44 protein-coding genes, 2 tRNA genes and 1 pseudogene are annotated in these 57,671 nt (G+C 59.0%); 34 read left to right on the top strand and 13 right to left on the bottom strand.

Going from position 1 to position 57,671, the window contains the following annotated elements:
- Positions 1-465 precede the first annotated feature (465 nt).
- The 5 genes from DW180_RS07010 to DW180_RS07030 all read left to right on the top strand — a co-directional run bounded on the left by DW180_RS07010 (position 466) and on the right by DW180_RS07030 (position 3,949).
- The gene (locus tag DW180_RS07010) at positions 466-1,455 is read left to right on the top strand and encodes a PTS sugar transporter subunit IIB (RefSeq protein WP_117637934.1); all 990 of its coding nucleotides are present in this window, start codon (positions 466-468) and stop codon (positions 1,453-1,455) included.
- Positions 1,456-1,473: 18 nt separating this feature from the next.
- Positions 1,474-2,292, top strand: coding sequence for a PTS mannose/fructose/sorbose transporter subunit IIC (locus tag DW180_RS07015; protein WP_089573274.1), 819 nt, complete (start codon positions 1,474-1,476; stop codon positions 2,290-2,292).
- Between the two features lie 16 nt (positions 2,293-2,308).
- The gene (locus DW180_RS07020) at positions 2,309-3,229 is read left to right on the top strand and encodes a PTS system mannose/fructose/sorbose family transporter subunit IID (protein ID WP_117564942.1); all 921 of its coding nucleotides are present in this window, start codon (positions 2,309-2,311) and stop codon (positions 3,227-3,229) included.
- Between the two features lie 120 nt (positions 3,230-3,349).
- Complete coding sequence (locus tag DW180_RS07025) at positions 3,350-3,748, top strand: DUF956 family protein (protein WP_117759121.1); 399 nt, start codon at positions 3,350-3,352, stop codon at positions 3,746-3,748.
- A gap of 125 nt (positions 3,749-3,873) precedes the next feature.
- Positions 3,874-3,949: transfer RNA gene (locus tag DW180_RS07030), tRNA-Arg, on the top strand.
- A 298-nt stretch (positions 3,950-4,247) separates the two neighbouring features.
- Here DW180_RS07030 and pknB read toward each other — a convergent pair.
- The 6 genes from pknB to DW180_RS07060 form a co-directional block, all read right to left on the bottom strand.
- Positions 4,248-6,197 carry a Stk1 family PASTA domain-containing Ser/Thr kinase gene (pknB, locus tag DW180_RS07035; RefSeq protein ID WP_118238154.1) on the bottom strand — a complete coding sequence of 650 codons (1,950 nt, stop codon included), beginning with the start codon at positions 6,195-6,197 and terminating at the stop codon, positions 4,248-4,250.
- A gap of 132 nt (positions 6,198-6,329) precedes the next feature.
- Positions 6,330-9,200, bottom strand: coding sequence for an FtsW/RodA/SpoVE family cell cycle protein (locus DW180_RS07040; RefSeq protein ID WP_118238156.1), 2,871 nt, complete (start codon positions 9,198-9,200; stop codon positions 6,330-6,332).
- Between the two features lie 16 nt (positions 9,201-9,216).
- Entirely contained in the window at positions 9,217-11,151 is a 1,935-nt protein-coding gene (locus DW180_RS07045; protein ID WP_118238158.1) for a Stp1/IreP family PP2C-type Ser/Thr phosphatase, read from the bottom strand.
- Positions 11,148-11,564 (bottom strand): FHA domain-containing protein, encoded by a 417-nt coding sequence (locus DW180_RS07050; protein ID WP_006235180.1) that lies wholly within the window; start codon positions 11,562-11,564, stop codon positions 11,148-11,150. Before DW180_RS07050 ends, DW180_RS07045 begins: the two co-directional genes overlap by 4 nt.
- 6 nt (positions 11,565-11,570) lie before the next feature.
- Complete coding sequence (locus tag DW180_RS07055) at positions 11,571-12,581, bottom strand: FhaA domain-containing protein (RefSeq protein WP_117564937.1); 1,011 nt, start codon at positions 12,579-12,581, stop codon at positions 11,571-11,573.
- Positions 12,578-14,431, bottom strand: coding sequence for a serine/threonine-protein kinase (locus tag DW180_RS07060; RefSeq protein ID WP_118238160.1), 1,854 nt, complete (start codon positions 14,429-14,431; stop codon positions 12,578-12,580). The genes DW180_RS07055 and DW180_RS07060 overlap by 4 nt, the downstream gene beginning before the upstream one ends.
- A gap of 622 nt (positions 14,432-15,053) precedes the next feature.
- Here DW180_RS07060 and DW180_RS07065 point away from each other — a divergent pair.
- The 6 genes from DW180_RS07065 (at position 15,054) to DW180_RS07085 (ending at position 20,706) form a co-directional block, all read left to right on the top strand.
- A complete protein-coding gene (locus DW180_RS07065) occupies positions 15,054-17,006 on the top strand; it encodes a helix-turn-helix transcriptional regulator (RefSeq protein ID WP_158571690.1) in 1,953 nt (650 codons plus the stop codon).
- A 109-nt stretch (positions 17,007-17,115) separates the two neighbouring features.
- Positions 17,116-17,628, top strand: coding sequence for a hypothetical protein (locus DW180_RS10150; protein WP_124785772.1), 513 nt, complete (start codon positions 17,116-17,118; stop codon positions 17,626-17,628).
- A gap of 54 nt (positions 17,629-17,682) precedes the next feature.
- A complete protein-coding gene (locus DW180_RS07070) occupies positions 17,683-18,564 on the top strand; it encodes a hypothetical protein (protein WP_117800811.1) in 882 nt (293 codons plus the stop codon).
- A gap of 38 nt (positions 18,565-18,602) precedes the next feature.
- Positions 18,603-19,400, top strand: a complete 798-nt coding sequence (locus tag DW180_RS07075) for a hypothetical protein (protein ID WP_147326479.1) — start codon at positions 18,603-18,605, stop codon at positions 19,398-19,400.
- Entirely contained in the window at positions 19,397-20,041 is a 645-nt protein-coding gene (locus DW180_RS07080) for an ATP-binding cassette domain-containing protein (RefSeq protein ID WP_089573263.1), read from the top strand. Before DW180_RS07075 ends, DW180_RS07080 begins: the two co-directional genes overlap by 4 nt.
- A gap of 5 nt (positions 20,042-20,046) precedes the next feature.
- Complete coding sequence (locus DW180_RS07085; RefSeq protein WP_117584193.1) at positions 20,047-20,706, top strand: DUF5028 domain-containing protein; 660 nt, start codon at positions 20,047-20,049, stop codon at positions 20,704-20,706.
- A 105-nt stretch (positions 20,707-20,811) separates the two neighbouring features.
- Here DW180_RS07085 and DW180_RS07090 read toward each other — a convergent pair whose 3' ends face one another.
- Positions 20,812-21,528: a hypothetical protein gene (locus tag DW180_RS07090; RefSeq protein WP_089573261.1), complete on the bottom strand. Its 717-nt coding sequence runs from the start codon at positions 21,526-21,528 to the stop codon at positions 20,812-20,814.
- Positions 21,529-21,644: 116 nt separating this feature from the next.
- On the opposite strand from DW180_RS07090, the gene dnaX reads away from it, so the two are divergent.
- Complete coding sequence (dnaX, locus tag DW180_RS07095; protein ID WP_158551940.1) at positions 21,645-24,125, top strand: DNA polymerase III subunit gamma/tau; 2,481 nt, start codon at positions 21,645-21,647, stop codon at positions 24,123-24,125.
- A gap of 21 nt (positions 24,126-24,146) precedes the next feature.
- Here the strand turns inward: dnaX and DW180_RS07100 are convergent, their stop codons facing one another.
- Positions 24,147-24,620, bottom strand: a complete 474-nt coding sequence (locus tag DW180_RS07100; RefSeq protein ID WP_117648547.1) for a hypothetical protein — start codon at positions 24,618-24,620, stop codon at positions 24,147-24,149.
- Between the two features lie 349 nt (positions 24,621-24,969).
- On the opposite strand from DW180_RS07100, the gene DW180_RS07105 reads away from it, so the two are divergent.
- The 8 genes and pseudogenes from DW180_RS07105 to DW180_RS10590 all read left to right on the top strand — a co-directional run bounded on the left by DW180_RS07105 (position 24,970) and on the right by DW180_RS10590 (position 33,249).
- A complete protein-coding gene (locus DW180_RS07105; RefSeq protein ID WP_006235174.1) occupies positions 24,970-25,290 on the top strand; it encodes a YbaB/EbfC family nucleoid-associated protein in 321 nt (106 codons plus the stop codon).
- 13 nt (positions 25,291-25,303) lie between these two features.
- A complete protein-coding gene (gene recR / locus DW180_RS07110) occupies positions 25,304-25,900 on the top strand; it encodes a recombination mediator RecR (RefSeq protein WP_089573257.1) in 597 nt (198 codons plus the stop codon).
- Positions 25,901-26,145: 245 nt separating this feature from the next.
- Positions 26,146-27,051: a hypothetical protein gene (locus tag DW180_RS07115; RefSeq protein WP_117564927.1), complete on the top strand. Its 906-nt coding sequence runs from the start codon at positions 26,146-26,148 to the stop codon at positions 27,049-27,051.
- Positions 27,048-28,892, top strand: a complete 1,845-nt coding sequence (locus tag DW180_RS07120; protein ID WP_117736772.1) for a hypothetical protein — start codon at positions 27,048-27,050, stop codon at positions 28,890-28,892. Before DW180_RS07115 ends, DW180_RS07120 begins: the two co-directional genes overlap by 4 nt.
- 3 nt (positions 28,893-28,895) lie before the next feature.
- Positions 28,896-29,834: an FHA domain-containing protein gene (locus tag DW180_RS07125; protein WP_118238161.1), complete on the top strand. Its 939-nt coding sequence runs from the start codon at positions 28,896-28,898 to the stop codon at positions 29,832-29,834.
- A 327-nt stretch (positions 29,835-30,161) separates the two neighbouring features.
- Positions 30,162-30,428, top strand: a pseudogene (locus DW180_RS10675) (methyltransferase); the annotation flags it as partial.
- A gap of 695 nt (positions 30,429-31,123) precedes the next feature.
- Positions 31,124-32,755 (top strand): ABC transporter ATP-binding protein, encoded by a 1,632-nt coding sequence (locus DW180_RS07135; protein ID WP_055310069.1) that lies wholly within the window; start codon positions 31,124-31,126, stop codon positions 32,753-32,755.
- Between the two features lie 368 nt (positions 32,756-33,123).
- Positions 33,124-33,249: a hypothetical protein gene (locus DW180_RS10590; RefSeq protein WP_255413194.1), complete on the top strand. Its 126-nt coding sequence runs from the start codon at positions 33,124-33,126 to the stop codon at positions 33,247-33,249.
- A gap of 600 nt (positions 33,250-33,849) precedes the next feature.
- Here the strand turns inward: DW180_RS10590 and DW180_RS10160 are convergent.
- Together DW180_RS10160 and DW180_RS07140 are read right to left on the bottom strand one after the other, a co-directional pair.
- The gene (locus tag DW180_RS10160) at positions 33,850-34,053 is read right to left on the bottom strand and encodes a hypothetical protein (protein WP_124785779.1); all 204 of its coding nucleotides are present in this window, start codon (positions 34,051-34,053) and stop codon (positions 33,850-33,852) included.
- Between the two features lie 169 nt (positions 34,054-34,222).
- Positions 34,223-35,581, bottom strand: coding sequence for a radical SAM protein (locus DW180_RS07140; protein ID WP_082421808.1), 1,359 nt, complete (start codon positions 35,579-35,581; stop codon positions 34,223-34,225).
- A 443-nt stretch (positions 35,582-36,024) separates the two neighbouring features.
- Between DW180_RS07140 and DW180_RS07145 the strand changes: the two genes are divergently transcribed.
- Together DW180_RS07145 and nifJ are read left to right on the top strand one after the other, a co-directional pair.
- Complete coding sequence (locus tag DW180_RS07145; RefSeq protein WP_187361855.1) at positions 36,025-36,504, top strand: FHA domain-containing protein; 480 nt, start codon at positions 36,025-36,027, stop codon at positions 36,502-36,504.
- Positions 36,505-36,981: 477 nt separating this feature from the next.
- Complete coding sequence (gene nifJ / locus DW180_RS07150) at positions 36,982-40,521, top strand: pyruvate:ferredoxin (flavodoxin) oxidoreductase (protein ID WP_118238163.1); 3,540 nt, start codon at positions 36,982-36,984, stop codon at positions 40,519-40,521.
- A gap of 255 nt (positions 40,522-40,776) precedes the next feature.
- On the opposite strand, the gene DW180_RS07155 is transcribed toward nifJ, so the two are convergent.
- Complete coding sequence (locus DW180_RS07155) at positions 40,777-42,138, bottom strand: ATP-binding protein (protein ID WP_118238165.1); 1,362 nt, start codon at positions 42,136-42,138, stop codon at positions 40,777-40,779.
- A gap of 107 nt (positions 42,139-42,245) precedes the next feature.
- Positions 42,246-42,395, bottom strand: coding sequence for a hypothetical protein (locus DW180_RS10280; protein WP_158551673.1), 150 nt, complete (start codon positions 42,393-42,395; stop codon positions 42,246-42,248).
- Between the two features lie 435 nt (positions 42,396-42,830).
- On the opposite strand from DW180_RS10280, the gene arcC reads away from it, so the two are divergent.
- Positions 42,831-43,793 carry a carbamate kinase gene (gene arcC, locus DW180_RS07160; RefSeq protein ID WP_006235166.1) on the top strand — a complete coding sequence of 321 codons (963 nt, stop codon included), beginning with the start codon at positions 42,831-42,833 and terminating at the stop codon, positions 43,791-43,793.
- 384 nt (positions 43,794-44,177) lie between these two features.
- Here arcC and DW180_RS10515 read toward each other — a convergent pair whose 3' ends face one another.
- The gene (locus tag DW180_RS10515; protein WP_233545217.1) at positions 44,178-45,008 is read right to left on the bottom strand and encodes a C39 family peptidase; all 831 of its coding nucleotides are present in this window, start codon (positions 45,006-45,008) and stop codon (positions 44,178-44,180) included.
- A gap of 564 nt (positions 45,009-45,572) precedes the next feature.
- Here DW180_RS10515 and DW180_RS07170 point away from each other — a divergent pair.
- The 11 genes from DW180_RS07170 (at position 45,573) to DW180_RS07220 (ending at position 57,644) form a co-directional block, all read left to right on the top strand.
- Positions 45,573-47,024: an APC family permease gene (locus DW180_RS07170; protein ID WP_117735418.1), complete on the top strand. Its 1,452-nt coding sequence runs from the start codon at positions 45,573-45,575 to the stop codon at positions 47,022-47,024.
- 131 nt (positions 47,025-47,155) lie between these two features.
- Positions 47,156-48,433: an amidohydrolase family protein gene (locus DW180_RS07175; RefSeq protein WP_118238167.1), complete on the top strand. Its 1,278-nt coding sequence runs from the start codon at positions 47,156-47,158 to the stop codon at positions 48,431-48,433.
- A 117-nt stretch (positions 48,434-48,550) separates the two neighbouring features.
- The gene (locus tag DW180_RS07180; protein WP_233545218.1) at positions 48,551-49,936 is read left to right on the top strand and encodes a histidine kinase; all 1,386 of its coding nucleotides are present in this window, start codon (positions 48,551-48,553) and stop codon (positions 49,934-49,936) included.
- A gap of 38 nt (positions 49,937-49,974) precedes the next feature.
- Complete coding sequence (locus DW180_RS07185) at positions 49,975-50,709, top strand: LytTR family DNA-binding domain-containing protein (RefSeq protein ID WP_118238171.1); 735 nt, start codon at positions 49,975-49,977, stop codon at positions 50,707-50,709.
- Positions 50,710-50,800: 91 nt separating this feature from the next.
- Entirely contained in the window at positions 50,801-51,745 is a 945-nt protein-coding gene (locus tag DW180_RS07190; protein WP_118238173.1) for a zinc dependent phospholipase C family protein, read from the top strand.
- 101 nt (positions 51,746-51,846) lie between these two features.
- Positions 51,847-53,097, top strand: coding sequence for an MFS transporter (locus tag DW180_RS07195; protein WP_118238175.1), 1,251 nt, complete (start codon positions 51,847-51,849; stop codon positions 53,095-53,097).
- A 182-nt stretch (positions 53,098-53,279) separates the two neighbouring features.
- Positions 53,280-54,467: a glycosyltransferase gene (locus DW180_RS07200; RefSeq protein ID WP_118238177.1), complete on the top strand. Its 1,188-nt coding sequence runs from the start codon at positions 53,280-53,282 to the stop codon at positions 54,465-54,467.
- The gene (locus DW180_RS07205; protein WP_118238179.1) at positions 54,464-55,807 is read left to right on the top strand and encodes a histidine kinase; all 1,344 of its coding nucleotides are present in this window, start codon (positions 54,464-54,466) and stop codon (positions 55,805-55,807) included. The genes DW180_RS07200 and DW180_RS07205 overlap by 4 nt, the downstream gene beginning before the upstream one ends.
- Before the next feature lie 72 nt (positions 55,808-55,879).
- The gene (locus DW180_RS07210) at positions 55,880-56,596 is read left to right on the top strand and encodes a LytTR family DNA-binding domain-containing protein (protein WP_118238181.1); all 717 of its coding nucleotides are present in this window, start codon (positions 55,880-55,882) and stop codon (positions 56,594-56,596) included.
- 91 nt (positions 56,597-56,687) lie between these two features.
- Positions 56,688-57,155, top strand: coding sequence for a YfcE family phosphodiesterase (locus tag DW180_RS07215; RefSeq protein WP_118238183.1), 468 nt, complete (start codon positions 56,688-56,690; stop codon positions 57,153-57,155).
- A gap of 411 nt (positions 57,156-57,566) precedes the next feature.
- Positions 57,567-57,644: transfer RNA gene (locus DW180_RS07220), tRNA-Asp, on the top strand.
- The last annotated feature ends 27 nt before the right edge of the window (positions 57,645-57,671 follow it).

The raw sequence follows: 57,671 nt of genomic DNA on the forward strand, positions 1-57,671 counted from the left end.
CGGTCGGCGGCCCGTTCTGGGCGCGCCTCAATCGTAGCCCGAGACGGTCCCGGGCTGACAATTTCGACTGTAATGGACGTTCTTAAACGACTAGTCGAAAAAGAACGTCCCCAATGACTAGCCATTTAAGAACGTCCCCAATAACTACTTTGCTAGAGCATATCGCTCGCCATTAGTCAAGGCATAGCTGTTTAAACGAAATAGCCTCAGTCTCAGCACGTTTGCATCTGTTTAAAAGCGGTAATAATGACAGCATGCGCATATCCGTCGTGTAAGTATTGGTTGGGTATCAGTTATCAGCGGCAGATCAGCCAATGATGCCGGAATGTAATCAACTTGTAACAAATTAAGACGTTTAAACAAATAATGCTACCTTTTGCAGTTTTTCAAACAATTCTGCTGTATTTGCAGCTATACTCCATAACTGTCGTGTAGGAATTACGTAGACAAAAAGGAGGTTATGTGATGGTAAGTATTGTTCTTGCTAGCCATGGTGACTTGGCGGCTGGAATCAAGCAGACGGGCTCGATGGTCTTTGGCGATCAGCCGTCTGTAGCCGTGGTCTCGCTCGAGCCGAGCATGGGCCCCGACGACTTCCGAGCCAAGGTCGAGGAAGCAGTCGCTTCCTTCGAGGACCAGGAGCAGGTGCTCTTCCTCGTTGATCTGTGGGGCGGCACGCCCTTCAACCAGATCAGCGGTCTCATCGAGGGCCATGATTCCTGGGCTATCGTCACCGGTGTCAACCTGCCTATGCTCATCGAGGCATATTCGCAGCGCTTTGACGCAAAGAACACTGCACATGCGATCGCAAAACATCTCGTGACTGAGGCTAAGGCCGGCGTGCGCGTCAAGCCCGAGTCTCTGGAGCCCGAGGAGAAGAAGCCGGCTGCGGCCGCCGCTGCTCCTGCGGGTGCCATTCCTCCGGGAACGGTGATCGGCGACGGGCACATCAAGATCGCCCACGTCCGTATCGACACGCGTCTGCTGCATGGTCAGGTGGCCACCACGTGGACCAAGCAGATCAACCCCAACCGCATCATCGTGGTCTCCGACGGCGTTGCTCACGACGAGCTCCGCAAGACCATGATCGAGCAGGCTGCCCCTCCGGGAGTCCACGCCAACGTCGTGCCCATCAAGAAGATGGCCGAGGTCGTCAAGGACACGCGCTTTGGCGACACCAAGGCGATGCTGCTCTTCGAGAACCCGCAGGATCTGCTCAGGGCCATCGAGGCCGGCGTCGACATCAAGGAAGCCAACATCGGTTCCATGGCCCACTCCAAGGGCAAGGTCGTCGTCACTAACGCCGTCGCCATGGGCGATGACGACGTCAAGACCATCGAGGCTCTCAAGGCCAAGGGCGTCAAGTTCGAGGTCCGCAAGGTTCCTTCGGATTCCTCCGAGGATCTCGACGCCATGTTGAAGAAAGCTAAGGCCGAACTGGCCGCTCAAGCATAGTAAAGGAGGGTCCGATACATGTCTGCAATCACTATTCTGCTTGTTGCGATTGTCGCGTTGCTTGCCGGTATGGAAGGCATTCTGGATGAGTTCCAGTTCCATCAGCCGCTCGTGGCATGCACGCTTATCGGTCTCGTAACCGGTCACCTTCAGGAGGGCATCCTCCTGGGCGGTTCGCTCCAGATGATGGCCCTTGGCTGGGCTAACGTCGGCGCCGCCGTCGCGCCTGACGCCGCTCTGGCCTCGGTCGCTTCTTCGATCATCATGGTGCTCGCCCTCAACGGTGGCGCCACTGATTCGGCCAAGGCCGTTACCGCCGCTATCGCCGTCGCCGTCCCGCTGTCGGTCGCTGGCCTGTTCCTGACCATGATCTGCCGTACCCTGGCTACCGCTATGGTTCACGGCATGGACGCCTGCGCCGAGAAGGGCGACTTCGCCGGCATCGAGCGTTGGCAGTACGCCGGCATCCTCATGCAGGGTGTTCGTATCGCCATCCCGGCAGTACTTCTGTGCATCATCCCGGCCGAGGCCGTTACCAACGCGCTTAACGCTATGCCCGATTGGCTGTCCGGCGGCATGGCTGTCGGCGGCGGCATGGTCGCTTCCGTCGGTTACGCCATGGTCATCAACATGATGGCCACCAAGGAGACCTGGCCGTTCTTCATCCTCGGCTTTGTCCTTGCTGCCATCCCTCAGCTCACGCTGATCGCCCTTGGCCTCATCGGTATCTCCCTTGCCCTCATCTACCTTGGCCTTAAGGATCTGGCCAAGCAGGGTGGCGGCATGGGCGGTGGCTCCGGTGACCCGCTCGGCGACATTCTGAACGATTACGAGTAGGAGGGGAGTGATACATATGGCAGAGAACAAGATTCAGCTCACCAAGGCTGACCGTAAGAAGGTTTGCTTCCGTCATCAGTTCCTTCAGGGCTCGTGGAACTACGAGCGTATGCAGAACGGCGGCTGGTGCTTCGCAATGATCCCTGCGATCAAGAAGCTCTACACCAGCAAGGATGACCAGATTGCCGCTCTTAAGCGCCACCTGGAGTTCTATAACACCCACCCCTATGTTTCCGCCCCCGTCATTGGCGTTACCCTCGCCCTCGAGGAGGAGCGCGCCAACGGTGCTCCGATTGACGACGTCGCCATTCAGGGCGTCAAGGTCGGTATGATGGGCCCGCTCGCCGGCGTCGGCGACCCCGCCTTCTGGTTCACCCTTCGCCCGATTCTGGGCGCACTGGGCGCTTCCCTGGCCCTGTCCGGCAGCATCGCCGGTCCGCTGCTGTTCTTCTTCGCGTGGAACATCATCCGTTACGCCTTCCTGTGGTACACGCAGGAGTTTGGCTACAAGGTCGGCTCCTCCATCGCCAAGGACCTCTCCGGCGGTCTGATGGGCAAGGTCACCGAGGGTGCTTCCATCCTGGGTATGTTCATCATCGGCGCCCTGGTCGAGCGCTGGGTGTCCATCTCCTTCACTCCGGTCGTCTCCAAGGTCACGCAGTCCGCTGGCGCCTATATCGACTGGGCCAACCTGCCCGCCGGTTCTGAGGGCATCAAGCAGGCATTGACGATGTACAGCTCTGTCGGTGCCAACGCACTCGACCCGGTGAAGGTCACCACGCTTCAGGCCAACCTCGATCAGCTCATCCCCGGCCTTGCCGCCGTGTGCCTGACCCTTCTGGTCTGCAAGCTCCTCAAGAAGAAGGTCAGCCCGATCGTCATCATCCTGGCTCTCTTCGCCGTCGGCATCATCGGTCGCGTCTGCGGCTTCATGTAAGCACGCTTCGGCTTAAGACCGAGAGTTGCTAGGCAAGGGCTTTTGAGCCATTGAAACGGACCGCACCCGGTGGGTACACTGGATGCGGTCCGATTGTTTTATTTGGAGGGCGAGGCGCGCATGGCGCAATCACAGAACAGCACGGTCGATCTGGCAACGCCGGCAACCTGCCTGATGGGGCTTACCAGTCACGGTAACGTGATGGTGGGCAATAAGGCGTTTGAGTACTATAACGAGCGTAATCCCGAGGATTATATCCAAATCCCGTGGGACGAGGTCGACTATATTGCCGCCGAGGTTTTGCGCGGCACCAAGAAGATTACGCGTTTTGCCATCTTCACCAAGGACAACGGCCACTTTACGTTTTCGACGCGCGACGATAAAGAGACGCTTCGCGCGGTCCGTAAGTACGTCGACGAGGATAAGCTCGTGCGTTCGCCCGACTTTATCGATGTGACGGCCAAGGGCGCCAAGAGCATCCCCTCCGTTATCAAAAACCTTTTCCACAAAGGCAAGTAGTCGTTGGGTTGTCATTGGGGACGTTCTTAAACGACTAGTCATTAAAGAACGTCGCAGATGACTATCTCGAAGAGCGGTTATGCGCTGCATGGTAGTGGCGCAAATCTGCTACACTAATACAACATGCCTCCGTAGCTCAGGGGATAGAGCACCGCTCTCCTAAAGCGGGTGTCGACGGTTCGAATCCGCCCGGGGGCACCAGAGATTTGCCGAGCCCGGTACCACCACGGTGCCGGGCTCTTCTGGTCTAAGGGCCGGATTCGGACCGTCGACACCCGCGTCACTCATTTCCCCGCGGGGGGAGTTTTCGAATCCGCCCGGGGGCACCAGAGATTTGCCGAGCCCGGTACCACCACGGTGCCGGGCTCTTCTGGTTTAAAGGTATACCGTGGTTTTCGCTACTTCAGATGAAGAAAGCGCCCGTTTGCAGGGGGAGCAAACGGGCGCAATTGAGCGAATGTATTTACGTCAGCAGCCGCTGTGGGCAACGTCTTGATGACTAGTTGGTCGTACCGGAATCGTCGCCTGAATCAGTACCAGAGCCAGAAATCGAAACCGTCAACGTGATCGTGCTGTCGGTAGACTGCTTGCCGGTGGGGGAGACGCCCGTAACGGTGGCGTTTTCGTTGCCGCTCACGGGGTTACCGTTCTGATCGCAGAATGCGATGTTGTAGAACCCGGCGTTGTTGAGCGCGGTAACGGCGGCGGAGATGCTCTTGCCGTACAGGTTGCCCGGAACGCTGGCTTTGCCGGACTTCTTGGCAATGACGACGGTAATCGTGGCGCCAGGCTTCTGCTTGCCGCTGGGGTTCCAGCTAATCACGGTGCCCTCGGTAACCGAATCGTTCTCCTGGTAGCTCACGTCGACGCCAAAGCCTGCCATATCGAGGGCGTTGCGCGCCTGGGCCTCGGTCATGTCGGTCAGATCGGGGACGGAGGTGGTGTCAGGACCGCTGGAGACCTTGTACGAGATGGTCGTGCCCTTCTCGACTTCCTTACCGGGTTCGGTGCCCTGCTCAAAGACCTGGCCCTCATCGGCCTCGTTGGCCTCCTCGGAGGCGTTGCCCTTCAGGCCAACGCTTGCCAGCGCGGCTTCTGCCTGGTCCTTGGTCAGGCCGACAAGCCGGGGAACCTCAACCTTCTCGGAGGGCTTGGGGCCCTTGGAGATTACCAGGTTCACCTTGGTGCCCTTGGCCTTCTTGGTTTTGCCGTTGGGCGTCTGCTCGGCGACCTTGCCCTCGTCGATATCGTCGTTGTAGCTTTGGTCGATGGTGCCGACCTCGAGGCCGGCTTCCTTGATCTGCTCGACGGCAGTCTGCTGGTCCTTGCCCAGCACATCGGGCACGGTGACCTGCTCGCCGCCAAAGAGTCCTGTGGCAAAGGCCACCACGATGCCGATGACGGCAACGGCTGCCACCACGGCGGCGATGATCTTGTTCTTGTTGGATTTGGGCTTTTCGACCTCGTAGGAGCCGGTGGAGCCCGAAACCGAGCTACGGGCGGTATTCTGGCCGCTCACGCCCGAGACGGGACGCACCATGGCGCGCGTCTGATCGGAAAGCTCGCGAGTCTTGGTGGCGCCCAGCTCGCCGGGGGCACCGATGATGCGCGTGGGCTCCGAGATGTTGACGGCACGGCCCGACAGGTAGCTGTTGAGCACCTGACGAAGCTCGTCGGCGGTCTGGAAGCGGTTTGCCGGGTCCTTCTCCATGCACTTGAGGATGATGCGCTCAAGGTCGGCGTCGACACCGGAGTTGATCTGGCTCGGTGGAATAGGCAGCTCGTTGACCTGCTTGAGTGCGACCGAGATAGCGTCGTCACCGTCAAAGGGAACGCGGCCGGTGGCGCACTCATACATCACGACGCCCAGCGAGTAGATATCCGAGGTGGGGCCGAGGTCCTGACCACGGGTCTGCTCGGGGCTGACGTAGTGGGCGGTTCCCAGCACGTTGTTGTCTTGCGTGAGGTGGCTGTTCTTGGCGCGCGCGATGCCAAAGTCCATCACCTTGATGTTGCCGTCGGGCAGCACCATGATGTTCTGCGGCTTAATGTCGCGGTGGATGATCTCGTGCTTGTGAGCGACCGAAAGCGCGGAGCTGATCTGCGAGCCGATCTGGGCGACCTTCTTGGGGTCGAGGGCGCCGTGGCTCTTGATGCCGCTCTTAAGGTCGGTACCGCGCAGGTACTCCATGACGATGTAATAGGTGTCGCCGTCCTTGCCCCAATCGTAGACGCCCACGATATAGGGGGAGGAGAGACCGGCTGCTGCCTGGGCCTCCTGCTTAAAGCGCGCGGCGAAGGTTGCGTCACCGGCATACTGCGGCAGCATGATCTTGACGGCTACCGTGCGGTCGAGGACCTGGTCCTGTGCACGGTAGACGGTCGCCATGCCGCCTGTTCCCACCTTATCCTTGAGGAGGTATCTTCCCCCGAGGACCCTCTGTTCCATTCCTGCTCCTAACATAACTATTCGCTCAACGATGTGTGTAGTACCTACGATGTGGCCGCTGGGGCCGTGTGGCGCGTTGCCGCTAACTCTTCGGCCGCGGCGCGCCTCGGGTGTCCGATTCGATCATGGGCATCACGCTCCCTGTGCGGCAAGCGCCGCGGTCAGGACGATGCCGGCGATCTTGGCGGCCTTGACGTCATGCTTGTCGTAATCCTCTAGGGCCACCGAGATAGCGACCGTGGGTGAATCGTAAGGTGCAAAGCCAACGAACATCGAGTTGACGTTGGTGCCGCCGGTTTCGGCCGAGCCGGTCTTGCCGGCGACCTTGACGCCGGGGATTTGGGCATCGGTGCCGGTGCCGGACTGGACGACGGCAAGCATGGCCTGCTTGACCTGGTCGGCCGTGGCGGAGCTGACGGCCTGACCCAGCGAGCGGGACTGCGTGGTCTTGACCACGGTTCCGTCCGGGGCGAGTACCTGGGCTACAAAGTACGGGTCCATGACTACGCCGCTGTTAGCGATGGCGGCGGCAATCACGGCGTTTTGCATGACGGTGGTCTGCGGCCCGGGCGTGTGGTCCATGCCGACAGGCTGGCCGGCGCCGGCCCAGGCGGTCTCCCACTCGGTCATGAGCGACGGGTCGGCCATGATGGAGGCCGCGGAGGTCAGGTCCTGGCCGAGCTTTTGGCCGTAGCCAAAGGCGTTGGCAAACTGCACGAGCGTGTTTGCGCCAACTTCGTTTGCCACTTGGCCAAAGACGACGTTGGAGGACACGGCAAAGGCCTGCTGCAGGCTGATGGTGCCGTAGTTCTCGTTGGCATAGTTGGTGACCGGTGCGTTGCCGATGTCCATGGAGCCGGGCGCCTGGTAGGTGCTGGTAAGGCTGGCGGTGCCGGTCTCGAGTGCCGCGGAAAGCGTAACGACCTTAAACGTGGAGCCCGGCGTGTACAGCGCGTCCATGGCGCGATTGTACATAGAGCCGTCCTCGCCGCCGCCAGCCTGCAGCAGGGCGTCGATGTTGGTGTTGTCGTAGGTGGGCGAGCTGGCACATGCGAGCACCGCGCCGGTACGCGGGTCGATGACCACTACAGCGCCCTTAAAGCCCTTGAGCGCCTGCTCGGCCGCCGTCTGGATACGCGAGTCGATGGTGAGCTTGGCGGTGTTGCCCGGCTGGGTCTGGCCCGCGAGCGACGCGATGGCGTTGTTCCAGCTGGAGTAATCCTTAGAGCCGGTGAGCGTGTCGTTCATGACGCTCTCGATGGCGGTGGTGCCATACTGCTGGCTCACGTAGCCAACCACGTGCGCTGCCAGGTTGCCGTTGGGGTAGGAGCGTACGTAGGTGCCGTCCTCCTGCTGCAGCGACTCGGCCAGCGTCACGCCATCGGACGTGATGATGGAGCCGCGCTGGATGTACTTGGAGCGGGCGATGGTGTGGTTGTTGGTCGGCATGTCCTGATAGTCCTTGGCCTTGATGACCTGGACATAGGTGAGGTTGCCGATAAGGATGGCGAACAGCGCCGTAAAGGCGAGCACCGCACGGGTTAGACGGTTGGCGAGCGCAACGCGGCCGAGCACACCGGATTCAGGCGTGTCGAGCAGGCGACGGCGCATGCGCGAGCCGACGGAATGGCTGCCGCTGCCGTAGGAAGACGAGGTGGCAAAGCGCGTGCCCGTCGGGGCGGCGGCAGATGCGACCTGATCATCGGTGATGGCGGCCATAGTGCCGGTGCCGGTAAGCTCTGCCTCGCGTCCGGTCGCCTCGTCACCGGCGCGCAGCAGGAGCGCGACGATGATAAAGCTTGCCAGCAGCGAGGAACCGCCCTGGCTCATAAAGGGCAGGGTGACGCCGGTCAGCGGGATCAGGCGGGTAACGCCACCCACGATCAAGAAGGCCTGGAAGCTGATGGCGGCCGTAAGGCCCGTGGCGCTAAAGGCGGCGAGGTCGGATTTAGCGCGGGCAGCCGTGGTGAGGCCACGCACGGCAAAGAGCATAAACAGGATGAGCACGGCGCCGCCGCCCAAAAGGCCCATCTCCTCGCCGATGGCAGAGAAGATAAAGTCGGACTCGACGACAGGGATGTTGTTGGCCATGCCGTTGCCGATGCCAACACCGACCAGACCGCCATCGGCAAGCGAGAAGAGCGACTGGACGATCTGGTAGCCCTGGCCCTGGGCGTCCTTAAACGGATCGACCCAAACCTGGAAACGCACCTGAACGTGAGACAGGAACTTGTAGGCGCCCACGGCTCCGACGGCTAAGAGCGCAAGGCCGATAACGACATACGAAAAGCGCCCCGTGGCAACGTAGAGCATCAGCAAGAAGATGGTGTAGAACAGCACGGCAGAACCCAGGTCGCGTTCGAAGACGACGACGAGCAGGCACACACCCCACACGGCAAACAGCGGCAGCAGCAGTCGCAGGCGAGGGATCTTAAAGCCCAAGATCTTGCGGTTGGAGATGGAGAGCAGCTCGCGGTTCTCGGCCAGGTACCCTGCCAGGAACAGCACGATAAAGACTTTGGCGAACTCGCCGGGCTGGATGGTAAAGCCCGCGATGCGAATCCACAGCTTGGAGCCCGAGATCGTGGTGCCGATAAAGATAGGCAGCATCAGCAGAATGATGCCGATAATGCCAAAGGTGTACTTGTAGCGCATGACTACGTCGAGGTTCTTAACCAACGCGAGCGTTCCCACCATGAGCGCCACCGAGACAAACAGGATGATGAGCTGTGAGATGGCGAGAGCGGGGGCGAGACGCGTCACGAACGTGATGCCGATGCCCGAAAGCACAAAGACAATGGGCAGGATAGCGGGGTCGGCACCGGGCGCCAAGATGCGCACGGCAATGTGGGCCGCGGCAAAGGCGGCAAAGAGGCCGATCGGTACGGCGAGCGTCTCAAAGGAGATGGCAGCGCCCGCGGTGAGGACGTACATCGCATACAGTAGGATGACGGGGAACGCCGAGGCGATGAGCAAGAGCAGCTCGGTGTTGCGGCGACTCATAAGCGGCACTCCCTTTCTAGTTCTTTTCGGAGGCTTCGGCCTCGGCGGACTGTTCGGCGGTTTTCTCGGAATCTGATTCGGAGGTCGATCCCTGATCGGTGTTGTCGCGAATCGTTTGCGCGTCGATCACCTGGCGGGTCTGCTCCTCGTCGATCTGGTGGCGGTACTTGGATATCGTGTCCTGCGCATCGTCGACACTTGTTTGCGGAATGCCCGCCTTGAGGCGGTTTTGCGTGTCTTCGGGCAGGTCGGACAGCTTGATACTGGTTTCGCTTTCGAGCCAGTGAAGCTTGAGTCCGAGCGGCTTGCCGGGAAGGCCGCGCCAGACGGCGACATTGCCCTGGTAGGTACCCAGGTAGTACGAGCCGGTGACACCCGTGTAGGCCCAGATGGCAGCCGCCAGCACCAAGACGAGACCTAAGACGACGCCGATGGTGACGTTGCGGCGACGCACGCGTTGCGCCTCGCGCATAACGCCATCGTCAACCAGGTCAACGACTACTACGGTCACGTTGTCGTGGCCGCCGGCGGCAAGCGCCGCGTCCACTAGGTTGTCGACGCAGATTTGCGCGGTTGAGGACTGCGTGGCGATGTTCTCGATATCGCTATCGGGAATCATGCTCGAAAGGCCGTCAGAGCACAGTATCAGGCGGTCGCCTTCCTCGATATGCAGAGTGAAGTGGTCGGCATACATGGCGGGGTCCGAGCCCAGCGCACGGGTGATGACCGAACGGTTGGGGTGGACGCGAGCCTCGTCTGCCGTGATCTCGCCGGCGTCCACGAGCTCCTCCACGTAGGAGTGATCGCGGGTCACGCGGATGAGCGTGCCCTCGTGGAGCAGGTAGGCGCGAGAGTCGCCCACGTGGGCGATGGCGAGCGTGTCGTTTTCGATATAGGCGCAGGTGGCTGTGCAGCCCATGCCGGGCTTGCCCAGGCCATTCAAGGCAGCCTCGATTACGGCGGCGTTGGCGGCCTCGACGGCTGCCGCCAGGCGCGCGGCGTCGGCAGACTGTGGGGCCGTCTTGGCAATAGTCTCGACGGCGATGGAAGAGGCCACCTCGCCGGCGGCGTGACCGCCCATGCCATCGCATACGCAAAAGAGCGGCGACTGCACCAGGTAGGAATCCTCATTGTGCGGGCGCACACAGCCAACGTCAGAGCGGGCGCCCCACATGAGTTGCGTGGTGGTGCCGGCATCATAGGTCGAGTCGGTCTCGATGCGCTCCTCGGTCAGGGGCTCAAAGCTCATGGTCGAGCCGGGGTCTTTGAGCTTGGCCTCAACGGCGGCAACGTCGATCTCGGCTGTGTCACCGGGAGAGACGGTGTCGGTCTCGGCGTTTGATTCGGAATTGCCGTTGTCCGGGGAGTCGGGCTCCTCGGACACGCGGGCGGTCGACTCGTCGTCTTGCGGGCTGACGTCTATAGGCTCGGGTGTCGCAAAGTGCGACGGCGCGAGCGTGCTTTGCGACTGGGCGGCGGGCTCAGCCACAGCATCGGACTCGTTTGCGGGCGCAGGCTGCGGGGCCTTGGGTGCAGGGCCGTCCTCGGGGGATGGCCCTGCCTCGGGCGCCGGCGTAGACGCGGGCGCAACCTCGGATGACGGGGCTATGGGAAACGCCGGCGCGGCGGGCTCGGGTGCCGCAAACACCGCAGCGCTCTCGTTGATTGCCGCGGCGACGGGCTCTGCAAAGTGAGCCGGCGTCGGGGTTGCTTCGGGCGCTGTGGGCTGATCCGCAGCATGTGCGCCGATGGGCGCCGCTACGGCATTTTCTTCGTCCTCGTTATCGGCGAGATCCGAAATATCATGCGTGACATGCGAAAGAGGCAGGGAGAACACGGTGTCCTCGGGTTCCACGGGTGCGGAGCCCGCCGGAGCGGCGTGGGCCGGCGCAGCTGTGGCGGCGGCCGGTGCCTCGGTCATAGTTGCGGACTTGTTCTCCTCGTCGATCATCGACGGTTCACCTTCATGACCACATCGCCAATCTGGACTTCGTCGCCCTCGCGCAGCGTTGCGGGCTCCACAAGCTGGCGGCCGTTGACGAGCGTGCCGTTAAGCGAGTTGAGGTCCTCGATGATGAGCGCCGGGCCCTGCAGCGAAAAGCGCGCATGCGAGGCCGAGACGAACGGTTCGTTGATGCAGATGTCCGAAGATGGCGAGCGACCGACGATGACGGGGCCGAGCATGTCTACGTGGATGCCGCGGATACCGCGCGGACCCTTGTCCACATCGATCGTCCAGATAGCCGAGTCGCGACGCTGCCCGCGCACAAGTCCCACGCCGGTCTTCATGACGGCGAACAGGAAGATATAGAGCAGAGCGACCAGGACGATGCGGCCTGCAAAAAGGACGATATCGATGTTCATAAGAGACTATCCCCTAAATTCAAAGGTGCTCAGGCCAAACGTCAGCAGATCGCCGTTGCGCAGCGGGCAGCGCGTAATGCGGCGGTTGTTGACGAGTGTGCCGTTGGTGGAATTGAGGTCCTCGATCGACCAATCCGAGCCCGTAAAGGTGAGCTGGGCGTGGCGGCGCGATACGTTGGGGTCGCGCAGGGCAATATCGGAAACTGAGCGCTCGCGACCGATAGTCACCTGTGCGGAGGTGATGCTATGGCTCTCGCCGCTCACGACGTCGACGAGCTGGGCGAGCGGGCGCTGTGGGGCGCGAGTGCTCGCCATGTTGGAGGCGATGCCGGCTGCGGCGCCTAGGCCCACGGCGGCACCGGTCGCGGCGGCTCCGCCCATGCCGGCAAGCGCGTCGCGCGAGACGGTCTGCGGCACCGGGATAGGAGCGGCGGGGTCGGGGACGCTAGGCGCGAAGGGATCTGCTACGGCAAGCGGGTCAGGAGCGGCGGCGCGAGGCGTCGGCTGCTGCTGGGGCATGGCGGCGGGGCGCTGCGGCTGCGGGGCAGCAAACTGCTGCTGGCCGGCGCGCGGGGCGCTGGCGGCACGGCTTGCCGCGGAGTTGTTTTGGCCCAGACCGTTTTGATAGGCGCGCTCTTCTTCGTACAGGCGGCCGAGCGTGGGGGCATCGACGTTCTCGGCAAAGACCGAGAACTTGCCGGCGCGCAGCTGCGGATCGATCATAAAGCGCACGAGGGGCTCGCCGACAAAGACATAGCGGCGCTTTTCGGCCTGCGCTTTCACAAACTCGCGGACCTCGCGCGAAAGCTCGGGGTAGAACGGGGCGAGCATGGGATCGTCGTCGGCGGCGATCAGGATGGTATAGAGTGCCGGCGCCGTGTTGACGCCATTGATCACCAGAGTCTGATCCTCCATGTCGCGAGCGGCCTGCTTGGCAAGCTTCTTAAAGGAGAACGGGGCACGGGTGGCACCGAAGATGCCGGCCACGTGGTCCTCGAAGATGTTCAGGAAGTTCACGAAAGATCACTCTCCGTATAGGTTCTTTGGTATCCGAGCAAATATAGGCATATCCCAACGATTATAGAGGATAGGGTTCCCGCAACTGCCGCCTTGGCGGCGACCGCGGCTGCAAGGCTGGCAATTTCCATATGGTGTGCAAGACAGGATGCCGCTGCGCAGCCGATGCCGGTGACGGCGATGGCGGCGATTGCGGCAAGGTTTGAGCCCTGGTCGGCACGCTTGGCATGGGCATTGAGCAGCGCAGATGACGCTGCGGCAGTTGTCGCGACCAGCACAAAGGCAGCCCAAAGGAGCGGGTCTTCCAGCGCTGCGGCAACGTTACCGAGCCCCAGCACGCCTCCGGCTGAAAGCGCGACCGTCGCCAGACGGGCAAAAAGCACGCCCATGCCCGTTGCCGCGGCGGCGCTTGCCGGGCCGAGCCAAAATGACGCGACGCCGGCGGCGACCCCAGCTGCCAGGAAGGTATTGCCAGTCAGACAGCCAAGCGCGAGTGCACAGGTGAGCGCGGCGCTCGCGGCAGCCTCGGTGCGACCCCAGGCGATCCACCAACCGGACATGGCAGCGGCAAAGACCACCGCGACGGGCAACATCGACAGGATGCCCTGCGCCTGCATGGTGGCGTTGGCCATGAGCACCAAAAAGCCCACAGCCGAGATGGCCGAGCCGATCTGGGGGGCCAGGCCAGCCGCCGCTCCGATCGCGATAGCCGCAATGACCAGGCCGGGAAGCGCCGCGACCCCGGCCGTTTGCATCAGCAAAAAGCTAAAGGCGCCGCACGTTAGCGCCGAGATAGCGTGCATGGTGTAGTCGCGCGCATGGCTCCAGCGCGTGCCCGCCCAGCCGAGCGCGGGGTCGACCTCGATGGCGTCGTCCTCGTAGTGCGACGGCTCGATATCGTCGAGCTCCTGCTCGTCATCCGAAAGTTCGCCAACCATTTGCTCCAGGCTGCGACGGCCTTCGCGCACGCTGCCCAGACCGGCAAGGAGCTGGTCGCAAAATGCCTCGATGCTGTTGGGGCGGTCCTGCGGCATGGGGGAGAGCGCGCTCATGAGCGCGGCCTCGGCTCCCGGGGGAAAGTGTGGTATCAGCTCGCTGGGATAGGTGGCGCCGCCGATGATGCGGCCGAGCGAGTCGGCGGGCGTGGCCGCCATAAAAGGAGCGCTGCCGCACAGGCCCTCGTAGATCACACAGGCGAGGGCAAAGACATCGGCGCGCTCGTCGACCGTGCCGGTCTCGATATCGAGCTGCTCGGGCGGCATGTAGCCGATGGTGCCGCCGCGTGAGCCGCCAAAGCCACCGGCGGACGACAGCCGCGCCGTGCCAAAGTCGGTGAGCTTTACATTGCCCGAGTGGTCGATGAGCACGTTGGCGGGCTTAATGTCCAGGTGGAGTACGCCATTACTGTGGGCGAAGGTGAGCGCCTGGCCCAGGGCATCGGCAATGGCCGCGGCCTCGTCAAAGGTAAGTGAGTGGCCGTCCGCGCGGTGCAAAAACTCGGCCAGCGACATGCCATCGACATATTCCATAACCAGGTAGGCATAGGCTGTGTCGTGCGTAAAGTCGATGACCTGCACGATGTTGGGATGTTGAAGCATGGCGGCAGTGTGCGCCTCGCGCAGGACATCCATGATGTCGCTAGCGGGCATGCCGGCACCGTTGATAAGGGGGATGCGTTTAATGGCGACGCGGCGGCGCAGGTGCGTGTCGCGGCAGATCTCGATGGAGCCAAAACCGCCGGTCGCAAGTGTCTCGAGCGGCTGGTACCGCTTGAGCAGCTCGCGAGAGCTGGTGCCCTCCAAAGGAACGTCCGGCGAGAACCGGGCGGTATGTTGCGAGAAAAGCGGCATGGCCAACCCTCGTGCGTTTAAAGTTCGTTTGCGAGCGGCGGGCGCGGGGCCGAGCCGTTCGCGGTGGCATAGATGCTGCTAGTGTAGCACGCTCGGGCAGATGGCGAGGATAGCGGGATGCGAGGTGGCCCGATCGATTCGGCCCGTTTCGGCTCGTTTGGAAAGCGCATCTCAGTTTTCAGCCAAATTATGGGATGCGCTTTCCAAATGGGGTGGGCTGCGGAAACTGCATCCCAGAATATTGCCCTGGAACGGGATGCGCTTTCCGAACCGGCGTCCAAAAGGAAACCGCATCCCGCTTTGATGTGGGGACTGCGAACAAAAGCCGGACCGTGATCTGGCGCGGATTGGAGTTCGCCTGAATCATTGATGCTGGCTGGTGTGAGAACAGAGATAAACGAGCGGCTCGAGCGATATAATGACACGCTATGGAGGCCGTATGCTCTTTTCCCGCCGTTCTGCTACATTTGCCTGCGCCATTGCGCTTGTCGTAATGGCGGTCACCCCTTATCACCGGTTTTCATCTTCAATCGGCCTAGCGTCAGGTGCAATGACCTGGCTCGTTATCCTGGGCGCATGCCTCGCGGCGTTTGTTCATGGTGCTGCGCTATGCAAGGGGGGAATGAGAAGGCCGAGGCATCTCGGTGCCATCGGTGTTTTCCTTGGTGTTATTGCAACGGTTCCCGAATGGGCCGACCTGGCTTTCTATGCTCGCGGAGACTCTATTCCAATCGTGTTTGCACCGATTTGGTTGTTACATGGCGTTTCGTGTGTCTCGTGCTTTGTTGGGTCGCTGCTTCTCTCATATGTTATTTGGGGCACGGCGGACTCTCCTTTGACGCAGAGGTCGACACGGACTGACGAAAGGGAAACTCGTCACCCGCAGGACGCGATTTTTACAGAAACAATAGCCGTCATGTCTTGCCTGCTGTTTTGCTGTCGAGTTTCATGGAGAGTCGTTCCCGAGCCATGGGGGATGCCCCCTGTAACGGCCGCGTCAATTGGCCTTGCGCTTTTAATTCCGTTGGTCTATCTCGCATTGACTGTGGCCCCGCCGTTTTGCCGCCCTCGTGCCTTTGGCCATGGGCGGCGCGACGTGTTTGCCTGTTCTGTGCTCGTAGCAGTTCCTATTGGTCTTATTCCGGCTGTTGAGGCGGCATACTTCGCAAGCGATGCCGTGGTCATTGCATTGCTGGCGATGGGGTCCGTTATCGCTGCTGCCTTCGTATGCATGTTGCTAAGGGGGAAACGGGACAACAATTCGGATATCGCCTGTGCGTCCGACACATTCGATGCGGGGGTGTTTTCCCCTGCCCTGTCGCCTAGAGAAGAGCAGTTTGTTCGACTGCTGCTCAAAGGGAAAACGCCGGCGGAAATTGCCAAGGAGACGGATACGAAGCCATCGACGGTGAGAACAACGCTTCACCGAGCATACGGGAAGGCGTCGGTTGCGGGCTCACGCGAGCTCGTGGCGCTGTTTGCGGGTGAGGGCGATACTGTAGGGCATGAGCTACCGCAGCGGCATGCTGACGATATAGTGGCATCAGCTCGAACGCGCCGGCTGTTTCGATACCTGCTCACATTATTCTTTATCCTCCTTGCGGCGGGGCCCTTGGTAATGGCGGATAGCGATTGGGGGTCCGGTGTTTCGCGGGCTGTCGCCTTTTCCCTCTTAAGCTACGCATTGGGTCTCGGACTGCTTCTGTCGCTACGCTACGCGGGTGGAAAAGCGAATCGTGGCGCTGCGCTGGATAGAGCGGGTGAAGCGATTTGGCTCGGAAGCCCGTACGTATGGGCGGTGCTATCTGCTGTGGAATGGTCTTTTATCTATATCGCGGCATTGATGTGCATACGCGTTCCGTTGATGGCTGTGCCGGTCCTGTTTTGCGGCGTGGCGTCTACGGCTTCGCTCGCTGTTGGGCTGCGTCCGTTTAAGGTGCATGCCCATGCTCGGGCTATCGTGCCGTTGGTGTCAATGGGCATGGTTGCCTTAATCTATGCGGTCGCTAGGGGGCGAATCCATGGACTTGCGGTGCTGACGGGGGTGCTGCTCACATATATAGTGATGCGAAGCTGTCCGCAGCGCAAAATGCTTGGGATATGGATGCTTTGCTTCGGGGCGACGGCTCCTGTTTGGGCTGTCTTGCTCAATATGGTGCAGGATCTGACGGTTTTCGAGCCGTTGTTCCTCGCGTCGTTGTTGGGGCAAAGTTCGGCTGTCAATGTCGTCGTGGCAACGGTGATTGTTTGCTGGTCTGTGCCCATGTTCGTTACGCACATCGCGCTCGCCCGCTCGGTTGAGGACGAGAAGGCCGTCTTGGAGTACCGGGCGAACGGGTCCACCGAAACGGCCCGCGTGCGCCAGCTGGCCCTGCTTACGTCGCGCTCCCTTTCTGATGTTCAGTCGCAAATTTTGCTGATGACGGCAGAGGGGGCAACGACAAAGGCCATTGCGGAGGATGTCGGTTACGCTGCATCTACGGTGCAAGCGCTGCGGTCTGCATCTTACCGCCAGTTGAAGATCAAGAATAAGGCGGAGCTAATTTTATTGTTATCGCAGGTAAATAACGTGTAAACGCCTGAGCAATCAACTCAATAGCGGGTGTTTACAGACATCTTTCTCTATTCATGCGAAGGTTGCCGTGCGTCGACGCATTGTTAACCGCTTTTGATTGGAGAAGGCCATGATTAAGCCAAGGAGCGCTATTGCTCGAATCGGAGTCGGCTTGGTGATTGCAGCTGGTCTGTCCCTAGGGGTTCCCGCTGCATCGTTTGCACAAGAGGAGTTTGACACCTCTCAGGTTTCCAGCATTACTCAAAACGCCGATACGGGAATTACGACCTGTACGAACAATGCCGATAAGGCATTTAGTTTTCAATGTGCCGGGACGAGTGCAACTGGCTACCGTCAAAAGGATGATTCCTCATCGCTCTATCTGGATATCCAGGGCCATACGGGAAATCCGCTTCGGTTATATACAGACGGTGCGTATAACACAAGCGGTAGCGGCAGCATGAATTGTACTCAGGGAACGTATCGTTCGAATCACAAGGGACAGTGGGAAATGTATAACCTCGTCCGTGAGAACGGGCGATCTGCGGCGCGACTGACTGCATGGGCGGAGTCTGGCTACGGCACTGTTATTGGTGTATGGAGCCCCGACTGCGTCGGGCATTTCCACAAGCTTCCCGCATAGTTGTTTGAAATGGCTCCCTTCCGGCTTTCTGGGTCGGAAGGGGGAGGAGGGCGTATGAACCAAAAGCTCGCAAGATACGAACTGTCGAAAACGATTAGACGTCCAGCTTTTATCCTTGCTCTCTTGATTGCGGTCGCAGTTGCAATAGCTGCCGCGCTGGAGCCGTGGGCAAATTTGGAAAAAGAGCGCCACAACCTTCTTTCTTTTGGTTACGGCGTTGGCGTGCAAGCCGAAAATTATCTCGGTCAAACACGTGAAAGCAGCTTCGGTAACTGGATTGTTGTGAGCGCGAACGCGCCACTGTCTGCGTCGGTGTTTTTCTATGTACTGCCCCTGCTTGCAATGTTGGCTGGATCTTGGTCGTGTCTCTTTGAGCGTTTGAGTGGTTATGACATGCAGATATGCACGCGCGTTTCCAGAAAGGCGTACGTGAACGTAAAGATGCTGTCTGCTTTCCTCTCCGCGTTTACAGTGACTGCCATTCCTCTGCTCGTCAATTTCCTGATCGTCTCGATGCTTTTTCCTGCGTATCTTCCTCGGGTCGATGAGTCGACTTACGTAGGACTTTACCTGCATAGCTACTTCTCCGGTCTATTTTATTCGCATCCTTTGTCATATGTGCTCGCATACACGCTGTTCGATGCTGTCACGCTCGGGACTTTATCCATGGCTGTAACTGGCTTCTCAATTTTGTTTCGTAGCAGAATCAAAGCGATAATTGTCCCGTATCTGCTAATGGTTGCGTGGCATTTTGCAAATGGCTGGATCTTCGGCGTAATGGCTTGTGTGGGGTTTAACTGCAATATCCTCAACAGCATCAGGTCGGAATCGCTGAATAACTGGCCAGACATTCGAGCCGGTTTTGCGGAAATCATATTATTGACCCTTGCTTCGTTGGCTTTTTCTGGGGCGTGGAAAAGACGCGAGGTGGTCTGATGCTGTTTAGGCTGGTCGCCGCGGACCTGAGGACCGTTTTGAAGAAGAACATCATCACTTTTATTGCAATTGCGGCAGTGACCGTTGCGAACTTGGTGTACGCCTACGGATTGTCTTCTGTGTATGGGGTTAGAACGGATACCTTGGGGTTTGCGGATAATCTTGCGCTCGTGTTTGCCGGATCTGCTCCGTTTGAGCCTAGGCCCGGGGTCATGTTTGTGCCTCCGCTAGGATGGCTATTTCTCATTCTGCTTATTCTCTATACAACACTCGACTATCCGACCGAATCGTTGCACGGGTTTGGTTTGCAAGCGCTTGTTCGATGCCGGGCAAGAACCCTTTGGTGGGTCTCGCGTTTTATCTTGGTGGCGGCAGTAACGGCATTTTCACTGCTCGTGGTGGTTTGCTCTGTTGTGATTTGGAGCTTGGTGGTGAGCTCCTCGTTCAGCGCGGTCATTCATGGTGAGTCGCTTCAACTGGCTAATTTGGCGCCGTGGTTTCTCAAAGCTGCCGAGGCAGATGCGCTGCCGTTTTTCATAGGTCTCTTATTTGCTTTTGAGGCGCTTGCGTTTGCGCAGGCAGCGGTTGGGTTTGTGCTTGGGTCGTCAGTCTCGTTTGTGGTTTTAATGAGCTACCTGATCTGCTCGGCATATGCACGACATTGGGCGCTATTGGGTAACGCCTTGATGCTGTTGCGCTGGGGTGGAATTGTCAAAGAGGGAATCGCGGCGGGCTCGAGTGTCTTGTCATCAATTGGGCTTATGTCGTTATGCCTATCGTTGGGTGGACTGTGGTTTCGAAGGGCCGACCTTATAGAAAAGGGGGACAAGATATGAGTGTGATCGTAAGGGGCGTATCGAAGCGCATGGGTAAAAACGATGTCCTGCGCAACGTGTCCATCGAGGTTGACCCTGGGACTGTGGTCGGGCTTCAGGGGATAAACGGTTCGGGTAAGACCATGCTCATGCGAGCGGTTTGCGGGTTGATCAAGCCTACCGAAGGCGAAATCTCTATCGATGGCCAAAGGCTTGGGGCGGACATCTCGTTCCCGCCGAGTCTGGGGATGTTGATCGAGGCGCCTTCCTTTTTGGGATATCTGTCTGGCTACGACAATCTGAAGCTCATCGCTCAGATCAAGGGCGTTGCCACCCCCGAGGACATTCGCTCTGCCCTGCGGCTCGTGGGGCTCGATGCAGACGAAAAAAAGAAGTTCCGAGCATACTCGCTTGGGATGAAGCAGCGTCTGGGGATAGCTGCGGCAATTATGGAGAAGCCGAAGCTGCTTGTTCTCGATGAGCCAACGAATGCCCTCGACGAAGCGGGCGTTGAAATGCTCAAGCGCGTTGTGGCGATGGCGGCATCAACGGGTCGTGAGGTCCTTCTGTCCAGCCATGACGGAGAGGTGCTCGAGGAACTGGCCGATCGGGTTTACTGCATGCGCGACGGTGCCGTTGTGAAAGTTCGGGAAAGGTCGTGAGCGCGATGAAGAAGACCCTGTGGACGAGAAGATCGGCGCTCGCGCTTTTTTGCTGTGCTGCTGCCGGCCTTGCGGGCATGAGGGTGAGCGTCGTTAACGGGAACCGGACGGTCATTCCTGAGAAATATTACGCGGAGGGCGAATGGCTCTCGATGGATGGAGCGTTTCTGGGGTCGAAGGATGTGGTGACTGATGGGTATTCGTTTTGCATAGACGGGGCAGAGTTGCTCACGCCGCGCGAGTATCTCAAACGAGCACATGACGATTATTCAAAATATGGCACCGTGGATACGAAAACGAGACTGAAGGATGCCGACATCACGTGCGTTATCGCCGTAAAGATGCGTGTCAGAAATAGGGATAATATCGACGGTGGAATCAAAGCGTATGTTTGGCATCTGGTTCCGGAGTCTGCGCCAAACTATGATTTTGTAGTCAATACCGATCTGATAACGCAAGCCATGCCGGTCCTTGGCGGCTCTGCTGCGTTTGCCGTGGAGGTTGGGGCAGAAAACGAGTTGCTCGTCCCATTTATGATGCAGAACACCAACGACTATTTCGAAGGTTACGAGACCGTCCGTTTTGAGAAAGCATTTCCCGGGACTTACACGATGAAGATGACCGATCTGCCGGAGCGGAGGCTCTTAAGGTTTGAAGTGAAATAGCTCGAGAGCAAGGCAAAACGGGTCCATTGGCGGTACGCGCGCCCGATTCCAGGCGCCCCGGCCCGGAATCGGGCGCGGGACGAGGCGCCTTCGGTGTCGGCCGGCCTACCGCTTCTTCTTGCTCTTCTTCTGCTTGCGCTGCTTGCCCTTGGTCTCCTGGGGCTTGTCGCCCTGTTTTGCTTCGGCAGCGGCCTTTTCTGCCTTCATCTTCTTGCGTTTGGTCTCGATGCGGAGTTTTTTGTTGATGCGCGCCTTAAGGAAGGGACCGAACTGCTCGGCATCGCCGCGGACAAAGGTGTCCTTAGGGATCGTCACGCCCTGGTCGGCGAACATGGCCACAAAGATGCGCTCGCCGTCGAGCACGTGGTCGAGCTTTTCAAACGGGAAGAACTGCGACTTGCCGCTCGTGCCCCAAACCATCAGGCCGTCCTCGTTGGCGGCGACGCGGCGATAGCGGCCACCCATGGACTCGTCGGCCTCAACGGCGTCGATAAAGTCGCGGGCGAGGGTGTGGTGCAGGTTTTTGCTCCACCAGGCCAAAAAGGCGCCGAATACGATCAAGACGACGCCAAACTTGATCCAGTTGCCGCCGGCCACCAGCATGCCGATGCCGATGAGCGCGGCAATTGCCGCGGCGACATACAGCGAGCCGCGACGCCTGGGCGAGGCGACCAGGCGGGCGAAGTCGGTGACGAGGTCGTTTTCGTATTGGTACTCGTTGAGGTACAGGATGCCGTCGTCGGCTGCGGCCTGCTCCTCGAGCGCGACCTCGACCTGGTCGGCTGCTTCGGAGGGAACGAGGTTGCTCTCTGCGTCTGCCATGCTCTTTGGACTCCTATCGCGGCGGGCTCGCCGTACGGGTTATTATGGAATGCAGTATGCCGTGCGACCGCATGGCCGCCGCGGCAACAAGACTCAGTATACCCGGGGGAGCACCCATGGAATCGTTGTACCGAAAGTATCGCCCGCTCACCTTTGACTCCGTGGTGGGCCAGCAGCATATCGTCTCGACGCTCGAGCACGCCATCACCGAGGGGCGCCTGTCCCACGCCTACCTGTTCTGCGGACCGCGCGGCACGGGCAAGACCACCATGGCGCGCATTCTGGCCAAGGCGCTGCTGTGCCGCAATGCCGAGGCGGCGCGCGCCGAGGGTGCAAGCGGCTGCATGCCCGACGGTACTTGCGAGGAGTGCGAGCTCATTGCCGAGGGTAACCACCCCGATGTCTACGAGCTCGATGCCGCCTCCCGCACGGGCGTGGACAATGTGCGCGAGGAAATCATCAACTCCGTCAACTTTGCCCCGGTGCGCGGCAAGTACAAGATCTATATCATCGACGAGGTCCACATGCTCACGACGGCGGCGTTCAACGCGCTGCTCAAGACGCTCGAGGAGCCGCCGGCACACGTGATCTTTGTGCTGTGCACCACCGACCCGCAAAAGATTCTGGAGACCATCCTCTCGCGCTGCCAGCGTTTCGATTTCCATCGCATCGGCAACGAGGATATCGAGCGTCGCCTGGCATACGTGTGCGAGCAGGAGGGCTTCGATTACGACGATGAGGCGCTGGCTATCGTGGCGCGCCATGCCAAGGGCGGTATGCGCGACGCGTTGTCCACGCTGGAGCAGCTGAGCGTCTTTGGCAACGGTTCTGTGCATGCGGACGACGCCCGCTCGCTTTTAGGCGAGGTTTCGGACCAGATTCTGGGCGAGTTTTCCCGCGCCATTGCCGATCGCGATGTTGCCGAGCTCTATGGACTGATCCGTGCGCAGGTCGAGGAAGGAAACGACCTGCTGGAGCTGACGCGCGACCTGGTGGCGCATGTGCGTGACGTGTACGTTGCCTGCGTTGCCGGTGCCCGTGCCGAGCTGTTTGAGGGCGGCTCCGAGCAGGCCGAGGCGCTTGCTGCCGAGGCCGCTGCCTTTGGCGAGCATCCTGCCGACCGCCTGGCCCGTGTGCTGACGGTGCTCGACGATGCCGCACTGGAGATGAGGGGCGCGAGCGACGTGCGCCTGGTGCTCGAGATCGCCTGCACGCGCCTGGCACGTCCCGAGGCCGATTTAACGATTGAGGCATTGGCCGAGCGCGTGGCCCGCTTGGAGGCCATGGTTGCCAACGGCGCCGTGCCGGCGAGCGTGGCTGCTGCTCAGGCCGCCGCGCCTGCAGCATCCGTACCCGCTGCTGCCCAACAGCCGACGCTAATTTCGGGCGCTCGTGCTGCCGCTCCGGCGGCATCCGCTGCCCCCGCTGCTACGTCCGCGCGCCAGGGCGGTATGCCTTGGGACCGTGGTGCTGCTGTTCCGGCTGCCCAGCCTGCGTCCCGTTCTGCGTCCGTGTCAGCTTCCAAGCCTGCAGCGCCTGCACCTCAGCCTGCGCCGACTCCGACGCCTCAGCCCGTTGCGGCTCCCGCGCCTGCCACCGCTCCGGCACCTAAGCCCCAGTCCAACAATGCCGCCCAGGTTGCCGCCGCCGGTACTGCCGAGACGCCCGCGGTCGAGGATGCCGGAGAGCTGCAGCGCAAATGGGCCGAGGTTGTCGAGCGTGTCAAGGCGCGTCAGGCTTCCTACGCGGGGCTTTTGCTCAATGCCCGCGCCACGGCTGACGACGGCTCCAGGCTCACGGTCTCGTTCCCCGCGGGCTCGACCTTTGCCATCAAGATGCTTGGACGCGCCGACACGCAGTCGGTGGTCCTGCCGACAGTCAGTGCGGTCTTCGGTCGTCGTACCGTCGACTATGTCCTGGATGGGGGTGGCACGCCGGCTCCTCAACATGAGGAGCATTCTCCATCTGCACGGGCTGCGGTATCTGCGGACCCGCAACCCGTGTCCTCGGCGGCCCCTGCATCCTCGAGCGCCAGCGCGACGCAGCCAAAAGCAGCACCGATAGCGGCGCCGACCCCGTCGGCGCCTAAGCCCGTCATGGCCAAACCGGCTGCTCCGACACCCGCGCCCAAGCCTGCCTCGCCCGCGCCCAAGTCGTCTGACCTGGGCAAAGCCCCCTGGCTGCGCTCCGACAACCCCGCCGGCGCTCCTGCCACGGGCAAGCTCCCGACCGAGCCCGCGCCCCGAGCGCCCGAGCGCGCGTCCGCTCCCAAGGCTCAGCCCGCCGCGCCGTCTGCGCCATGGGAATCCGAGCAGGTTCCCTACGACGATGCCATGGTTGGCGGTTTTGTTGCCGATGCTGGTGGGGACGATCTGCCTCCGTTCGACGTGCCGGGTGCGGCGTCCGCGCCCAAGTCCGCTGCAACTGCCCCCAAAGAGGAGGACGCTCCTGCAGCTCCCTGGGAGTCCAACTCCGGTGCGGGCGGCCCCTTCGGCCATCAGGGTGCAGCCCCGAGCATCCCGCAGACCGAGGACGAGGCCAAAGCCCTCATCCGCAGCGTCTTCGGCCAGTCCACCATCTTCAAGCCGGTGGAGTAGCTGCGCAGGCGGGTATACTGCTCAAGAAGAGAACCCCTTGCCCGGGCGCATCTGTATTTCGGACATGTGCAACGTGGTGCCGCGTATATCGCATTCGAGCAGACAGGCGCGTGACGGTCGGCCTAGGATGCTGAGGTCGATACGATACGTCGCATGGCTGTCCGTGTACTCGACTTGCTCGGCGTTGACGGTTGCTCCGATTGTAAATAAAGAGCCCAGTTCGGCATCGACAATCTTGGAGTCCTTTATCTTGACCTTGAACTCTTGGTAGAGGGACGGGCTGTTGTAGTAAATGGTTCGGGTTCCGTCGGTGCATTCATCGGTCGTCTCCCATTTGACGACGGGCTGGTCCGAGCTGGCTATCAGCAGTTCTGCTCCAAAAGCTATGGCATGGGTGATGATAACCAGTAATACCCAGACGACAAAGAGATAGAGAACCACATATGCAACGGGGTGTTTTGAGCGGATGTTTTGGAGTACGGCTGGGACATTCACGAGGGCACCTCCAAATCGTCATCTATGACAATCAAATTATACCCAGCCGCCATGCGTGCCGCCTCGAGCAGCGGCTCGGCATTTTGCCATGTAGCCTTGTAGCCCTACGCATAAACTGCCTGGTTCCAGCTCTGCTAGATGTAGCTTGAGATAATTATGCAACCTTGCATAATTCGACCTTGCATAATCTTGGGCGTGCGTCACGCTCAAGGACATGTATATCGACTGAGGTAGCGTGTCCGCCCCGCTTGCTTGCCCCGCGCCGTGGTACGATTTTTGAGTTTGAAAGTCCCGTCGCGCTCCGGCTGCCCTTGCAGCTTGTCGCGCGGCCGCACGTAAAGGAGCCATCATGGCCGGTATGAACATGCAGCAAATGATGAAGCAGGCTCGCAAGATGCAGGAGCAGCTTGCCGCCGCGCAGGAAAACCTTAAGTCCCAGACCGTCGACGCCTCTGCCGGCGGCGGCATGGTCAAGGTGACCGTTAACGGCGAGATGGAGCTCGTCAACCTCACCATCGACCCCGATGCCCTCGATCCCGAGGACGTCGATATGCTGCAGGACATGATCATGGCTGCCGTCAACGAGGCCGTCCGCGGTGTCAACGAGCTCGCCAACAAGCAGATGGGCGCCATCACCGGCGGCCTCAACATCCCGGGCATGCCGTTCTAAGACACGCATATATATGAGTGCCAACCATAGTCTGCAAAAATTGCTCGATGAGCTGGGCCGTCTGCCGGGCATTGGTCCCAAGTCGGCCCAGCGCATCGCCTATTACCTGCTCGAGGCCGATGCCGAGGAGGCGCGCCGCCTGGCCGAGGCTATCCTGGAGGTTAAGCAGGAGGTTCACTTTTGCAGCCGCTGCTTTAACTACGCCACGGCCGACGAGTGCTCCATCTGCCAGGATTCGATGCGCGATACCACTCGCATTTGCGTGGTGGGCGAGCCGCGCGATGTCCAGGCGATTGAGCGCACGGGCAGCTACCACGGTCTCTACCACGTATTGGGCGGCGTGATCAGTCCCATGGACAAGATTGGTCCCGAGCAGTTGCACATTCGTGAGCTGCTGGCGCGTCTGGGTCACGAGGACATCCACGAGGTCATCATCGCCACCAACCCCAATATCGAGGGCGAGACCACGGCGAGCTACCTGGCCCGCACTATCAAGCCGCTGGGCGTTGAGGTATCGCGTCTGGCGAGCGGCCTTCCCGTGGGCGGCGACCTGGAGTATGCCGACGAGCTTACGCTTGGGCGCGCCATCGAGGCCCGTCGCACGATTTAGGTGGCGAGCCTGCTCCTGCCGTATGTCTTCATCGCGACGCACGGGGTAGCCATAATTTCCCCGTGCGACTGTAAGTTTGTTGTGCAACAAAGATGCTTTGTATCCGCTTATCGCATGGATGCTTCCACTCGCATCCTTAATTTGCCCATTCGTTGCGCAACCTTTTGGGTTCGCTGATACACTCAAATATGGATTCGAATGAATGCGCCGCTCCCGAGAGGCGCGTTTTTGTTGGAGGAGAACGCATGCGGCCCGGTGGCACTCAGACAAAGCGCGGCGCCGCGGTGCGCATGCGACGCCGACTGGGCTTGGCGCCGCGGGCGTACGCACTGCTGTCTTGCTCGCTGGTGCTGGTCATAGCTGGCGTTTCTGCCTATGGCATGACCGTGCCGTCCATGATGCAGGCACATGCCGCACGCGAACCGCGCGTGGGGCATGAGGTCAAAAGTGACCTGGGGACCACGACTGGATATGCTTGGGCAAGTGTGGTCGCGCATATTGTGTTTGGCACCGGCGACGCGGACGGCGCCGAGGCCCCGGACAACGAAGTCACGCTTGCCAATGGCAAAACCATCGTGCTCACCAACACCAAGATCATCGATCGGTTGTCCAACAATAGCGTGGCGGCAACGGTGAATAAGGTCGAGCAGCAGAAGGAGCAGGACGCCCAGCAGTCCGGAAAGCCCGGTAGCTCGGATACTTCTGGCTCCGGCTCGGATTCGTCGAGTTCGGGCGGTGGCTCTGGGTCGGGTTCCTCTGCCGGAGGGTCTGGAAACGGCGGCTCGACGGGCGGCAACACTGACAACGATGCAAACTCCGGTGGCCTTTCCGCTGCTGAGGAAGAGAGCATTCACAGCTGGCTTGTGACCAAGTACAACATGCTCGACGGCTATGTTTCTCGTGCCAATGACGTGGTCTCGACCTATAACTCTACGGGAGATCCCAGGCCGTGCGACAGCCTGGTCGGGGAGATGTTTGTCATTCGAGCCGAGTTCGGTCGTCAGACATTCTCGCCCCGGTCAAAGTGGTATCAGCAGTATGCCAATCTGTGGGGCTGTTACACCAACCTATGTCAATGGGTCGGCCATTACGGCGATGATGACGTCGCGCTCGGTAACTTCAACAATAACGTGGCGGCGCTTGCCCTATGATGACCGATCTTGCATCCACCACACCACAATCGCTCGGTCGCGATCCCATGGTCGGCCTGCGCCTGGCGCGTGTCGACGGGTTTGAGCCGGCCATTGCGCTCGGTCAGGACGAACTGCCTGCCTATCTGCGTCGTTTTACGATACTGTTTGCCGACGATGCCACCATGCGCCGTGGCGGTATCGGCCGCGTGACGCGTGCCGTCAACGCCCAAGGCGAGGCCGTGGCACTCAAGCAGCTCATCTTGCCAACGTGCGATGAGTTTGACGATGCCGCCGCCCATGAGGCGCTGGTCGCCAAGTTCAAAGCGGCGTTTCGCGAGGAATACGAATGCCATCGCGCCCTTTCGGGCCTTAAGGGCTTTCCCCGCCTCTATGGCTGGGGCGAGGTCGACGGTGTGCCTGCAATTGTCATGGAATGGGTCGAGGGCGAGACGCTCGCCCGCTTGCGCTCGCGCTTTGCCGTGGACGATGCCGGCCGCCTATCGCCGCTTGTGGCGGCGCGTCTGGGTCGCGACCTGTTCGATCTGCTCTGCCGTATGAGCCTGGTGGGCGAGGGCTTTGTCCATCGCGATATCTCGCCCGCTAATATTATGGTGCGTACGGCGCGTCTACCGCTTGACCGGCAGCTTGCCGAGGGCACCTTTGACCTGTGCCTGATCGACTTTGGCTCGTCGCTGGCGCTTGAGCCTGCGTCGGCCGTGGCCGGTACCGGCGGCAAGGCGTCGTTTACGGAGCGCTATGCCACGCTGCGTCGCGCGACGGTTGCCTATGCCCCGCCCGAGATGCTCACCGACGATATTCCCGACCTGCGCGCTTTGCGTATGTCGCCGGCGATCGACGTCTATGCCGCAGCAAGCACGGTTTACGAGCTCATTGCCGGCGCCGCGCCATACGAAGCCGCGCCGAGCACTTCGGGCACCTCGGGTTCGCGCAAAAAGACGCGCGACATCGCCAGCCCCTACCGTCTCAAGATGGACACGCTGCCCGACTATCCCATTGGTGCCCATGCGCCCGGTTGCGATTTGACTCAGCTGCTTCGTCGTGAGCCCGATGTGGCGCTCGCTGCGGCCGAGCAGGCCCAGCAGCTGGGGCTTGAGCCGGATTCCGAGGAGCTACGCGATGCGCTGGCGTTTGTCGATGCCCAGCTGTTCGACGTGGTGATGGCCTGTCTGTCCAGCCATCAAAAAGATCGTCCCGAGCCGGCGGCGGTCGAGGCGGCGCTCTCGGCGTTTTGTGACCACTATGCGCAAAATGTCGGTCGTTCGCTCCGCGGCGAGCCGCTCACGCCGTGCCCCATGGATGCGTCTGGCCGCGCGGTTCGTCGCGCGCTGATGGTCGGCGCGACGGTCGTCTGTGGCGTGGTTTGGGCTGTGGTCGTGGTTTCGGCCGCGCTGCTGGCGTCGGGCGCTCGCGTGACGGCGACTTTGGGATCGCTCGTGTGGTCTGGGTCGCTACCGGGTATTATTGCCGCACTGGCGTTGGCGCTGCCAGGCATAGCCGGCGTTGCCGCGGGGGCACTTGCGCGCGATCGGCGCTCGGGCTTCCTGCAGGGTGTGCTTGCGCTTTCTGCCTGCGAGGTTCCGGTGCTGGTTGTGGCTGCATGTAGCGTATTTTCCCAACGCGCCGTGATGGGCGGCCTTGTTGCCGCTCTGGTTGCAACCTATACGCTTACGTGGTTTTTGCTTGCGATGGGCTTTGCCTTTGAACTTCCCGTTTCGGCACCGCGACGCACAAAAGCCCAGATGGCGACTCCGCTTGCCGGTGGAGCCGCAGCTGTCCGTACTTTTGGCGGACCTGTCGAAGTATCGTCCGATTCTATTTCTACGACCAAGGAGGCCTAGGTCATGGCATCTCAAGTTGAGCTCACCCCATGCGGGGCCATGTTTGACATCTTTAAGCGCGCAGCGCATCTGAGCCATATCGAGCTGTGCGGCTTGGTGCTTTCGTCCCGTCCGCTCGCCGACGGCCGCAGCCCGCAGAGCCGAGCCGCCGATCGCTCTTGGGTTTCCCGCTTTATCGTTCGCGCGCCGGTCGGCACGCTTCAGCAGCGCTACTTTGTCGAATACGGTACCTCGGCTGCGCGTATTATGTCGCAACTGGCCCTGCGCCAGCGCAATCCCATGGACTCCACGGCTGTAATCAATATGGTGTGCGGTCCTGCAGGTGAACCGATGGTACGCGCGCTCGAAGAGTGCCACCAGGACACGAATCTCTATCGCAACGCGCTCGATCGCCTGTCCCAGGCGGCGGAACTCATGCCCGCCGAGCGCGCCGAGGTCGTGCTGGTGCTGTTTGTCGCCGTCGGTTGTTCGGCGGATGTGCGGTCCTCGGTGAACTATGCCATCGACTACGCGAACGCGACCTGCGGCGGAGGCACATCCACGCCGCGTTCGCTTGGCATGTCGCTGACTGCGGGCGAACGCGAACCCGCCCCGGCGCACCCTTTGGGCTTGCTGCGCGTGCAAAACAGTTTTGTCGTGAGCGCCCCGCGCTGGATTCAGCCGAGTGAGCAGGGTGTTGAGATTGGCGCGCTGGCCACTGGTGAGGGCGATATTACCGACGTCGGCGACGATGTCTCGGCCCGCCATGCCCATATCTGGTGCGATGCTCAAAATATCTGGCACGTCGAGGACTTGTCGTCCACCAACGGAACCGTGGTGGTAAACGGGGCCACGCGCGTTTGCATTCAGGTCGAGCCCGGCCGTTCCGCCCAGCTCAATCCCGGCGACGAGCTCAAGCTCGGCGAATCCACTACCTATGCCATCCTCTTCGGTGCCCTCTAGCCGGCAGTTAAGGACGTTCCTTTTCTGCCGGCACTTGGGGACACTCCTCGGCGCGCCAGAGCCGGTCGCCTGGGGATGGAGAGGCCATTTTGGCCCTTGGCGGTCAGTCGGGGCGAAACTAGAAGATCTTTCCGATTCGCGGCTGTTCATGCTTGTAGAGCATCTAAAACAATAGGATGTTATTCTGGAATATGCCGGGTGCGTGAACTTGCCTGTCTTAGCCTTAATAAGGTATAGGGGAGTTTGGCTCAGGGGTTCCGTGTTGTTCTTCAGCGCAGTATTGTGGGACAGATTTGCTGAGATTGGCGCCTTACACCGCAGAGCGCACGGAAGGCTCTCGATTTGTGTTCTGGCCCCAGAATACAGGGCCTGATACTTACCAACTGTGGCATGGATGTAACATCTGTAGAAATCAACCCTTTTGTTGTCGACCTTTGTAAGAAAAACACTGCCATCAACTCTTTGGATGACGAAACTAGGGTGCTTGAGGGGAGCCTTTACTCCCCTCTGAGAGATGACTCATGTTTTTCGCTTGTCGTTGTGAATCCTCCGTTACTGCCGATTCCGGATGAGATTCCTTATCCCTTCGTTTGAGATGGAGGACAATCGGGTCTGGATAAAACACTTCGTATTCTTAAGGGTGGCGATACGCATTTAGAGAAAAACGGTAAATACTGCTAATAGGGGTGACGACGATGGTGCGGGGGCGACCCGCGATGCTCTCATCAATACGTCGGATACTTGGGAAATCAGGTCTAGATGCATGTATGATGATGCTGTGTGGCTATTCAATTAATCCGCGTTCCGAATGGGTGCAGGGTATAGCTGCGACATCGTATGCTTTTGACCCGGCGCGATACTCAGATATTTCTGAGGCGGTTGACGAAGTTTATACGCACTATGCCGCGCAAGGCGTTTCGGAAGTTTGCACATCTACGTTACGGGCTTAGGTTTCTTCAAGCGAGCAGGCCGGTTGCGTTATTTCGAGCGATTTTTCTAGTCTAGACGACAAAAGGCAAAGGATTTGATGGGTATAAAACGCGGACGTTTGTGGGCGGATGCTCAAATCTATTGTGGCAATCGGGCGGTTGAAAAAGATATTTCAACCGCCCGATTGCCAGGTTCGTCGGAGGAGATGTCCGATTCCGACTCTCTTGTAGGAAGAGCTTGAGATCGTATTGGCCCAAGGCAATCTTAAAGCAGTCTCATTGGCAAATCTTCGCTCCTGTTGTGTTGAGGTGTAAGGTATCAGTGATTGATGTTTTGTGGCGGGTAGATTGGGGCCTTCCTTGATTCGATGCGTTCTCTCGAGGTTCATCAGAGCAAAAGGGGCTTTCGTCTTCATTGCTATCACGGTGATTGGAACCGCTCTCTCCTATGCCATGCCATACGTGAACGGGAAATTCTTAGATTTTCTTCTCGGTAACCGCAGCGAAAGAGACGCCGTACTCTTCGCGCTCCTGGTTGCGTCAATAGGAGTTTTCTCCACCCTCTTTACTTATTTTGCAGGAACACTTTCCATTCGCATAACCACGAGACTTTCCTTTGATCTTCTCAGGGAGGCCGTCTTGCGTTTTGAAAGAGACGATTACTTGGTGAGTCGGACCATCGATCCAGCCTATACAACGCAACGGATTATTTCCGACTCTAGCGTGGTCTCATCCTTCGTTTTGGCGAATTTTATCAGTGCGCCGCTGTCCATTGTAGCCATTCCCATCGTATTGCTTATCATATGGTCAATTGATTCAACTCTCGCGGTGTTTTCCATCATTCTCCTCATCGTGTATTTCTGTGTAATTACTGGGTTGAGGAAACTTTTGTATAGGGTCACGTATGAGAAGAAAGAGGCGGACAGCGCCTTTTACGCCGCAATTGCATCGCAGCTTAATCAGATTCTCAACATTCAACTGACATCTTCGTACGGCAAGAGCGAACAAGCGCTCGACGCTGGGTTTAAGAGCTATTTTCCCAAAGTTTTGCGCTCCGGAAAGCTATCATATTCTCTGACATCGCTCGATGGTCTTTTCGCAGCGTTGTTTCAAGCGGTGATACTTGTTGTTTCCGGAGTACGAATCATTAACGGAACTATGTCAATAGGCGAGTACACTATCATCGGTACATACTTCGCGGTTCTCTTTAAGACTTTGAAAAGTATGATGTCATTGTTCAAATCCTATCAAGATGCCAAAGCATCATGGGATAGGACGGCTATCGCGACGAGAGAAAAGGAGAGATCGGGGTGGAATCGGACCGATTTAGCTAAACTCGATGAAATAAATGACATTTCGGTATCTGATTTGGAATTCTCGGTTGCCCTTCCAGACGGATCTGTCCGAGAGGTCCTCGGCGGGTTTTCTTTCAAGTTTTCCGGTCCTGGTACATATTGCATAGTTGGGGAAAACGGAAGAGGCAAGACGTCACTTCTTTACTTGATGCTCGGGCTATACTCATCGAAAGGCAAAGTAAAATACAACGGCGTGCCAATCGAAGAATGCGACTTGGATTACATACGTGCGAGAGAGATATCGTGCTGCCCACAGTCGTGCTTCGCGCCGGACGAAACGGTGAAAGAGCTGTTAGAGTATTTCGACACGCCCTTTTCTTCCTATCACCGGGGTGTAGATGGCCTACTTTCGCTGGAAAACAGCGTGAAGGAGTTGCTCGGGAAACGTTGCTCCGCGCTTTCGGGCGGTGAGCTGCGCCGAGTGTACTTATGGTCGGCGATTTCACGCAAGTCGTCAGTTTTGGTACTCGACGAGCCCACGACTGGGTTAGACGCTGTAAGCCGCGCCGAGCTTGCGGCCTATGTTAAGCGCAACAAGCAAAGCCAGCTGATCATCATTGTCTCTCACGATGACGAGATGGTCGGCGCGGTAGAAGGGGTAGTGGATTTAGGCAGCATGTACCGGGGTAAATGCTGACAAGTGTAGTGCTACCCAACTGACAGAGATAACAAAAAAGCGATGCAGATGCACGTAGCATTCAGTCGGTTCGGACTCGGTGCCTTCACGCCATCGCAACGCTTTCAGATATAGTTCTCATTCTCTTACTAAAGGAAACTTTAGTCTACGTTGTCTTGTCGAGACAGAGGTGAAGCGAAGTGTTGTCGCGACGTATCTTATTCCAGGTGGCTCAGTATCATCGTGAGAATCACACCAAAGTGTACTTACAATTCTCGTGTCCCACGGACAACATGAGCTGAGCATTGAGGTTCCACCCTTTGCTGCAACTACACGGGGTTGGACGGCAATGAATATGCCGGGCCGCATGCCACGCGCAGCGGGGGTCCATGCCCCAGTATGTTGCCTACAGCAGCCTCGATGTCCACGCACACATCATCTCTGCCTTCGTGTTCAATCCGTTTGCCGGAGAGTGCGAGGGTTACAAGGCCGTAGAATACGAGCCGAACAAATGAAATGCGGTATCGACGCATAGGATTAAACTGACGATTGCTTTGCACCGAAAATACGCCCGGAAAGCCGCTATGGGTGGCGGCCCGGGTTAAATTGAGAGGCCCGTCCGATCACTTTCATGTGACGAACGGTCGGGCTTCTTATTCCACTTGCCAATGCTCGGCTCATATTGGAAGAAAGCTACGCTAATGTTTGCGTGATACTCCTATTTTTTCCGAAGAAAGAATCGGATAATGAAGAATAACAATAAAAAAGGTGCCAGATATAAAGCAAGTACAAAGGTTAATCCAACGAGACCTTGCAATAATGGCATAACTCCTCCCAGACACGAGATTTTGGTATTTGTCCCCATCTTATTTTGAATTGGACCAAATAGTTCCTAGACACAAAAACTACTCGTCAACTGGATCGCACCAATCTGCTGGCAAAACACAGCTTGATTCTTTATCGACATAGCACCAATCCGCAACAGGGCACTCGGCGATGTCGTAAAAATTGCATATATCAACTCCAAGACAACAAGGCTCAACGGGAGTATGTTCATTTGAACCAACAGGATGGATATGCTTCATAACAGCTCCTCACCTTAATCCAATTAGAGACTACGTTTGATCAATGCCACAGTGATCTACAACGCAGATGCTGCCGCCATCCATGTCATAGTCGCAGTAATCGTATGCACCACAGCCATCTGCTTTATCATAAACAGTACAGATGTCAGTAATGCCCAAGAGGCAGTCAAAAGACATCGGCTTCACGCCTGCCTCGTCGCCACTTCCTGGATTAATCGGATGAATATGCTTCACGACTACCTCCCTTTGAGTGCAGAAAAACCTCAATATTGTGTATAACAAACCAAGATGTCTAGTTCACCATATTTCTAGAATGGTTTCGGCGAACGTAGCAATAAGCTTCGCAGACGGTAATCAGAAGAACGAACACCTCCACAATGGTGACAGCAATGCGCTGAACCGCTTATTCCGATACAGTAGCTTCTCGTTGATTTTTCTCCTGCGAAGATGAGTGGCGGGAAATAAGGTCAAAAGCCATCTCGTAGCACATTTTTCTATATTCACATGATGCAGGGTGTAGACTCTTGGGCAAGTAGCCGTGCTCGTCTGCAGCCTCCCAGCTACAGCCCCCACCACAGAAAGACCGAGCCCAACAGTCCGTACAGTCAATTCTTTTTTCGACACCCTGACTCCAGTTTTCAATATACCTAGTTTCGTCAATTCCGGTGACGATGTTGCCCATTTTGAATCGCATCATCCCGACAAACCTGTGACAGGGGTATACGTCCCCTTCGGGAGTCACGGAAATAAAACGCCTGCCAGCCCCGCATCCGACAAAGGCGATCCTGTTGCTCATAATCAAATCAACTGCAGTTTTCAATGTTCTAAACAAGGGCTTTTCCCCTTGATCAATCTGTTTGAGATATTGATCCGCCAAATCTATTAGGCCCGCCCTGATTTTGTTTAATGAGTGTTCGTCGAGTTTGATATTCTCATCGAATGAGCTCACGGGCGAGAAGTAAATCCTTCTGAAGCCCATCTCTTTAAACTGAAGATAGTCTTCAACAAGGTTACAGTTATTATTTGTTAAGGTCGCTCTTGCGCCGAAGGGGAACGACTCGGAAAAACGACGAACGTTTTTGTCGATATCGGAGAAAGAGCCGCCTCCCGTCTTGTACGGGCGCGATGCATCGTGCTTGCATCCTGTACCATCGAGACTAATCAGAACAGAAAACCCGTGCTCCTTGAAAGAATTCACAGCAGTGTCATTCAAAAGCGTTCCGTTGGTCGTAATAGAATAGGTAAAGTTTCTATTGGGGTATATTCTTTTTGAATAGTCGACCGTTTTCCATATCAGCGGCTCGTTAATCATGGGTTCCCCACCAAAAAAGACGATTGCAAGCGTTTCGTTTTCCGATGAACTTGCGACGAGGTAGTCGACCGCCTTGAAGGCTATCTCGTCTGTCATCAGCAGAGGAGACGTTCCATAATCTCCTTTACCGGCAAAACAGTAACTACAACCAAGGTTGCATGCATGTGAAACGTGGAGTTCGATGGATCTAAGTTTTCGAGGCGTGTCTTTTGTTAAGAAAGTCCGCTCAGACAATCGTTGATACTCATCAATGTCGTCTTCAAGTTCTGCTATGGTCGTTTGGTCGTAGCCTTTCGCAGCAAGTGACTTTGTTAGCAACTTCGAGTTGACCGTTCTTCCCGATGCTTCAAATATGCGAAGCGCATCTTCTGATGCTTGGTCAACCTGAAAGCAATTGCGAGTGACCTCATCGAAGCAGTAACGACGATCACTTACTGAGAAAAAATGCATACGTTCCTCAATTTCATGCTGGACTGGCACTAACCTTGTTTATTGTTACGCAGCTATAAAAAACCACCAGCGGGGATTCGGTGTGCGGCCCAATCGGACTCCCAAAAGGTTCTATTTGAGACTGGCAAGCTTTGTGTTGTTGGCACTTCGACAGCGCTCTTTATTCCAACATGGAGCCTCGCAGTTTGAGTCGACTTGCCTCTGGAAGGTCCGATCTCAACTTGATTTAGGATGAAAACAGATTACAGGCGCGCTCCTCTAGAAAGAAAGGAAACCAATCGCCGCCTTTCACCAGGAAAGTTTTTATAGCCCACCTCGAGCAAAATGAAAGATGCGAGAGCGATTGGGGAACAACGCGAATCTCCCCTTTTGGGTGGGAGCGAGCCTTCAGCCACCGGCGAACGACTCGCCCTGGTCAGAATCTGGAAGTGGTGCCGGGCCGCTTGGGCCTCCCCGGTGACTTCGTGGGGCTTACCTGCCTGACGTCGAGGAGTACATCCGCAAGATTCGTTCCCTATGCCGTTTGCTCTCACGCCCGCCTTGGTTCCAAGTCGGGCGAGCACGAGGTCGCGCCGGCGCATCCGCTGGGACTGCTGCGCGTGCAAAACGGCTACGCGGTGAGCGTCCCGCGCTGGATTCAGCCGAGTGAGGAAGGCGTCGAGATCGGCGCGCTGGCAACGGGGGAGGGCGGCATCACCGATGTGGGCGATGACGTTTCGGCTCGCCATGCCCACGTGTGGTGCGATGACCAAAATGTCTGGTACGTTGAGGACCTGTCGTCCACCAACGGAACCGTGGTGGTAAACGACGCGACGAACGTCTGCACCCAGGTCGAGCCCGGCCGCTCCGCCCAGCTCAACCCCGGTGACGAGCTCAAGCTCGGAGAATCCACAACCTACGCCATCCTCCTCGGCGCCCTCTGACTCATCTCCTAAATAAGTTGCGGTGAAATAGGGGCTGTTTAAGGCTACGGCCGGCAAAAACAGTTCCTATTTCACCGCGGCTGCCATTTGGTCCCTCGGTGACGGAAGGATCAATTTTGCCCTTGATGGTCACCCAAGGTAAACCTTTACCGCCCGCCTATATTTGCCGAAATTACACTTGACGGCGGGGTACAATAAACCCGCATGCGGATTTCCGTTGCGGGCGCTTCCCATCGCCGGGGCGTGCCCGGGAGCATCCGGCATGCGGCCTTTGCGGCGCTCGGTCATGTGCAAGACGGGTAGCTGGGCTTGTGGAGCGCGTGCAGCCCTCCTCGCCTCGGCATGCCTTCTCTCCACGCCATGTACCTGCTGCTGAGCCTGCCTGCCAGATGATTGGAAGCAACAGCGAAAATCCCATCACGCCAACATCCCGGCGATCGCCGGGGCCTGTATACCTATATGAGAGGAGAGGGGTATATGGCGCGTAAGTTTAAGTCTATGGACGGCAACGAGGCGGCCGCATATGTTTCGTATGCGTACACCGAGGTAGCGGGAATCTATCCCATTACGCCGTCCAGCCCGATGGCCGACCATGTCGACCAGTGGGCGGCCCAGGGTCGCAAGAATATCTTCGGCACCCCGGTCAAGGTCGTCGAGATGGAGTCCGAGGCAGGTGCAGCCGGTACCGTTCACGGTTCGCTGGGCGCCGGTGCTCTGACCACCACCTACACGGCTTCTCAGGGTCTGCTCCTGATGATCCCGAACATGTACAAGATCGCGGGCGAGCAGCTCCCGGGCGTCTTCCACGTCTCCGCGCGTTGCGTCGCTTCCCACGCCCTGAACATCTTTGGCGATCACTCCGACGTCATGGCCTGTCGTCAGACCGGCTTCGCCATGCTCGCCGAGGGCAACGTCCAGGAGGTCATGGACCTCTCGCCGGTGGCTCACCTTGCCGCCATCGAGGGCAAGACCCCGTTCCTTAACTTCTTCGACGGCTTCCGCACCAGCCACGAGATCCAGAAGGTCGCCATGTGGGACTACAAGGATCTGGCCGAGATGTGCGACATGGACGCCGTCCAGGCTTTCCGCGATCACGCGCTCAACCCTGAGCACCCGCACACCCGCGGCAGCCACGAGAACGGCGATATCTTCTTCCAGAACCGTGAGGCCTGCAACAAGGTCTACGACGAGCTTCCCGCCGTCGTCGAGGGCTACATGAAGAAGATCAACGAGAAGCTCGGCACCGATTACGGCCTGTTCAACTACTACGGCGCTCCCGATGCCGACCGCGTCGTCGTGTGCATGGGCTCCTTCTGCGACGTGCTCGAGGAAGTCATCGACTACCTCAACGCTCACGGCGAGAAGGTCGGCCTGGTCAAGGTTCGTCTGTTCCGTCCGTTCTCCATCAAGCACTTCGTCGACGTTCTCCCCGAGACCGTCCAGAAGATTGCCGTCATGGACCGTACCAAGGAGCCGGGTTCCATCGGCGAGCCGCTCTACCAGGACGTCGTCTCCGCTCTCTACGAGGCTGGCAAGACGGGCATCAAGGTCGTCGGCGGTCGTTATGGCCTGGGCAGCAAGGACACGCCTCCCGCGTCCGCTTTCGCTGTCTTCGAGGAGCTCAAGAAGGACGAGCCCAAGCGCGAGTTCACCATCGGCATTGTCGATGACGTGACCAACCTGAGCCTGCCCGAGGCCGAGGATGCGCCCAACACCGCAGCCCCCGGCACCATCGAGTGCAAGTTCTGGGGTCTGGGTGGCGACGGTACCGTCGGCGCCAACAAGAACTCGATCAAGATCATCGGCGACCACACCGACAAGTACGTCCAGGCCTACTTCCAGTACGACTCCAAGAAGACCGGCGGCGTCACCGTCTCGCACCTGCGTTTTGGCGATTCCCCGATCCGTTCGCCGTACTACGTGACCAAGGCCGACTTTGTCGCTTGCCACAACCCCAGCTACATCGTTAAGGGCTTCAAGATGGTCCGCGACGTCAAGCCGGGCGGCACCTTCCTGGTCAACTGCCAGTGGAGCGACGAGGAGTTCGCCGAGCACATGCCCGCCGTGGCCAAGCGCTACATCGCGAACAACAACGTCAACGTCTACCTGATCGACGCTATCGACCTGGCCGCCAAGGTCGGCATGGGCAAGCGCACCAACACGGTGCTCCAGTCCGCCTTCTTCGCGCTGGCCAAGGTCCTGCCCGCCGAGGACGCCCTGCAGTACATGAAGGACGCGGCTACCAAGTCCTACATGAAGAAGGGCCAGGCTATCGTCGACGCCAACCACAAGGCCATCGATGCCGGCGCTACCGCCTTCCGTAAGTTCGAGGTTCCGGCCGACTGGGCTACCGCCGAGGATGCCGCTCCCGTCGAGCTCTCCGAGGAGACCAAGTCCGCTATCGCCCAGCAGGTCAAGAACCTGCTCGAGCCCATCGATCGCATGGACGGCGACAGCCTGCCTGTTTCCGCCTTCGTCGATTGCGCCGACGGCCAGTTTGAGCTGGGCGCCTCCGCATACGAGAAGCGCGGCGTCGCCGTGGTCGTTCCCCACTGGGACGAGACCAAGTGCATCCAGTGCAACCAGTGCGCCTACGTGTGCCCGCATGCCACCATCCGTCCGTTTGCGATGACCGAGGACGAGGCTGCCGCCGCGCCCGAGGCTACCCGCACGCTCGACGCCATGGGCCCCAAGGCCAAGGGCATGAAGTTCACCATGGCTGTGTCCCCGCTCGACTGCATGGGTTGCACCAACTGCGTCAAGGTTTGCCCCAAGGGCGCCCTCGAGATGGTTCCCACCGAGCAGGAGATGGACCAGCAGCCCGTTTGGGACTACATGGTCGAGAACGTCTCCGAGAAGAAGGAGCTCATCGCGGCCAACGTCAAGGGCAGCCAGTTTAAGCAGCCCTACCTGGAGTTCTCCGGCTCCTGCGCCGGCTGCGCCGAGACCGCCTATGCACGTCTGGTGACCCAGGTCGCCGGCGACCGCATGTTCATTTCCAACGCCACCGGCTGCTCCTCCATTTGGGGCAACCCCGCTGCCACCGCTCCTTACTGCAAGGACAAGGACGGTCACGGTCCGGCCTGGAACAACTCCCTGTTCGAGGACAATGCCGAGCACGGTCTGGGCATGGCCGTCGGCTATGAGGCCGTTCAGCACAAGCTGATTGCCGCTACCCAGGACATCATCGCTGCCGATGGTCCGTCTGATGAGATCAAGGCTGCCGGCCAGGCTTGGCTCGACTCCATCAACGATGTCGAGGCCTCCAAGGCCGCTGCCGCCGCCTACGTTGCCGAGCTCGAGAAGTGCGGCTGTGAGGCTTCCAAGGCAATCCTCGCCGACAAGGCTTACCTCACCAAGAAGTCCTTCTGGATCTTCGGCGGCGACGGCTGGGCCTACGACATCGGCTTCGGTGGCCTGGACCACGTCCTGGCTTCCGGCCACAACGTCAACGTCTTCGTCTTCGACACCGAGGTCTACTCCAACACCGGTGGTCAGGCCTCCAAGGCCTCGAACCTGGGCCAGGTCGCTCAGTTCGCCGCTGCCGGTAAGGTGACCAAGAAGAAGTCCCTGGCCGAGATCGCCATGAGCTACGGCTACGTCTACGTGGCGCAGGTCGCCATGGGCGCCAACCCGGCTCAGACCCTCAAGGCCATTCACGAGGCCGAGGCCTACGACGGCCCGTCCCTCATCATCGGCTACAGCCCCTGCGAGATGCACTCCATCAAGAAGGGTGGCATGCAGAACTGCCAGGCCGAGATGAAGAAGGCTGTCGAGTGCGGTTACTGGAACCTCTTCCGCTTCAACCCCGAGGCTGCTGCCGGCAAGAAGTTCTCGCTCGATTCCAAGGAGCCCGCGGGCGGTTATCAGGAGTTCCTGATGAACGAGGCCCGTTACGCTTCGCTGACGCGTTCCTTCCCCGAGCGCGCCGAGGAGCTCTTCAAGGAGAACGAGCAGGCCGCTATGGACCGCTACGCTCACCTGCTGAAGCTCAAGACGGTGTACAACGAGGCCTAGGTCTCCCACCGCAGGATCTGAGGGCTGACCTTCGCGGACGTCCTCGGACATGAAAGAACCCCCGCTGCGCACTACGTGCGGCGGGGGTTCTTTCGTCCTGCGGAGTGTCCGCGAAGGTCAGCCCTCAGATCCTGCTACGACTACGTCCTCGGATTGTGTGGGCTGATGAAGGACGTGGTTGGTGGGGCGCCTTGTCCCGGTCGCTGTTTCGCGGCTTTGGGCATAGAGGGGGATTTGGTTGCGGACCCAGATGGCCTAGAGGGATATGGGTGCAAACGAGAAATCGTTGTCGGGGTCGTCGTTTTCCATAAACTCATCGAGGCAGAATGTCATATAGATTGGAGCGTACAGGACCTTGCCCTCTTTGCTGAGGTTCTCGCGGCTTAACACAATGGCCTCGGGAATTTTGTACTCGCTCACACTCATCAGACGGTCGAGGGCTGCATGTGCTCGAACTTTCTTGCCCGATTTGACTTCGATTGGGACAACATGCCCGCGGGCACCTTCGATTACAAAGTCGACTTCACCGACCTCACGCGTTTGGTAGTACCACGTATCTGCTCCGAGGGCAACGAGTTCCTGTGCGACCACGTTCTCATAGAGGCCGCCGAGGTTGGGGGTTTTCATGTCAAGGTAGACGGCGCGTGCCGTGCTGCCGGGATACCGCGATGCGAGCATACCTGTATCGGACTCGTATAGTTTAAAGGCCGTCGTTTTCTCCGTCCTCTTGAGAGGACTTCGTGCCTCCGTCACCTGGGGGACCATCAATCCAACGCCTGCGTTCACCAGCCATAGGAAATCCTGCTCGTATTTTTGAAGACGAGCTCCCTCGCCTAGAGACGAGACGATAAAGCGATGGGACTCCGCCTCAAGCTGAACGGGAATTTGCTCGAAAATGGAGCGAACGTTAAACGCTCGAGTCGATGCATATTTAGAGATATCGCTTTTGTACTGATCGACTAGCTGAATTTGAAGCTCACGCGTTCTCACGAGCGAATAGCCCGAATCGATATAGTTCTGAACGACCTCTGGCATGCCGCCGCAAACGATATAGGCTCTAAAGTTTTTGAGCATCGCCTCATGAATATAGTTTTCGACGGGACGTCTCTCGACAAGGCGGCTGCGAATATCTGCAAGCACATTTTCGCTGACGCTGTTTGCCCAACAAAACTCTTCAAAATCCATCGGCCGCATAACAATGTGCTCGACATACCCTACCGGAAAAGAAGAGATCCCCTTAAACTCAGTCCCAAGCATAGACCCCGAGAAGACATAGCTAAAGCGTCCGTCCTCGACCAGCGCCTTCATAAGTGTAACGATCTGCGGATACTCCTGAATCTCATCGACGAAGATAAGCGTGTCTCCTTCAACAAGCGGTGCATCCGCAAGAAGGGCCACACGGTTGATGAAGTCAATGGAGTTCTTAGCGCCAACAAGTACGTCTCTTGCCTCGGCATCAAGTAGCAGATTGACCTCATAATACGAAGCGTAGTTGCTCTTTCCAAACGCGCGAATCGCATAGCTCTTGCCAATCTGACGCGCACCGGTAACAAGCAGGGCCTTATGGGAGTTATTCTTCCAGCTCAAAAGCCTATCAGTGACCTTGCGGCGTAGCATTAAAACACCTCATTGACAAAAATTGGCAAATAGATTTGCCCCTAATCATACAAAAATTGACAAATAGATTTGACCCAAATCATACAAAAATTGGCAAATAGCAAAGCTCACTTAGGCCTCAAAGCCAGCGAGCCAGCACGGTACTTTGCGAAAAGGCTGGCGGCGCCGTTGTTGAGGGTGGCCAGGTTGGCAGTGGCGCCGTTAGCGTTCTCGGCTGCTTGGGCGCGCAGGAGCGAAAGGGCGTCGGCAGCGTTCATGCAGAAGCCGACGGTAAAGTTCCATACTACGAACTCACAGCCGCTTGCCGCGGGGTGAAGCGCGATTGGCTATCCCTTTTGTTGGATGAAAAGCCCCGTGTTTTTGCAGGGGTGCATACTCGTCTAATAAATGTATAGAATCTCGTATAGTGCGAGTAAGATATTGCGCTGTCCGTTTTGTGTTTAGCAAAGATATAGTTTGCATAATCTGGTCTAATCCCTGCTCTATTTAAATAAAGTTGCACGTAAATGGCGTAGATATGCCTGAACTGGGCTTCTTTACGCTGAGCGGGTAAAATCGACCGTTCGCCGCTTAGGTATTTTCAAAATGAATAAAATGAGCGATAAAGAGAATATAAACCTTAATAAACTCGCGTATCGCACGGACGCGGGTTATTAATGGGTTGTAGGCCTTTTACAGAAAGGATTCCAGCAATGTCTAAGCCTCTTGGCAAGCCCGATCGTATTGTCGTCGCCCTCGGCGGCAACGCCCTCGGCAACAACCCCGTCGAGCAGATCGAGGCCGTGAGCAACACCGCCCACGCTCTCCTTGGTCTTATCGAGCAGGGCAACGAGATTATCATCACCCACGGCAACGGCCCGCAGGTCGGCATGATCCAGAACGCCTTCGCCGCTGCCCACGATGCCATCGGTACCCCCGAGATGCCGCTGCCCGAGTGCGGCGCCATGTCCCAGGGCTACATTGGTTATCACCTGCAGCAGGGCATTGGCCGCGAGATGCACAAGCGCTATAAGCGTTGGCACGCCGCCACCGTCGTCACCCAGATCGAGTGCGATCCCGACGATCCCGCGTTCAAGAACCCGACTAAGCCGATCGGCCCCTTCTACACCGAGGAGCAGGCCAAGGAGTTCATGGCCGAGGATCCCTCCAAGGTCTTCGTCGAGGATTCCGGCCGCGGCTGGCGTCGCGTCGTCGCTTCCCCCGATCCCAAGAAGATCGTCGAGGCTGACTCCATCCTCAACCTGCTCGACAACGAGTTCATCGTCATCGCCTGCGGTGGCGGCGGCATCCCCGTCGTCCGCGACTACGAGAACAAGGGCTGCTACAAGGGCGTTCCCGCCGTCATCGACAAGGACCTGGGCGGCGAGCTGCTGGCCGAGGACTGCGACGCCGACGTTCTGTTCCTGCTGACTGCCGTTGAGCATGTCGCCATCAACTTTGGCAAGCCCAACCAGGAGGAGCTCGAGGACCTCACCGCCGACGAGGCCGAGCGCCTGGCCGACGAGGGCCAGTTCGGCAAGGGTTCCATGGAGCCCAAGGTCCGCGCTGCCATCAAGTTTGCCCGTTCCCGCAAGGGCCGCACCTGCATCATCGGCGCCCTGGACAAGGCCGCCGAGACCATGGCCGGCCTCTCCGGTACCCGCATCCACGAGTAGTCTCTACTCCATTGCCTCTCTCGTGGGCGCCAGGCAAGACGCCCACAAACTAGCCTCTCTTCACGAGCCCCGCAGTCCGCTCCTACTGCGGGGCTTTTGCTATCGGTGGTCATTGGGGACAGACTTAAATGAGTAGCACCAATCAACTGCGGAAAGCACATCCCAGAATGAGCGTCCAAAATGGGGCGCAGTTTCCCCGGGGCCCTCAACCGGAAAATACATCCCTGAATTTGGCCGAAAAGTGGGGCACAGTTTCCCAAGCATGCCGCTAGAGGAAAGCGCATCCCGCTATCGAACTTCAAAGCGGGATGCGCTTTCCGAGCCGGCAGTTCCGGGCAGCCTGGGACCACTCATTTAAGTCTGTCCCCAATGAGTGCCCAATGACTAGTAGTAGGCCCACATGGCTTCGACTTCGTTAAGGACCTCTACGACGCCCCAGCGGCGGGCGCTGCGGCTGGCCGAGTTGGGATCGAAGACTTCAATCTGGTCGGCGTCGTCAATACCGTAAAGCACAATGTAGTGGCCCACGTTGGTAAAGGTGCCCGGCCGAACGGCGGCGATGACGGGCGCTCCCGAACGCAGCGCCTGAGTCATCGAGTCGCGATCGTTATGAAGCTCCGTTCCGTTAAGTCCCAACTGCCACGCACCGCTCGTCATAAACGACCATTCGGTTGCACCGGTGGGGGCGTAATTGCCTGCCTCGGAAAGCGCGCACATATCGACGGGAGTCATATCGGTGCGTCCCGTCTTAAAGATATAGACCATGGTGAGGCACGTAGGCCCGCAAGCATTTTGGCGGATGGTACCGCCGGCGTAAGGCAGCTCCGACCATGCAGGGTCGATCTGATAGATATGGGGCATCGTGCCGGCTTGCCATTGCGAGCGCGGGGTCGAAAAGGCGAAAGAACAACCGGGCGCGACGGGGGCCTTGAGCAGCTTGTCCTCGGCGGTGGGCTCGAGACCGGCCGAGCCGTGGGACATACAGGAGCTCATAAGCACAAAGACCAGACAGATGAGGATAGAGCACAGTGCGAGGCAAAGCCGACGAGCCGGCAGGGCGGGGGCATTCACGTACGATGTCGAGCGGTAGGGCTTGCCGTCGCGTCCGCCTTGGGGATGCGAAAAGAAGCGGTTGATATGGATGCCGGGCTGACGTGCGCCGTTGCGGCGCAGTTGCGGAACCTCGGCTTGGCGCTGTCGAGTGCGCGCGCCCAAGCGGCTATCTTGCTGCGCGCTTGTGCCCGTGCTCGGACGGCCACTCTGCCGTGTTCTGCTTGTCTGCTGCCGAGACGAAGGCCTGGGTTGCTCTTGAGGGCGTTGCGGATTGCTGCTCGTGGCACTTCTGGGCGTCGGCGTGGTGCGGCCAGCAAGGCGAACGCTTTGTCGCCGTTGATCACCGTCGTTGTATCCGTATGCCATTCGTACCGCCTTGTCTCATGTATAACCTGTCTATCCTACAAAAAAGATGTGCAACAAATGGGTCCGCGCGTCAAAAGCTCGGTAAACGGTACGAAAGGCGCAAAACACACGGCCTCAAAAACATCTCTCTATGTGTCCGATGAGCGTACGCCCGTCGGACGGGCGACAACAATGAGCGGCAAACCGTGCCGTTCGTCCCAAAAACGGTGCCGCTCGTTTTGCAGTTCTGCCTTCGGTCGAGCTGCGAGCGGCGCTGCTGCGCCAAGGCCGTATCTTAAAGCCATGGAATAAAAGCGCGCGGCAAAACGGACCGCGCAAGGGGTGACGCCAAGGGGCGTCAAAAAGGAAAGGAGGGGAACAATGGCGGACAAGAATGCAGAAGTTGCAGTCGAGGATAACGGCGGCATGAAGAAAACGCTTTCGCTCTGGAACTTCTTCACCATCGGTTTCGGTGCCATCATCGGTACCGGTTGGGTTCTGCAGGTCGGCGACTGGATGGTCGTGGGCGGCGGTCCCGTTCCCGCTATGATCGCATTCCTCTTGGGTGCAATCTTCCTCGTGCCCGTCGGAGCTGTTTTCGGTGAGCTCACGGCTGCTATCCCCATTTCGGGCGGCATCGTCGAGTATGTCGATCGTAGCTTTGGCCGTACGATGAGCTACATCACCGGATGGCTTTTGGCCCTGGGCAACGGCATCCTGTGCCCGTGGGAGGCCATCGCCATCTCGACCCTCGTGTCCGAGATGTTCGGCAGCCTGCCCGGCCTTGAGTGGCTGCGCGCCGTCAAGCTCTACACCATCCTGGGCGCCGACGTTTACCTGTTCCCGACGCTAATCGCGCTCGGCTTTGCAACCTACGTCATCTTCCTCAACTTCCGCGGTGCCAGCTCGGCCGCCAAGCTGCAGGCCTTCCTGACCAAGGCCCTGCTCTGCGGCATGCTGCTCGCCATGGGCGTCTCGCTGTTCACCGGCTCGCCGGACAACGCCATGCCCGTGTTCTCCCAGGTCACCGGTGCTGGCGGCGGCAAGCCCGCTACCGAGGGCACCAGTCTGTTCGCAGGCATCGTTTCGGTCCTGGTTCTGACCCCGTTCTTCTACGCCGGCTTCGACACCATTCCTCAGCAGGCTGAGGAAGCAGCCGAGGGCCTCAACTGGAACAAGTTCGGCAAGATCATCTCCTTGGCCCTGCTGGCCGCCGGCGGCTTCTACATGGTCTGCATCTACTCGTTCGGCACCATCCTCGACTGGCATGAGTTTGTTAAGAGCCCGGTTCCCGCGCTTGCCTGCCTCAAGGGCATCAACATGCTCCTGTACCTGGCCATGCTCGTCATCGCCACGCTTGGACCCATGGGCCCGATGAACTCCTTCTACGGCGCCACGAGCCGCATCATGCTCGCCATGGGCCGCAAGGGCCAGCTGCCCGAGAAGTTCGCCGAGGTCGATCCCAAGTCCGGCGCTCCAAAGCTCGCCTGCGTCGTTCTGGGCGTCATCACCGTCGTCGGTCCGTTCCTGGGCAAGAACATGCTCATCCCTCTGACCAACGTGTCGGCCCTCGCCTTCATCTTCTCCTGCGGCATGGTCGCCCTCGCTTGCCTGCGCATGCGCTTCACCGAGCCCGACCTGCCTCGTCCCTACGAGGTGCCCGGCGGCAAGTTTGGCATCAGCCTCGCTATCGTTGCCTGCGGCACCATCATTGGCCTGCTCGTGATCCCGTTCTCTCCCGCCTCCCTCAACATGGTGGAGTGGAGCATCGTGATCGGCTGGCTGGCTGTTGGCCTGGCCCTCATGGCCTTCACCAATTCCCGCAAAAAATAACGCCTAGCCGGGGCGGATCGGGTGCGCGGAACCCTCTCTCCCGCGCACTGAACCCGGCACCACTTGGGTAGTTTTGTGAGGCCTTAACCCAACGCGGCCTCGCCCACTATATGGATCCATAAGGAGGAACCATGTCCACTAAGTATGCAATCGTTGGCGGCAAGCTCATCGACGGTACCGGTGCCGAGCCGGTCGAGAACTCCCTCGTTCTCGTCGACGACAACGGCAAGATCGAGTATGCCGGTGCTATGCAGGACCTTCCCGAGGGCGTTGAGGTTATCGACGCCGCCGGCAAGACCGTCCTTCCCGGCCTGATCGACACCCACCTGCACTTCTCGGGCAACCTGACCGACGATGACACCGACTGGGTCATGCAGCCGCTCCTCGAGAAGCAGGCCGTCGCCGTCAAGCAGGCCTACGACTGCCTCACCCACGGTCTCACCACCGTCTGCGAGATCGGCCGCTTTGGTATCCAGATCCGCGACTGCATCGACAAGGGCGTCTTCAAGGGCCCGCGCGTTCTGGCCACTGGCCTCGGCTTCTGCCGCGTTGCCGGCCACGGTGACTCCCACCACTGCACTCAGCAGCTCAACAAGGAATCCCACCCCTGGGGCGACCAGGTTGACGGTCCTTGGGATCTGCGTAAGGCCGTCCGTCGTCGCCTGCGCGAGAACCCCGATGCCATCAAGATCTGGGCTACCGGTGGCGGCATCTGGCGCTGGGACTCCGGTCGCGACCAGCACTACTGCTCCGAGGAGATCCAGGCCGTGATCGAAGAGGCCAAGTTGGTCGGCATCCCCGTGTGGAGCCACTGCTACAACAACCACGCCGCTGCCTACGATTCCGTCCGCTTTGGCTGCGAGCAGCTGATCCACGGCTTCGATATCGATGAGCGCACCATGGACCTCATGGCCGAGCAGGGCACCTTCTTCACCCCGACGATCGCCTTCCTGCCCACCTGGTACGCCACCTATCCGCCCGTCTACGTCCCCGAGCTGCACGACAAGTACGAGGGCACCCTGGTCGAGAAGGAGCTGCAGCGCAACTACGACTGCCTGCGCGAGGCCAAGAAGCGCGGCGTCGTCATGACGATCGGCTCCGACTCCTTCTCCTTCGTCACCCCGTACGGCAACTGCTCCATCGAGGAGATGTACGAGTTCGTCGACAAGATCGGCTTCACCCCGGTCGAGACCATCACCTGCGCCACCCTCAACGGTGCCAAGATGTGCCACATCGAGGACGAGACCGGTTCCATCGAGGCCGGCAAGTGCGCCGACCTGCTGGTCGTCAACGGTGACGTCGCCGCCGACATCCACGTGCTCAACACCGACAACATGGACGTCATCATGAAGGACGGCTGGATTGTCGAGGCTGGCACCTTTGGCGAGGGTAACAAATACAGCGCCTAAGCTACCGTTCATCGACGACTGGATGTAAAACACAGTATTTGATTGCATAATGCAATGGAGAGGGTCGCTTGCGGCCCTCTTTATTGCTATGGGTGCGGTAGATAAAAGGGGATGACGATGGATTTAAACAGGCTGATTCTGGGCAAGAGCTACAACTCTACCAAGGTCTTTCGTACGGCCCAGCATGTGGTCCAGGCCATCCTGCTCGGTGTTGTCGTTCCGGCGCTTATCCTGCTGCTTATCTGGGATTTAACCGATAATCCCAATCCCGTTCCGGGCGTTGTCGTTATTGCCGGCTTGGTCATGCTGTGCTTCTTCTTCTCGTATGTCTTTGTGGTCCCCGACGACCTCACATCGAGCGCAACCGACCGTACGCTCGCCATCGCATCAAAAATATTCGCGTACACGTCGCGCGGCCTTACGCCCGAAGCGGCCCTGGGCGCCTCTAAAATTATCCTGTCCGAGACCATCGCCTCTGCCATCTGCTTTACCGATGGCAAACAGGTGTTGGCAAGCTGGGGCGAGGACTCGGCAAAGTGCCCTGCCGGCACCCCGGTCGTGCTCAAGACCACGCTCAGTGTGATTGAGACGGGCGAGCAGAGCGTGTTTTCGCGTGACACATCCAATGAGACGGGCGGTTATTTTCCCCGTCTGCGCGCCGGCATTGTCGCGCCGCTTACCGTGCGCGGGCATTGCGTGGGCACGCTCGAGCTGTATTACCCCCGCCTGAGCAGCATTGATATGCGCCAGACGGCCCTTGCCTCGGGCTTTGCCGATCTCATTTCCACGCAGCTCGCCAGCTTTGAGCTCGAGCGTCAGGACGAGCTCACGGCCCGCGTTGAGCTTCGCGCCCTGCAGTCGCAGGTCGACCCGCATTTTCTCTTCAATACCATCAGCACGATCGTGTCGCTCGTTCGAACCGAGCCCGACAAGGCACGATCGCTGCTGATCGACTTTTCCAATTACTACCGTCAGACGCTTTCTGACTCCGATACGCTCACCACGCTCGAGCACGAGGTGGAACAGGGCACTCGTTATATCAATCTTATGCAGGCCCGGTATGGCGACGGCCGTTTGCGCGTTTCGGTCGACATCGACTTCGAGGTGCGCGACAGCCTGGTACCGCCGTTTATCTTGCAGCCGCTGCTCGAAAACTGCATCAAGCATGCGCAGCGCGAGATCGAGCCGCTTTCTATTCGTGTTAGGGCTTTCGAGACCGATGACGGCTTGGAGATCATCGTCGAAGACGACGGCATCGGAATGAGCGAAGAAGTCTGCGCGCATCTGTTTGAGCAGCATCGCCGAGAGGAGCCCGAGAGCATTACCGCCGACGGCTCCGTCAAGCGAGGTTGCGGCCTGGCGCTCTTCAACGTGCTTCAGCGTATCCATTTCTTTTACGGAGAAGATTCTGGCATGCGCGTGAAGTCCCAGGAGGGCGTGGGAACGCAGGTCATCGTTGAGTTGAACGGCGAGCCGCATGAGCCGGCGCCGCTAACGGTGTAGTACGCAGTTGGATTGAGAGAAAAAGAGGGGAAGCGCATATGTTCGAAGGCTGGAACATCTTGGTGGTTGATGACGAGCCTCCAATTAGGGCTGAGCTACGCTATCTGTTGGAAAAGGATGCGCGTGTGGGTCAGATTGCCGAGGCGGGCAATGTCACCGAAGCCGTGGAGTCGATTCTGTCGAACAAGCCCGACGTGCTGTTTTTAGACATTACCATGCCCGGCCGCTCGGGAATTGAGCTTGCCGAGACGCTGCAGAACCTAAAGACGCCGCCGGTCGTGGTGTTTGTGACGGCATTTGCCGAGTATGCGGCCGATGCCTATAACCTCGATGCTGTCGATTACATCGTCAAGCCGGTCGAGGATGCCCGCTTGTCAAAGGCGCTCGACAAGATCGAGACTGCCCTGGGCGCTCGCCGTGTCGTCCATGCTCCGCGCCAGCCTTTGCGCCTGACGGTGGATCGCGGGGGCAAAAAGGTGTTCATTCCCGTGGCGGATGTCTGCTACTTTGAGGCGCGCGCCGATTTTTGCAACGCCGTCTGCGCCGAGGGGGCGTACCTGATCAATGAGTCGATTTCCTCGCTCGAGCGTCGCCTGGCCTCCGAGGGCTTTATCCGCGTCCACCGCAGCTATCTGGTTAATTTGGAAGACGTGCATAATGTCGAGATCGGTTCCACGGGCCTGATGGAGCTCAGGCTCGACCGTGTGAGCTCGACGGTGCCCGTTTCACGCCGTCGCGCTGCCGAGGTCAAATCGCACTTGGGGCTTGCATAAGGGTCGGTGCGCCATCGTTTGCCGTTGCAGGTTTGGTATGACTGTGCGGTGGGCATAATGGATTGCATCGAATGAAATCGAAAGGATTATTATGCCCGCGCTCATTACGCATCATCTGTTTGGCGAGGAAAGCATCGACCGTCTTCCGCAGGGCGTTATCACGTCCGATGAGGAGCGCATCGCCTTTATCCTGGGAAACCAAGGTCCCGACCCGTTCTTCTTTCACATGCTCACTCCGCGCATTTCCGACTGCATGTCGCTTGCTCAGGTCATGCACCGCTCGCGCATGTCGCGCCAGTTCTCGTGCCTGCGCGACGGCGTGTCGCACCTGCAGCCGCGCGATGCCAATCTGGGTCGCGCCTTTGCGCTGGGCCTGCTGTCGCACTATGTGCTCGATCGCAATGCCCATCCCTTTGTCTACGAGCAGCAGTTTGGCATTGTCGAGTCCGATCCCGAGCTCGAGGCTTCGGGCAGTCAAGTTCATGCCGTGCTCGAAAGCGACTTGGACGTGCTGATGCTGCAGCTCAAGCGCGATGGGGCAACGGTCGAGGATTATCCGCCGGCGGGCGAGATCGTTACCACCGACCGCATCAATCGCGTTGCCGGCGTGCTGATGAGCTACGTCGCCGGGCGCGTGTACGGTATCGACATCCCGGCGGGGGAGTACGGCGGCGCCGTAGCCGACATGCAGCTGCTCTACCGCACTATCGAGCCCGCCGGTTCGGCCAAGACGCGCGCGATTGCCCTGCTCGAGGGCTTGGTGCACGATTATTCGCTGCTCGACGGCCTTGCGCACCGCGTGACGACCGAGCTGCCCGAGCGTACCGGCAATCTGGGCCACTTGGCATGGAAGAACCCCTTTACCGACGAGGTCTCGAACGAGAGCTTCCCCGAGGTCTTTGACCGCGCGCTGGTCGATTACGAGCTCACCGTCGCCCGCTTTATCGAGACCGGCGATATGGAAGCCGTGACCAACCACGTCAATTACAGCGGTCGCGTGCTCGGCGCCGACGAAGAGTTCGACCGCGAGGAGTAGGGCTCGTGCGTGCCCCTTTGCCGATTCCTTACCGGTGCCTCTGGACAATTGGGGTACGATGAACTAACTGCATATCGGGCGAATACGAAGGGGCCCTGTCAATGAAATACACCAAGCTCGAGCGTAACTGGGTTATGTACGATGTGGGCAACTCGGCCCTCGTGCTGCTCAATACCTCGGTGGTGCCCATCTACTTTAACGCCATCAATACCGGTGCTTCCTCGGCAGACCTGGTGGTCGCCTGGGGCAACGCGCAGACGATTGCCTCGCTGGTCATTGCCATGCTCATGCCCATTCTGGGCGCGCTTGCCGATTACGCCGGCAACAAGATCAAGTTCTTCTTGGGCTTCTTCCTCACGGGCCTGGTTCTTTGCCTGGCGCAGGCTATCCCCATGTCCGCCATGGCATTTTTGACCGTGTACGTGCTGTGCACCATCGGCCTTAACTCTTCTATGACGTTCTACGACGCCATGCTGCCCGACATTACCACCGACGAGCGCATGGATGCCGTGTCCAGCTCGGGTTATGCCTGGGGCTACATCGGTTCCACCGTGCCGTTCATCATCTGCCTGGCGCTTATCATGGGTGGCCCCGCTCTTGGCGTCCCCACCATGCTGGCAACGCGTCTGTCGTTTGTCATCACCGGTGCCTGGTGGCTCATCTTTACCCTGCCGCTCATTCGTACCTATAAGCAAAAGTACGGTCGCGAGCGCGGTCCCGAGGACACCATCGGCCACATCGTGGGCGGCGTGTTCTCCGAGGTCGGACACACCATGCGCGAGATCGCCCACAACAAGACCGTGCTGGTCTACATGATCGCGTTCTTCTTCTACATCGACGGTGTGCACACGGTCATTTCCATGGCAACCAGCTACGGATCGGCTCTGGGCATCGACTCGACCCAACTGGTGCTGGCTCTGCTCGTTACGCAGTTTGTGGCCTTCCCATCCGCCATCATCTACGGCAAGCTCGCCGGTCGCGTGGGCACACTCAACATGATCTTGGTGGCCGTCGCCGCCTACATGGGCATCGTGCTCTTTGCCGCGTTTTTCTTAAAGACCGCCTTTGAGTTTTGGGTGCTCGCTATTTTGGTCGGCTTGTTCCAGGGTGGCGTGCAGGCGCTCAGCCGCAGCTATTTTGGCCGCATCATCCCCAAGGAAAAGTCCAACGAGTACTACGGCTTCTTCGATATCTTTGGCCGTTACGCAAGCGTTATGGGCACCTTCCTGGTGTCGGTTGTCACCTCGCTGACCGGCAACCCGTCGCTGGGCGTCCTTTCTATTGGCGTTCTGCTGGTTGTTGGCTTTGTGCTGCTGGTCCGTCTGTCCCGCATGGCTCAGGCGGCGGCGTAAGGCAATCGGGCTCAGTGCAGCAATTGTGCCTATCTGCAGTACTCTTTTGGAAGTAGCCGCATAAATCATTCTGACTTCCGAGCAATGTTTAGCCCAAGTGGGTATGATGGAATCAGCTAGGTCGCGGGGCGTCGCCTGTGTTTGGCGGCGCCCCGTTTTTGTGTTGCAAGGAGGGTAAAGGTATGAACGCCACGGTTGTGATCCCAACATATTGGGCGGGCGATGATACCCAAGCAAACGCTCCCGGCACCTACGATCACTCGACGTCGCTCAATGCCGCCAACCCGGAACTCGATCGCTGCCTGACTTCGCTCGAACAGGTGCGCGACATTCCGCGCATCATTCTCTTGGTGGTCTGTCCGGTTTCTGCCACGGCCGACGTATCCCATCGCGTGCACGAAATCGTTAATGCGCATCCCACGCTTAAGGTCACCATCGTTACCAATACTCAGGCTTCGCGTGTTGCCGACCGCGTGGCGCAGATCGCGCCCAAAGGCTCGGGCGAGTGCGTGAGCCTGCGCGGCTACGGCGCCATCCGCAACATGGGTCTTGCCTGTGCGGCGGTGCTGGGGCACGACGCGGTTGTGTTTTTGGATGACGACGAGACCGTCATCGATGCCGACTTTATGAAGCGTGCGACCTATGCACTGGGCCAACAGACGCGTCAGGGCCTGCCGATTTTAGTCAAGAGCGGATACTTTTACGATCGCGACGGGTCGCCGCTGGCTCCCACGGACAAAGTGGGCATTTGCCATCGCTGGTGGACCAAGCGTATCGAGTTCAATCGCTGGATGAAAAAGGCGCTCTCGGGCACCCGCATCTCGCGTTCCAATTACGTGTGCGGCGGCCTGATGGCCCTGCACGCCCGCGCCTTTACGCGCGTGGCCTTCGACCCGTTTATCACCCGCGGCGAGGATCTGGACTACCTGTTTAACATGCGCATGTTCGGCTATGACGTGTGGTTCGATAACGAGTGGACCGTGCGCCACCTGCCGCCCGAGTCCGAGAAGCGCTCGCCGCGCTTTATGCAGGACGTGTACCGTTGGTACTACGAGCGGGCCAAGCTGACGTTCGCTGCGCACCAAAAGGAGCTCATTCCGGTTACCGCCGCATCACTCATGCCCTATCCGGGTCCGTGGATCTCGCGCGAGCTCGACGACCGCGTGCGCAAGACCGCCATGGTTCGCAGCATGTTTACCCGCGAGCACGAGGGGTATCTGCGTATCTGGCGTCATGGTATTGACGAGGCCAAGACATATGCCCGCCAAAACGCCGCAAGCTACCTGCGTTTTCAGAGTTTCTGGCCCAAGATCATGGACGAACTTTGGCGCGACACGCAACTGATTAGCATCCTGGAGGGGGCTGAATGATCGACCGCCGCGCCCAGCGCGATAATTCAATTTCAATCTTTCGCATCATCGCCGTTGTCTGCGCCGTTTGCGTGTTGGTGTACTTTATCTTTGCCCTGGCGACTGGCATTGAGCCGATTGCCACGGTGATCGCCTGTGCGTTGCTGTGCATCTTCCTGTGCATCTTTATCTATTTGACGCTCAATCCCGATTCGGTACGCTCCCAGTACACCGAGGAGACACTCTCGGTTGCCTCGGCCATGCTCGAGGACATTAAGGGCGGTCTGACGCAGGAATCGGCGCTTTTGGTGTGCCGGCGTATCCTGCCCGAGACACGTGCCATGACCGTTGCCATCACCGATGAGAGCAACGTGCTGGCCTGCGCGGGCGAGTTCGAGGAAAAGCTGCTGCCCGATTCGCCCATCCACACGCTCGCCACGCGCTACGTCATTGAGCACGGCATCGTGCAGTCGTTCAACCGCGTGGTGGACGTGGTGGGTTCGGATGGCTCGCACAACCATGTTCCCGCCGGTATCATCGCGCCCATCAAGGTGGGCGACCGCACCGTCGGCACGCTCAAGTTCTACTACAAGACCCCGCGTGCCGTCGACCGTACCCAGTATGCGCTCGCCTCGGGTTTTGCCGAGATCCTGTCCACGCAGCTCGCCATCCACGAGCTCGAGGTGCAAAAGGAGCTCACGGCCCGTGCCGAGGTGCGTGCCCTGCAGGCGCAGATCAATCCGCACTTTCTGTTCAACACGCTCAACACCATCGCGTCGTTTACGCGTACCGACCCGCTGCGTGCCCGCGAGCTGCTGCGCGAGTTTTCCTCGTTCTATCGCGCCACGCTCGACAACTCGGGGTCGCTTATCCCGGTCTCGCGCGAGGTTGCCCAGACCAAGCGCTACCTGACGTTTGAGAAGGCGCGCTTTGGCGAGGACCGCGTGCTGGCGACCTTCGATGTCTCCGAGGATGTCGAGGACACGTTGGTCCCGGCCTTTGTAATCCAGCCCATTGTCGAGAACGCCGTGCGGCATGGCATGGGCGATGGCGATGCCCTGCAGATCGATGTGACCGTCCATCAAGACGGCGACGACGCAATCCTGATTGCCGTGGCCGACAACGGCGTGGGCATGGACGAGGGCACCGCCGCCAGGCTGTTTGATGAGCGCTCCGCCCGCCCCGATGCCAGTTCCCCGCAAGGCGGCGGCGCCGGCGTGGCCATGCACAATATTTCTGAGCGCATCCATCGCTTTTATGGACCGCACTCTTATACGCGCGTCGAATCGGCGCCGGGCAAGGGCACCAAAGTGCTCCTGCATCTTGATTTGTCAGAGAGCATCTTTGACATTCAAGAGTAAAATAAAAGGCTATGGGCTCAACGCCAAGCGGCGGATGCCCAGCCTAGTTTGTTGACGAAAGGTTTAATCCCTATGCTGCGTGCGATGATTGTGGATGATGAGGCCCCGGCCCGTTCGGAACTTCGCTTCTTGCTCGAGCAGACGGGCAAGATCGGCACGATCACTGAGGCGTCGAGCGTCCGCTCCGCCATTGAGATGTTGATGGAAAGCCGCGTCGATGTCGTATTTCTCGATATCTCGATGCCCGGCGCTTCTGGCCTGCAGCTTGCCGAGGCACTGCATAAGCTTAAGAATCCGCCGGCGATTGTGTTTGTGACCGCGTATAGCGATCATGCCGTCGAGGCGTTCGACGTTGATGCTGTCGATTACCTAATGAAACCGGTTGAGGAGGCACGCCTGGATCGCGCGATCGAGAAGGTCATGCAGCACGCCAAGCCCGTCACGGACAGCAAAGCCACCATCGAGCGCATTCCGGTGGAAAAGGGCGGCCGTAAGGTCCTCATCCCCGTGGATGACATTCGCTTCATCATGGCCAAGGACGATTACTCCTGTATCTATACCGTCGATGACCGTTTTCTATCGACGACTTCGCTGGCGCAGTTCGAGGCCAAGCTTTGCGACTTTGGCTTCTTTCGCGTTCATCGCCGCTATATCGTCAACTTGGCGTGCGTCACGGATGTCGAGACGGTGCCCTCGGGCGCTATCCAACTGGGCATTACGGGCGTCGACGAACGCGTGCCGGTCTCGCGCCGCCGCGTTGTGCCGCTCAAGAAGGCCCTGAGCCTCTAGCACGCTGGCCCCGCAGCCCTGTAGACCAATTGTCTGCGGAGCCGTGGGGCTTTTTGTATATACGTCGAATCGGTTTTGAAGAAGGGATCCCATGAACAGTGCAAGCGCCAAGCGCATCGACATCATCTCGGACACCCACGGCTATCTTTCGCCCGCGCTTCTGGACGAGCTCAAGGGCGCAGATCTGATCATCCACGCCGGAGACCTCACCTCAGAGATGGATTACGAGCATCTATGCACCATCGCCCCCGTGCGAGCGGTCCTAGGAAACAACGACTACTACCGCGACTACGGTCCGGATGTGGACCGTCTGGCCATCTTCACCTACGAAGGACTCAAATTCGCCGTAGCCCACTACCGTGAAGACCTGCCCGTGGGATCCGTAGACGTAGCCATTAACGGTCACACCCACGTAACCAAAGAAGCCCAAGTAGGCCGCTGCCTAGTCCTCAACCCCGGCAGCGCCAGCTACCCCAGAGGCACCAGAGGCCCCACCATGGCCAGAATGCTTGTCAAAGACGGCAAGATCCTGAGCACCAAATTTATTGACCTGGAGTAACCGCAACAAAAACGGGGGATGCAGATCGCATCTCCCGTTTTTCTTTCAGCAAAAGGCAGAGTCTCAACAAGATCCATCAGACCAATCCCGCCGAGGAGCACGCGGGCTAGCCGCGCAGCGGCGCACGCCCGCAAAACTGGTTGAACATAGTGACGGTAGGGAGGGTCTCCAGGGCCGGCTGGCGCGGATTAAGTTTGTCGCGAGTTCCGCACGCAAAGGAAAGCACTTAATGTGCTTTCCGTCTTGCGCAGGACTGTAGAGCAGCAAACTTAACCCGCGCCAGCCGGCCCCGGAGACCCTCCCGGAGGGCCCAAAAAATATTTTCAAAAAAGTTGTTGCGCACCGGACAGGCTTCTGTGTATACTAATCCCCGCAGCGCACGCGAGCGGAAACAAACGCGAACGACTGCCTGGGGAGTTAGCTCAGTTTGGTTAGAGCGCCGGCCTGTCACGTCGGAGGTCGCGGGTTCGAGCCCCGTACTTCCCGCCAACGCAATTAAAACCACGTCTCCGGACG

The organism is Collinsella sp. AM16-21, from assembly GCF_003471905.1.
GTDB lineage: Bacteria > Actinomycetota > Coriobacteriia > Coriobacteriales > Coriobacteriaceae > Collinsella.

Bases quoted from the DNA above. Each gene is read 5' to 3' on its own strand.
- DW180_RS07185 (WP_118238171.1), top strand. From the start codon at position 49,975: ATGTTCGAAGGCTGGAACATCTTGGTGGTTGATGACGAGCCTCCAATT.
- DW180_RS07020 (WP_117564942.1), top strand. From the start codon at position 2,309: ATGGCAGAGAACAAGATTCAGCTCACCAAGGCTGACCGTAAGAAGGTT.
- DW180_RS07070 (WP_117800811.1), top strand. From the start codon at position 17,683: ATGAACCAAAAGCTCGCAAGATACGAACTGTCGAAAACGATTAGACGT.
- DW180_RS07115 (WP_117564927.1), top strand. From the start codon at position 26,146: ATGCGGCCCGGTGGCACTCAGACAAAGCGCGGCGCCGCGGTGCGCATG.
- DW180_RS07065 (WP_158571690.1), top strand. From the start codon at position 15,054: ATGAGAAGGCCGAGGCATCTCGGTGCCATCGGTGTTTTCCTTGGTGTT.
- DW180_RS07175 (WP_118238167.1), top strand. From the start codon at position 47,156: ATGTCCACTAAGTATGCAATCGTTGGCGGCAAGCTCATCGACGGTACC.
- DW180_RS10150 (WP_124785772.1), top strand. From the start codon at position 17,116: ATGATTAAGCCAAGGAGCGCTATTGCTCGAATCGGAGTCGGCTTGGTG.
- DW180_RS07060 (WP_118238160.1), bottom strand. From the start codon at position 14,431: ATGCCGCTTTTCTCGCAACATACCGCCCGGTTCTCGCCGGACGTTCCT.
- DW180_RS07180 (WP_233545218.1), top strand. From the start codon at position 48,551: ATGGATTTAAACAGGCTGATTCTGGGCAAGAGCTACAACTCTACCAAG.
- DW180_RS07120 (WP_117736772.1), top strand. From the start codon at position 27,048: ATGATGACCGATCTTGCATCCACCACACCACAATCGCTCGGTCGCGAT.
- DW180_RS07125 (WP_118238161.1), top strand. From the start codon at position 28,896: ATGGCATCTCAAGTTGAGCTCACCCCATGCGGGGCCATGTTTGACATC.
- recR (WP_089573257.1), top strand. From the start codon at position 25,304: ATGAGTGCCAACCATAGTCTGCAAAAATTGCTCGATGAGCTGGGCCGT.
- DW180_RS07010 (WP_117637934.1), top strand. From the start codon at position 466: ATGGTAAGTATTGTTCTTGCTAGCCATGGTGACTTGGCGGCTGGAATC.
- arcC (WP_006235166.1), top strand. From the start codon at position 42,831: ATGTCTAAGCCTCTTGGCAAGCCCGATCGTATTGTCGTCGCCCTCGGC.
- DW180_RS07155 (WP_118238165.1), bottom strand. From the start codon at position 42,138: ATGCTACGCCGCAAGGTCACTGATAGGCTTTTGAGCTGGAAGAATAAC.
- DW180_RS07140 (WP_082421808.1), bottom strand. From the start codon at position 35,581: ATGCATTTTTTCTCAGTAAGTGATCGTCGTTACTGCTTCGATGAGGTC.
- DW180_RS07195 (WP_118238175.1), top strand. From the start codon at position 51,847: ATGAAATACACCAAGCTCGAGCGTAACTGGGTTATGTACGATGTGGGC.
- nifJ (WP_118238163.1), top strand. From the start codon at position 36,982: ATGGCGCGTAAGTTTAAGTCTATGGACGGCAACGAGGCGGCCGCATAT.
- dnaX (WP_158551940.1), top strand. From the start codon at position 21,645: ATGGAATCGTTGTACCGAAAGTATCGCCCGCTCACCTTTGACTCCGTG.
- DW180_RS07205 (WP_118238179.1), top strand. From the start codon at position 54,464: ATGATCGACCGCCGCGCCCAGCGCGATAATTCAATTTCAATCTTTCGC.
- DW180_RS07090 (WP_089573261.1), bottom strand. From the start codon at position 21,528: ATGGCAGACGCAGAGAGCAACCTCGTTCCCTCCGAAGCAGCCGACCAG.
- DW180_RS07050 (WP_006235180.1), bottom strand. From the start codon at position 11,564: ATGAACATCGATATCGTCCTTTTTGCAGGCCGCATCGTCCTGGTCGCT.
- DW180_RS07105 (WP_006235174.1), top strand. From the start codon at position 24,970: ATGGCCGGTATGAACATGCAGCAAATGATGAAGCAGGCTCGCAAGATG.
- DW180_RS07025 (WP_117759121.1), top strand. From the start codon at position 3,350: ATGGCGCAATCACAGAACAGCACGGTCGATCTGGCAACGCCGGCAACC.
- DW180_RS07190 (WP_118238173.1), top strand. From the start codon at position 50,801: ATGCCCGCGCTCATTACGCATCATCTGTTTGGCGAGGAAAGCATCGAC.
- pknB (WP_118238154.1), bottom strand. From the start codon at position 6,197: ATGGAACAGAGGGTCCTCGGGGGAAGATACCTCCTCAAGGATAAGGTG.
- DW180_RS07170 (WP_117735418.1), top strand. From the start codon at position 45,573: ATGGCGGACAAGAATGCAGAAGTTGCAGTCGAGGATAACGGCGGCATG.
- DW180_RS07210 (WP_118238181.1), top strand. From the start codon at position 55,880: ATGCTGCGTGCGATGATTGTGGATGATGAGGCCCCGGCCCGTTCGGAA.
- DW180_RS07040 (WP_118238156.1), bottom strand. From the start codon at position 9,200: ATGAGTCGCCGCAACACCGAGCTGCTCTTGCTCATCGCCTCGGCGTTC.
- DW180_RS07200 (WP_118238177.1), top strand. From the start codon at position 53,280: ATGAACGCCACGGTTGTGATCCCAACATATTGGGCGGGCGATGATACC.
- DW180_RS07215 (WP_118238183.1), top strand. From the start codon at position 56,688: ATGAACAGTGCAAGCGCCAAGCGCATCGACATCATCTCGGACACCCAC.
- DW180_RS10280 (WP_158551673.1), bottom strand. From the start codon at position 42,395: ATGAACGCTGCCGACGCCCTTTCGCTCCTGCGCGCCCAAGCAGCCGAG.
- DW180_RS10590 (WP_255413194.1), top strand. From the start codon at position 33,124: ATGCCCCAGTATGTTGCCTACAGCAGCCTCGATGTCCACGCACACATC.
- DW180_RS07085 (WP_117584193.1), top strand. From the start codon at position 20,047: ATGAAGAAGACCCTGTGGACGAGAAGATCGGCGCTCGCGCTTTTTTGC.
- DW180_RS07015 (WP_089573274.1), top strand. From the start codon at position 1,474: ATGTCTGCAATCACTATTCTGCTTGTTGCGATTGTCGCGTTGCTTGCC.
- DW180_RS07080 (WP_089573263.1), top strand. From the start codon at position 19,397: ATGAGTGTGATCGTAAGGGGCGTATCGAAGCGCATGGGTAAAAACGAT.
- DW180_RS07045 (WP_118238158.1), bottom strand. From the start codon at position 11,151: ATGATCGACGAGGAGAACAAGTCCGCAACTATGACCGAGGCACCGGCC.